52 protein-coding genes and 2 pseudogenes (2 of these 54 only partly in view) are annotated in these 56331 nt (G+C 71.9%); 23 read left to right on the top strand and 31 right to left on the bottom strand.

Annotated features, from left to right (window positions below):
* Positions 1–847 carry the 3' portion of a C40 family peptidase gene (locus ACFYPN_RS11110; protein ID WP_358755753.1) on the top strand. The gene continues 29 nt to the left of window position 1, outside the view, so only the last 847 of its 876 coding nucleotides appear in the window; its start codon lies off the left edge, out of view; its stop codon occupies positions 845–847.
* A gap of 282 nt (positions 848–1129) precedes the next feature.
* Here the strand turns inward: ACFYPN_RS11110 and ACFYPN_RS11115 are convergent, their stop codons facing one another.
* The 3 genes from ACFYPN_RS11115 to ACFYPN_RS11125 form a co-directional block, all read right to left on the bottom strand.
* Positions 1130–2344: a thioesterase domain-containing protein gene (locus ACFYPN_RS11115; protein ID WP_358755752.1), complete on the bottom strand. Its 1215-nt coding sequence runs from the start codon at positions 2342–2344 to the stop codon at positions 1130–1132.
* A gap of 248 nt (positions 2345–2592) precedes the next feature.
* The gene (locus ACFYPN_RS11120; RefSeq protein WP_358755750.1) at positions 2593–3528 is read right to left on the bottom strand and encodes an alpha/beta hydrolase; all 936 of its coding nucleotides are present in this window, start codon (positions 3526–3528) and stop codon (positions 2593–2595) included.
* A gap of 200 nt (positions 3529–3728) precedes the next feature.
* Positions 3729–4220 (bottom strand): ATP-binding protein, encoded by a 492-nt coding sequence (locus ACFYPN_RS11125; protein ID WP_358755748.1) that lies wholly within the window; start codon positions 4218–4220, stop codon positions 3729–3731.
* Positions 4221–4544: 324 nt separating this feature from the next.
* Between ACFYPN_RS11125 and ACFYPN_RS11130 the strand changes: the two are divergent.
* From ACFYPN_RS11130 to ACFYPN_RS11140, 3 genes and pseudogenes are all read left to right on the top strand, one after another.
* Positions 4545–4601, top strand: a pseudogene (locus ACFYPN_RS11130) (hypothetical protein); the annotation flags it as partial.
* Between the two features lie 35 nt (positions 4602–4636).
* Positions 4637–5008, top strand: a pseudogene (locus ACFYPN_RS11135) (Scr1 family TA system antitoxin-like transcriptional regulator); the annotation flags it as partial.
* Positions 5009–5018: 10 nt separating this feature from the next.
* The gene (locus tag ACFYPN_RS11140) at positions 5019–5219 is read left to right on the top strand and encodes a DUF397 domain-containing protein (protein ID WP_358755746.1); all 201 of its coding nucleotides are present in this window, start codon (positions 5019–5021) and stop codon (positions 5217–5219) included.
* Between the two features lie 167 nt (positions 5220–5386).
* Here the strand turns inward: ACFYPN_RS11140 and ACFYPN_RS11145 are convergent, their stop codons facing one another.
* Positions 5387–6085 (bottom strand): NUDIX domain-containing protein, encoded by a 699-nt coding sequence (locus ACFYPN_RS11145; RefSeq protein ID WP_358755744.1) that lies wholly within the window; start codon positions 6083–6085, stop codon positions 5387–5389.
* 89 nt (positions 6086–6174) lie between these two features.
* Complete coding sequence (locus tag ACFYPN_RS11150; RefSeq protein ID WP_358755743.1) at positions 6175–6774, bottom strand: dihydrofolate reductase family protein; 600 nt, start codon at positions 6772–6774, stop codon at positions 6175–6177.
* Positions 6775–7033: 259 nt separating this feature from the next.
* Here ACFYPN_RS11150 and ACFYPN_RS11155 point away from each other — a divergent pair, with 259 nt between their 5' ends.
* Positions 7034–7717 carry a GNAT family N-acetyltransferase gene (locus ACFYPN_RS11155; protein ID WP_358755741.1) on the top strand — a complete coding sequence of 228 codons (684 nt, stop codon included), beginning with the start codon at positions 7034–7036 and terminating at the stop codon, positions 7715–7717.
* Between the two features lie 155 nt (positions 7718–7872).
* On the opposite strand, the gene ACFYPN_RS11160 is transcribed toward ACFYPN_RS11155, so the two are convergent.
* Complete coding sequence (locus ACFYPN_RS11160; RefSeq protein WP_358755739.1) at positions 7873–9156, bottom strand: geranylgeranyl reductase family protein; 1284 nt, start codon at positions 9154–9156, stop codon at positions 7873–7875.
* Positions 9157–9253: 97 nt separating this feature from the next.
* Between ACFYPN_RS11160 and ACFYPN_RS11165 the strand changes: the two genes are divergently transcribed.
* Positions 9254–9781 (top strand): GNAT family N-acetyltransferase, encoded by a 528-nt coding sequence (locus tag ACFYPN_RS11165; protein ID WP_358755737.1) that lies wholly within the window; start codon positions 9254–9256, stop codon positions 9779–9781.
* A gap of 78 nt (positions 9782–9859) precedes the next feature.
* Here the strand turns inward: ACFYPN_RS11165 and ACFYPN_RS11170 are convergent, their stop codons facing one another.
* The 5 genes from ACFYPN_RS11170 to ACFYPN_RS11190 form a co-directional block, all read right to left on the bottom strand.
* Positions 9860–10552, bottom strand: a complete 693-nt coding sequence (locus ACFYPN_RS11170; RefSeq protein ID WP_358755735.1) for a demethylmenaquinone methyltransferase — start codon at positions 10550–10552, stop codon at positions 9860–9862.
* Between the two features lie 157 nt (positions 10553–10709).
* A complete protein-coding gene (locus ACFYPN_RS11175; protein WP_358755733.1) occupies positions 10710–11363 on the bottom strand; it encodes a hypothetical protein in 654 nt (217 codons plus the stop codon).
* A gap of 10 nt (positions 11364–11373) precedes the next feature.
* The gene (gene mqnC, locus ACFYPN_RS11180; protein ID WP_358755731.1) at positions 11374–12573 is read right to left on the bottom strand and encodes a cyclic dehypoxanthinyl futalosine synthase; all 1200 of its coding nucleotides are present in this window, start codon (positions 12571–12573) and stop codon (positions 11374–11376) included.
* A 72-nt stretch (positions 12574–12645) separates the two neighbouring features.
* Complete coding sequence (locus ACFYPN_RS11185) at positions 12646–14724, bottom strand: serine/threonine-protein kinase (RefSeq protein WP_389297760.1); 2079 nt, start codon at positions 14722–14724, stop codon at positions 12646–12648.
* A gap of 1112 nt (positions 14725–15836) precedes the next feature.
* Positions 15837–16715 carry a menaquinone biosynthesis protein gene (locus ACFYPN_RS11190; protein WP_358755727.1) on the bottom strand — a complete coding sequence of 293 codons (879 nt, stop codon included), beginning with the start codon at positions 16713–16715 and terminating at the stop codon, positions 15837–15839.
* 354 nt (positions 16716–17069) lie between these two features.
* On the opposite strand from ACFYPN_RS11190, the gene ACFYPN_RS11195 reads away from it, so the two are divergent.
* From ACFYPN_RS11195 to ACFYPN_RS11205, 3 genes are all read left to right on the top strand, one after another.
* Positions 17070–17273 carry a cold-shock protein gene (locus tag ACFYPN_RS11195; protein ID WP_132902898.1) on the top strand — a complete coding sequence of 68 codons (204 nt, stop codon included), beginning with the start codon at positions 17070–17072 and terminating at the stop codon, positions 17271–17273.
* A gap of 857 nt (positions 17274–18130) precedes the next feature.
* The gene (locus ACFYPN_RS11200) at positions 18131–21190 is read left to right on the top strand and encodes a BTAD domain-containing putative transcriptional regulator (protein WP_358755725.1); all 3060 of its coding nucleotides are present in this window, start codon (positions 18131–18133) and stop codon (positions 21188–21190) included.
* Positions 21191–21443: 253 nt separating this feature from the next.
* Positions 21444–21626, top strand: a complete 183-nt coding sequence (locus ACFYPN_RS11205) for a hypothetical protein (protein ID WP_358755723.1) — start codon at positions 21444–21446, stop codon at positions 21624–21626.
* Positions 21627–21863: 237 nt separating this feature from the next.
* Here ACFYPN_RS11205 and ACFYPN_RS11210 read toward each other — a convergent pair whose 3' ends face one another.
* Positions 21864–22418 carry a hypothetical protein gene (locus ACFYPN_RS11210; RefSeq protein ID WP_358755721.1) on the bottom strand — a complete coding sequence of 185 codons (555 nt, stop codon included), beginning with the start codon at positions 22416–22418 and terminating at the stop codon, positions 21864–21866.
* 338 nt (positions 22419–22756) lie between these two features.
* On the opposite strand from ACFYPN_RS11210, the gene ACFYPN_RS11215 reads away from it, so the two are divergent.
* The gene (locus ACFYPN_RS11215) at positions 22757–23371 is read left to right on the top strand and encodes a hypothetical protein (protein ID WP_358755719.1); all 615 of its coding nucleotides are present in this window, start codon (positions 22757–22759) and stop codon (positions 23369–23371) included.
* Positions 23372–23459: 88 nt separating this feature from the next.
* Here the strand turns inward: ACFYPN_RS11215 and ACFYPN_RS11220 are convergent, their stop codons facing one another.
* From ACFYPN_RS11220 to ACFYPN_RS11235, 4 genes are all read right to left on the bottom strand, one after another.
* On the bottom strand, positions 23460–25931 hold the full coding sequence (locus ACFYPN_RS11220; protein ID WP_389297763.1) for a PQQ-binding-like beta-propeller repeat protein: 2472 nt from the start codon (positions 25929–25931) through the stop codon (positions 23460–23462).
* Positions 25932–26277: 346 nt separating this feature from the next.
* Positions 26278–26691 carry a hypothetical protein gene (locus tag ACFYPN_RS11225; RefSeq protein WP_358755715.1) on the bottom strand — a complete coding sequence of 138 codons (414 nt, stop codon included), beginning with the start codon at positions 26689–26691 and terminating at the stop codon, positions 26278–26280.
* Between the two features lie 125 nt (positions 26692–26816).
* A complete protein-coding gene (locus tag ACFYPN_RS11230; RefSeq protein ID WP_358755713.1) occupies positions 26817–27641 on the bottom strand; it encodes a VOC family protein in 825 nt (274 codons plus the stop codon).
* Between the two features lie 156 nt (positions 27642–27797).
* Positions 27798–29828: a hypothetical protein gene (locus tag ACFYPN_RS11235; protein ID WP_358755711.1), complete on the bottom strand. Its 2031-nt coding sequence runs from the start codon at positions 29826–29828 to the stop codon at positions 27798–27800.
* 322 nt (positions 29829–30150) lie between these two features.
* On the opposite strand from ACFYPN_RS11235, the gene ACFYPN_RS11240 reads away from it, so the two are divergent.
* From ACFYPN_RS11240 to ACFYPN_RS11250, 3 genes are all read left to right on the top strand, one after another.
* A complete protein-coding gene (locus tag ACFYPN_RS11240) occupies positions 30151–30801 on the top strand; it encodes a TetR family transcriptional regulator (protein WP_358755710.1) in 651 nt (216 codons plus the stop codon).
* A gap of 149 nt (positions 30802–30950) precedes the next feature.
* Positions 30951–31637 carry a pyridoxal 5'-phosphate synthase gene (locus ACFYPN_RS11245; protein WP_358755708.1) on the top strand — a complete coding sequence of 229 codons (687 nt, stop codon included), beginning with the start codon at positions 30951–30953 and terminating at the stop codon, positions 31635–31637.
* A gap of 149 nt (positions 31638–31786) precedes the next feature.
* Positions 31787–32890, top strand: a complete 1104-nt coding sequence (locus ACFYPN_RS11250; protein ID WP_358755706.1) for a tyrosine-protein phosphatase — start codon at positions 31787–31789, stop codon at positions 32888–32890.
* 147 nt (positions 32891–33037) lie between these two features.
* Here the strand turns inward: ACFYPN_RS11250 and ACFYPN_RS11255 are convergent, their stop codons facing one another.
* Positions 33038–33208 (bottom strand): hypothetical protein, encoded by a 171-nt coding sequence (locus ACFYPN_RS11255; protein ID WP_358755704.1) that lies wholly within the window; start codon positions 33206–33208, stop codon positions 33038–33040.
* Positions 33209–33642: 434 nt separating this feature from the next.
* Entirely contained in the window at positions 33643–34011 is a 369-nt protein-coding gene (locus ACFYPN_RS11260; protein ID WP_358755703.1) for an FKBP-type peptidyl-prolyl cis-trans isomerase, read from the bottom strand.
* 146 nt (positions 34012–34157) lie between these two features.
* On the opposite strand from ACFYPN_RS11260, the gene htpX reads away from it, so the two are divergent.
* Together htpX and ACFYPN_RS11270 are read left to right on the top strand one after the other, a co-directional pair.
* On the top strand, positions 34158–35069 hold the full coding sequence (gene htpX / locus ACFYPN_RS11265; protein ID WP_358755701.1) for a zinc metalloprotease HtpX: 912 nt from the start codon (positions 34158–34160) through the stop codon (positions 35067–35069).
* A gap of 79 nt (positions 35070–35148) precedes the next feature.
* Positions 35149–35733 (top strand): hypothetical protein, encoded by a 585-nt coding sequence (locus ACFYPN_RS11270; RefSeq protein WP_358755699.1) that lies wholly within the window; start codon positions 35149–35151, stop codon positions 35731–35733.
* Between the two features lie 186 nt (positions 35734–35919).
* On the opposite strand, the gene ACFYPN_RS11275 is transcribed toward ACFYPN_RS11270, so the two are convergent.
* From ACFYPN_RS11275 to ACFYPN_RS11285, 3 genes are all read right to left on the bottom strand, one after another.
* On the bottom strand, positions 35920–36618 hold the full coding sequence (locus ACFYPN_RS11275; RefSeq protein ID WP_358755697.1) for an alpha/beta hydrolase: 699 nt from the start codon (positions 36616–36618) through the stop codon (positions 35920–35922).
* A gap of 125 nt (positions 36619–36743) precedes the next feature.
* Positions 36744–36992 (bottom strand): DUF397 domain-containing protein, encoded by a 249-nt coding sequence (locus ACFYPN_RS11280; protein WP_358755695.1) that lies wholly within the window; start codon positions 36990–36992, stop codon positions 36744–36746.
* Positions 36989–37810 (bottom strand): helix-turn-helix transcriptional regulator, encoded by an 822-nt coding sequence (locus tag ACFYPN_RS11285; RefSeq protein ID WP_358755693.1) that lies wholly within the window; start codon positions 37808–37810, stop codon positions 36989–36991. Before ACFYPN_RS11285 ends, ACFYPN_RS11280 begins: the two co-directional genes overlap by 4 nt.
* A 78-nt stretch (positions 37811–37888) precedes the next feature.
* On the opposite strand from ACFYPN_RS11285, the gene ACFYPN_RS11290 reads away from it, so the two are divergent.
* Complete coding sequence (locus ACFYPN_RS11290) at positions 37889–38308, top strand: hypothetical protein (RefSeq protein WP_358755691.1); 420 nt, start codon at positions 37889–37891, stop codon at positions 38306–38308.
* Positions 38309–38357: 49 nt separating this feature from the next.
* On the opposite strand, the gene ACFYPN_RS11295 is transcribed toward ACFYPN_RS11290, so the two are convergent.
* Positions 38358–39206, bottom strand: coding sequence for a helix-turn-helix transcriptional regulator (locus ACFYPN_RS11295; protein ID WP_358755688.1), 849 nt, complete (start codon positions 39204–39206; stop codon positions 38358–38360).
* A 121-nt stretch (positions 39207–39327) separates the two neighbouring features.
* On the opposite strand from ACFYPN_RS11295, the gene ACFYPN_RS11300 reads away from it, so the two are divergent.
* The 3 genes from ACFYPN_RS11300 (at position 39328) to ACFYPN_RS11310 (ending at position 42262) form a co-directional block, all read left to right on the top strand.
* Entirely contained in the window at positions 39328–39762 is a 435-nt protein-coding gene (locus ACFYPN_RS11300; protein ID WP_358755686.1) for a hypothetical protein, read from the top strand.
* Positions 39759–40799 (top strand): NAD(P)-dependent alcohol dehydrogenase, encoded by a 1041-nt coding sequence (locus tag ACFYPN_RS11305; RefSeq protein ID WP_358755684.1) that lies wholly within the window; start codon positions 39759–39761, stop codon positions 40797–40799. Before ACFYPN_RS11300 ends, ACFYPN_RS11305 begins: the two co-directional genes overlap by 4 nt.
* A 251-nt stretch (positions 40800–41050) precedes the next feature.
* Positions 41051–42262, top strand: coding sequence for an NAD(P)/FAD-dependent oxidoreductase (locus tag ACFYPN_RS11310; RefSeq protein ID WP_358755682.1), 1212 nt, complete (start codon positions 41051–41053; stop codon positions 42260–42262).
* A gap of 107 nt (positions 42263–42369) precedes the next feature.
* On the opposite strand, the gene ACFYPN_RS11315 is transcribed toward ACFYPN_RS11310, so the two are convergent.
* Entirely contained in the window at positions 42370–43737 is a 1368-nt protein-coding gene (locus ACFYPN_RS11315) for an MFS transporter (RefSeq protein WP_358755680.1), read from the bottom strand.
* Between the two features lie 253 nt (positions 43738–43990).
* On the bottom strand, positions 43991–44497 hold the full coding sequence (locus tag ACFYPN_RS11320) for a DUF2809 domain-containing protein (RefSeq protein WP_358755679.1): 507 nt from the start codon (positions 44495–44497) through the stop codon (positions 43991–43993).
* 35 nt (positions 44498–44532) lie between these two features.
* Here ACFYPN_RS11320 and ACFYPN_RS11325 point away from each other — a divergent pair, with 35 nt between their 5' ends.
* Positions 44533–45525, top strand: coding sequence for a helix-turn-helix domain-containing protein (locus tag ACFYPN_RS11325; protein ID WP_358755678.1), 993 nt, complete (start codon positions 44533–44535; stop codon positions 45523–45525).
* A gap of 13 nt (positions 45526–45538) precedes the next feature.
* Here ACFYPN_RS11325 and ACFYPN_RS11330 read toward each other — a convergent pair whose 3' ends face one another.
* From ACFYPN_RS11330 to ACFYPN_RS11340, 3 genes are all read right to left on the bottom strand, one after another.
* Positions 45539–46042: an ATP-binding protein gene (locus ACFYPN_RS11330; RefSeq protein WP_358755677.1), complete on the bottom strand. Its 504-nt coding sequence runs from the start codon at positions 46040–46042 to the stop codon at positions 45539–45541.
* Between the two features lie 691 nt (positions 46043–46733).
* Positions 46734–47306 carry an EF-hand domain-containing protein gene (locus ACFYPN_RS11335; protein WP_358755675.1) on the bottom strand — a complete coding sequence of 191 codons (573 nt, stop codon included), beginning with the start codon at positions 47304–47306 and terminating at the stop codon, positions 46734–46736.
* Positions 47307–47410: 104 nt separating this feature from the next.
* Positions 47411–47785 (bottom strand): STAS domain-containing protein, encoded by a 375-nt coding sequence (locus ACFYPN_RS11340; protein WP_358755673.1) that lies wholly within the window; start codon positions 47783–47785, stop codon positions 47411–47413.
* A gap of 374 nt (positions 47786–48159) precedes the next feature.
* Here ACFYPN_RS11340 and ACFYPN_RS11345 point away from each other — a divergent pair, with 374 nt between their 5' ends.
* Entirely contained in the window at positions 48160–48765 is a 606-nt protein-coding gene (locus tag ACFYPN_RS11345) for a sigma-70 family RNA polymerase sigma factor (protein ID WP_358755671.1), read from the top strand.
* Positions 48762–50189, top strand: coding sequence for a maleylpyruvate isomerase N-terminal domain-containing protein (locus tag ACFYPN_RS11350; protein WP_389297771.1), 1428 nt, complete (start codon positions 48762–48764; stop codon positions 50187–50189). The genes ACFYPN_RS11345 and ACFYPN_RS11350 overlap by 4 nt, the downstream gene beginning before the upstream one ends.
* 36 nt (positions 50190–50225) lie before the next feature.
* On the opposite strand, the gene purU is transcribed toward ACFYPN_RS11350, so the two are convergent.
* Both purU and ACFYPN_RS11360 read right to left on the bottom strand, forming a co-directional pair.
* Positions 50226–51143 (bottom strand): formyltetrahydrofolate deformylase, encoded by a 918-nt coding sequence (gene purU / locus ACFYPN_RS11355; protein ID WP_358755667.1) that lies wholly within the window; start codon positions 51141–51143, stop codon positions 50226–50228.
* Between the two features lie 28 nt (positions 51144–51171).
* Positions 51172–51618, bottom strand: a complete 447-nt coding sequence (locus ACFYPN_RS11360) for a hypothetical protein (RefSeq protein WP_358756077.1) — start codon at positions 51616–51618, stop codon at positions 51172–51174.
* 174 nt (positions 51619–51792) lie between these two features.
* On the opposite strand from ACFYPN_RS11360, the gene ACFYPN_RS11365 reads away from it, so the two are divergent.
* A complete protein-coding gene (locus tag ACFYPN_RS11365) occupies positions 51793–53127 on the top strand; it encodes an ABC transporter substrate-binding protein (protein WP_389297773.1) in 1335 nt (444 codons plus the stop codon).
* 85 nt (positions 53128–53212) lie between these two features.
* On the opposite strand, the gene ACFYPN_RS11370 is transcribed toward ACFYPN_RS11365, so the two are convergent.
* Both ACFYPN_RS11370 and ACFYPN_RS11375 read right to left on the bottom strand, forming a co-directional pair.
* The gene (locus ACFYPN_RS11370; protein WP_389297775.1) at positions 53213–54712 is read right to left on the bottom strand and encodes a hypothetical protein; all 1500 of its coding nucleotides are present in this window, start codon (positions 54710–54712) and stop codon (positions 53213–53215) included.
* Between the two features lie 434 nt (positions 54713–55146).
* Positions 55147–56331: the 3' portion of a transcriptional regulator gene (locus ACFYPN_RS11375; RefSeq protein WP_358755662.1), read on the bottom strand. The gene runs 198 nt beyond the window's last position; 1185 of the gene's 1383 nt are visible here — the last part of the coding sequence; its start codon lies beyond the right edge, outside the window — the gene reads right to left on this strand; its stop codon occupies positions 55147–55149.

Raw genomic sequence — 56331 nt, forward strand, 5'->3', positions numbered from 1 at the left:
CCGGAAGCCCCGTCAGCGATCGTCCAGGACGGCGCTGCGGGCCGGAGTTGCCGGTGGCGTGCTCAGCACCATCGCGGTCGCAGGCGCAGCCGGCCCCGCGCAGGCCGAGCCGGTGACCCAGACCATCGAGATGCCCACCATCACCGCCGGGCTCTCCACCGCCGTCGCCGCCTCCGCCCAGGCCACCCAGCAGGTCGCCCTCGACCTCGAAACGCGTGCGTCCGAGGACGCGGCGGCCGAGAACGCCGCGAAGGCGGCCACCAAGGCCAAGGCCGAGGCCGTTCGCAAGGCCGAAGCCAAGAAGAAGGCCGAAGCGGCCGCGAAGGCCGAGGCCAAGGCAAAGGCGGAGGCCGCCGAGCGCGCTTCCCGCAGCGCCGCGCGCACCACGCTCAGCGCTTCCTCCGGCTCGTCCACCACCGCGACGACCCTCTCCGCCACGTCGTCGTCTTCGGCGTCGTCGTCGGCATCGGTGTCGTCGTCGTCGAGCGTGTCCGGCTCCGCCGCCGCGGTGGTCGCCTTCGCCAAGGCACAGATCGGTGACGCGTACGTCTCCGGCGGCACCGGCCCGAACTCGTGGGACTGCTCGGGCCTCGTCCAGGCCGCGTACGCCTCCGTCGGCGTCAGCCTGCCGCGCGTCTCGCAGGACCAGTCGGTTGCCGGTACCCAGGTCTCGCTGAGCAACCTCCAGGCCGGCGACATCCTCTACTGGGGCGGCGCGGGCAGCGCGTACCACGTGGCGATCTACGTGGGTGACGGTCAGTTCGTCGGCGCGCAGAACTCCAGCACCGGCACGGTCCAGCGTGACCTCTCGTACGACCAGCCGACGGGTGCTGTGCGGGTCCTCTGATTCGGTGCCCCCTGACGACCGGGTTCGACGGGAGCGCCCCTCGCGGGGGCGCCCGGCCGAGTGCGTTCACTGATTCACAAGCTCGCGGTTCCCCGTCGAGCGCGGCCGAGGGCCGCTCCTCCCCGCTCGGGAGGGGCGGCCCTCGGCGCGTCGGGGTGGGTGCGGCGGGCGTTCAGCGGCGGCGCACCGGGGCACGTCGGGGGTGGCGCCTCCGTGCGCCCTCCCCTCGGTTGGCTGCCCGGTTGCCTGCTCGGTCGTCAGGTGGGCTGAGCGGGGGTGGACTCACCCCGGCAGGCGCTCCAGGAGCCAGCTGCCCAACTGCTCGGTGATCTGGGTGTGCCCGGTGGTCTCGGACGAGCAGAGGAACTCGTCGAGGTCGCTCTCCTCGGGCGGCAGCGCGTCGACGTTCGCGTAGAGGTCGTCCGGCTGGTCGAGATCGCGGATGGCGACCGCGCTCACGGTCGGGACGAAGCAGGTGTCGGCGTGGTTCAGTTCGATCTCCGCGCCGAACTTCTCCAGCATCGCCGCGAGGATGCCGTACGAGTCGAGCGTGCCGCCGGGCGCGCCGTCGAGCTCGGGGAAGCCACTGGTGGTGATGGTCTCCTCGGCCGCCGGGAGGAGCCGCTTCAGCTCGGCGACGACGACCTCGTGGCCCTCGGACTGGGTGTAGAAGGTGGTGCCGGGGTAGACCAGTTCGCCGACGCTGGAGAGCGCGACCTGGCCGGGGTTGAGGGCCGGCCCCAGTCCGTCGCCCCTGCCGTTGGCCACCGCGAGCAGACGGGGCCGCTGCGGCCAGAATCCGACCGAGCGCAGTTCCGCGAGGAACTTCTCGCGCTCGGGGGCTACCCCGACCGTCCCGGATTCCCGGTCGTAGTGGCGCCACAGCATCTCGCGGGCGGCTGGGCTGTCCATCTGCTGGGCGAACTTGTTGGCCAACGGGATGAAGTAGGAGAACGCCTGGAGCCCGATGGGGATGACGGCGCCCCGGTGCGGGCTGTCGTAGGAGAAGTAGAGGGCCGTCTGGTGGTCGATGCCCTGCCCCTCCAGCTTGGCCAGGACGTAGCGGGTGATGATCCCGCCCATGCTGAAACCGCCCACGGTCAGCGGGGTGTGCCCCTGCCGTTCGGCGATGGTGCGCTGGATGGCGGCGGTGACGGTCTTGGCGTTGTCGAGGAGGGAGGCGCTGCGCTCGTCGAAGCCGATGAGGACGGCGTCCCGGCCGCTCCGGCGGATCTCCGTGATGAGTGCGTACTCACCGCCGTCCACACCGCGGAAGAGCTTCTCCAGGTCGGACGGGCCGAGGTTGAACCCGTCGGCCAGCAGGACCGGTCTCCGGATGCCGTCGTTGTTCTCGCCGTGGAAGACGTGGGCGAAGCCGTTCGGGAGTTCCCACTCCTCGTCGGGCCGGGGCACCGGCATCGTGATCGGCGCCCTGGCGTGGACCGCCCCGCCGACCGCGAACTCGCCTACACCCTGCTCATCCTGCTGACCGGACAATGTGACGCTCCTCCGTCTGCGCACGCCCCAGCGGCCCACCGGATCGGCGGGCACGGGAACCGAGGGACATCACGGAGACAGGGCTCATCATGAGGGTGCCGGGAATCACCGGGCGAGAGGATGCGTCCTGTTTCATCCCTATAGGGGACGCGGGATGTGCAGGTTTACCGGTTCGCGCACGCCCCATGCGCGCCCGGTGCGTACCCCGCGCCGCTCCCCCGGCTCGTGCATTCCACGGCGGTGACGGGTCAGCCCTGCGCCGATGCCATCTTCTCGATCTGGTCCACCACGAGATCGGGCCGGTCCTTCGGCACGTCGTGCGAGCTGCCCGTCGCGGTGACGAGCGTCCGGTTCGGCGCCTGCCGGACGAACGAGGCGGCAGCGTCGCGCCAGCGCTGGGCGTCCTCGGGCGATCCGTCGAAGGGGGTCTTCTCCGAAACGATGACATCGACGGGGACGCTCTCCGGCCAGGAGACCTTGTTGTACGCCTGGTGCGCCGGGGTGAAGTTCTCAGCGGTCGATATCAGTTGGGCGTTCTCCGGCTTGGCGGGGTCCTTCTTCGCAGCATCCAGCTGCGGCTGAGTAGCGGCGACGAGCCGGGCGATCTCCTCGTCCGTGAAGAACGGCGGGAGATTGGCGTCCACGAGCACGGAGCCCGAGACCACCGCCGGGTTCTCCTTCGTGAAGTAGGTCGCGACCTCGCCGGCCTGCGAGTGGGACACCAGGATCACGTCCTTGGTGACACCCAGCTCGGTGAGCCCCGCCTTCAGGTCGCCGACGGCGGCCTCCACGTCCCAAGGTCCGGGCACCGCCTCGCTCCGGCCGAGGCCGGCACGGTCGTACGTGATGACCGTCGCACCGGTGTCCGCGTGGAGCCGGGGAGCGATGTCCTTCCAGTACGAGGAGTCCTCCCCGCCACCCGCGTCCAGGACGATGGCGGGCCCGTGCCCCGCGGTGACGTGGAACGCGACCTGATGGCCGCCGCTGTCGATCATGCGTAGCTTCGACGCGTCCGACGGAGCTGATGCCGGCGCCGATACGGACGACTTCGACGGGGCGGCCGCCTTCTGTGCGGCGGAGTCCTCGTCGCCGCAGGCGGTGACGATCCCGCCGGTGACCGCCAGCAGGGCGACCGCGGAGAGGGCGCGGCGGGTACGTCGGGAGCGCGGGCGCATACGTGCCATGGGTGGTCCTCGGGTGCCTGGAATGCCTGGGTAAGGAGTGCGATCGGAGCCGATCGGATGCCTTCCATCCTCCGGGCGCGCCCGCCCCGGGAACATCCGGTTGGCACGCCGATCGGCAGTGCGGCTGGGGCCAGTGGGAGGGGTGGGGATACCCCCAGGAGATGTGTCCCGAGATACCCCCAGGAACGGGTCCGGCCAGGTCAGGCGCCTGACGCCCGACCGCCCTCCGCCTGGACCGCTCTCGCCGCATCCTCCAGCACGAACCAGACCGTCTTCGTCTGCCGCGTTCCCCGCCCCTGCCCGGTGGCCCCCCAGCGCGCGGCCACCCGGTCCACGATGAGCAGCCCGCGGCCGCTCTCCGCACCGGGCCCCGGTGCGATCAGCGGCAGTGGGTCCGGCTGGTCGTCCGTGACGTGGATCGTGACCCGGCGCGCGGCGAGCGCCGCATCGACGCGGATGAGCCGGGACCTCGTGTGGCAGTACGCGTTCCCCACCACCTCACTCACGCACAACCGGGCGTCGTCGACCAGCCCGAGGTGCCCGGTCACCCGCAGGATCGTGGCCACGAAGTCCCGTACCAGCTTGGGCGCGTGCGCGTTGTTCGGCGCCATCACCCGGTACCGGTCGCCGCGTCGCGGCAGGAGCGGACCGGTGGACGGGGCGGGCGGGGGTGGTGTGGCTACGACAGTCATGACGAGGTCTCCCTGCGTCCGGTGCGGTTGGCCCGCCTCCGGCACCGTGGCTGCGGTCGTACCGCTCCGCGCCAACGGGTCCGGTCACACGCGCACTTCGGCATCGCGGTGCGGCGGATTCCGACACTCCGGACGCTGGGGCACAACAACGGGACGGCACAACATTGGGACTTCCGTACCACCCGTACGAGTGGACCAGTACTGCAGAAGCGCGGCGCACTCATAGCCGCACAAAGGGGAGGACCCATGCCGCCACGGAGCTACCCGACCGCCCGCCGGAGGCGACTGGGCGCGGAACTTCGCAAACTGCGCGAGAGGGCAGGTATGTCGGGCAGCCGGGCCGCCGCCCATCTCGGCGGCGAGCGCGCCCAGATCAGCCACATCGAGTCCGGGCGGTACGGGGTGAGCGGCGACCGCGTTCGCAAGCTCGCCACTCACTACTCGAAGCCTTCATCCACGAGAGCGCGCTCCGCATGCGGTACTGCGACACACCAACCATGCGGGAGCAACTCGCCTTCCTGGTCGCCGTGGCGTCGTGGCCGTCCGTGACGATTCGCGTCATCCCCTTCGCCGCCCGCATCACGGGTTCGGTGCACTCGATGCTCTACGCGGGCGCGGCGCTCCCGGCCCTTGACACAGTTCAACTCGATACCGCGTTCGATGGCGGATTTCTGGATGCGGAGGCGCAACTCGCCCGCTACCGGAAGCTCCTCGGCGCCGTCGATCCGATCGCGCTCAGCGCGGAGGAGTCGACCGGACCCATCCGGCACATCGCACAGGAAATGTGAGACCAACGGCATGACCGACCCGATCAAGTGGCAGAAGTCCTCCTTCTCGGGGGCCGACGACAATCAGGACTGCATCGAACTCGCTCCGGTGGATGGGGCCATCAGGGTGCGCGAGAGCGATGACCCCGAAGTGGTCATCGCCACCAGCGTCGCCAAGTTGCGCGCGTTCATTCTCGGCGTCAAAGCGGGTGAATTCGACCACCTGATCTGATGGGACTTCGGCCCTGCCCCCGACCCGAGCGGTCGGGTGGGGCGGGCGGGCGGAAAGGTCGGATCGAGGGATCGCGCAAGTGTGCCGACCGTCGGGTGAGTCGCCCCACCGGCCGCCGTGCGCCGACATCTTGACGGTGATCCCCCGAACTCCCCGCACTCCGCCGACTACCACGTGCAGGGCTTGTCCAAATCCTTGACGCTGTCGGCGAGTTCGACCGGCGACCCGGGCCAGCCGGCGTCATGCCAGTGGGCGATGCGCCAGCTCAGCCGCCTCGGCCAGAGCGCGGTCCCGGGCAGTTCGGCGACCGGCTTCCACACGGGCTGGCCACCGTAGTTGTCGAGTTGTTCCTCGGCGCCGACCTCGCCCTCGGCGTGGACGCGGAAGTAGTGCTGCCGGGTCCCCTCCTTCCACACCCGCGCCACCTCCTCGCCGACGCTCCCGTCGAGGGCGGTCTCCTCCCGCAACTCCCGCACCACTGCCTCGTGCAGGGTCTCCCCCGCCTCCACGCCACCGCCGGGGATCTCGTACCAGGTGGAGCGCCGGTCGGTCTGCCGGATGAGCAGGATGTGACCGTCGTCGCGGATCACCAGCGCCCCGGCCCGTACACGCTTCGGCACGGAGGTCGTCGGGTCCTTCCAGCGCGCCGGGCGGCTCTTCGGACCGCTGACCGCCCAGTCGCGGAGCACCTCCTCCGCCGTGCCGACCGGCCGGATGCGTACGTGCAGCGCCTCCGCGAGGGTGAGGGCCCGGCGGCGGCTCTCGTCCACCGGTTCTCCGGCGCGGGGCAGGTGGTAGACGCCCTCCTCCGTCGGGTCGCTCGTGAGCACCAGGGCATCGTCGTCGTACCGCACGTCTGCTCTCATGGACCCGATGGTGTGCGGCGGCCGGATGCGGGCGCAAGGGCTTACCCGGCCGAGGCCGCCGCGTTCCTCCCGGCGTCCCGGAGCGCCGGTCAGGCGTTCGTGCCGACCGGCCGGTAGGTGCACACGTTCACGCCGGCGGCGCTGGTGACGGTCGAGACCAACTCCAGCGTGCGCAGCCCTCCGTCCGCCGGGAAGATCGTCTTCCCGCCTCCGAGCAGAACCGGCATGATCATCAGCCGCACCTCGTCGACCAGCCCCTCCCCCAGGAGGGTTCGCGCGAGGGTGGGGCTGCCCATGATCGCCAGGTCGCCGCCCTCGGTGCCGCGCAGGGCACGGATGCGGTCGACGGCCCCACCGCCGGGGATCAGTGTGGTGTTCGCCCACGTCAGGTCCTGGTCGGACAGCGTCCTCGACACCACGAACTTCGCGATGGCGTTCATCCGGTCGGCGAACGGGTCGCCCGCCCGGTCCGGCCACGCCGCCGCCATCCTCTGCCAGGTACGGCGTCCGAACAGCAGCGCCTCCGCCTTGGCCAGTACGTCCTGGAAGGCCCCGCCCACGACCTCCGGATCGAAGAAGGGGTGCGACCACCCGCCGTGCGCGAACCCGCCGTCCGTGTCCTCCTCCGGTCCGCCCGGCGCCTGCACGACGCCGTCGAGGCTCATGAAAGCACTGATGACGATGCGCACGGGCTCGCTCCCTGGTCTTCCGTCGTCCTGCTCGCTGTGTACGTGAGCTGTGTACGTGAGCTGTGTACGTGAGGGAGACTGCCCGACCGGCGAGAACTCATCGCGACACGCCGACACGCCGACACGTCGGATGCGTCGGATGCGTCGGATGCGTCGGATGCGTCGGATGCGTCGGAGAAACCTCAGGGACGGTACGCCGGTGTGCGCTCCCACCGGTTATTCGCCTCTCCACCGGTTGTGATCATGCTCTAATCGCCGGATGACGACGATCGATTCAGGGCTGATACGGCGTTGGCTGAACGGCTGGACCGCCGCTCGCTCCCTGCCGGAGGCCCAGCCGGTGGAGCCCGCCGGAGACGGCCTGCGGTCCGTGTGCGGCCAACCCGGGCGCGAGGTCGAGGTGTTCGCGCTCCGTGCGGACGAGGAGCCCGAGTCCCTGGCGCGACTGGCGGCAGCCGTCGCCGTCGAGAGGCGGACCACCTGGCTCACGGTGGCCACGCTGCGCCCGGACACCGTCGAAGCCGTCGTCGGCGCCGCCGGACTGGAGTTGCTCCAGCGGTCCGAGTGGTTCATGACCACCGATCTGACCGCGCACCCGCGGCACGCGCCCGCCGCGCCGTACGAGCGCGAGGTGCGCACGGAAGGGCCGGTCACGGTCGTCTCCCTCCGTGACTCCTCGGGAGAGGTGGCGGCGCGCGGCACCGTCGCCGTGGTCGGCGCCGATGCGATCGCCGATCGCATCGAGACGGACGCGGCGCACCGGCGTCGCGGGCTGGGCCGCGCCGTGATGAGTGCGCTGGCGGAGACCGCCGTGGCCCGGGGCGCCCGTACCGGGCTCCTCATCGCCAGTGCGGAAGGCCAGCGCCTCTACTCCGCCCTCGGCTGGCGTCACACTGCCGACGTCCTGATCGCCCGGGGCCCGGTGGTTCCCTCCGACCGGTAGGGGGGTCGCGCGAGGTCGACGGAGGCGGAGGCGGAGGCGGAGGCGGAGGCGGAGGACACGGTGCCTCCGTGTACCGACCGCCGGAGCCGAGCGCCCTGCGACGGAGTCGAGCGCCCTGCAACCCGAGCGCCCCGCACCCGCGTCCGGTCCCCGTCTCAGGCCTTCGGTGCCACCTTCGAGAGCCCGTTGATGATGCGGTCCATCGCGTCGCCGCCGGTCGGGTCCGTGAGGTTGGCCAGCATCTTGAGGGTGAACTTCATCAGCAGCGGGTGGGTGAGGCCGCGCTGGGTGGCGATCTTCATGATCTTCGGATTGCCGATGATCTTCACGAACGCGCGGCCCAGCGTGTAGTAGCCGCCGTAGGTGTCCTTGAGGATCTTCGGGTAGTTGTGCAGGGCCAGTTCGCGCTGGGCCGGGGTCGCGCGGGCGGTGGCCTGCACGATGACGTCGGCGGCGATCTGGCCGGACTCCATGGCGTAGGCGATGCCCTCGCCGTTGAACGGGTTGACGAGGCCGCCGGCGTCGCCGACGAGCAGCAGGCCCTTGGTGTAGTGCGGCTGGCGGTTGAAGGCCATTGGGAGCGCGGCACCGCGGATGGGCGTCGTCATGTTCTCCGGGGTGTAGCCCCAGTCCGCCGGCATCGAGGCGCACCACGCCTTGAGGACCTCGCGCCAGTCCAGTTCCTTGAACGCGGACGAGGAGTTGAGGATGCCGAGGCCGACGTTGGACGTGCCGTCGCCCATGCCGAAGATCCAGCCGTACCCGGGCAGCAGGCGGTCCTGCGGGCCGCGGCGGTCCCAGAGTTCGAGCCAGGACTCCAGGTAGTCGTCGTCGTGGCGGGGCGAGGTGAAGTACGTACGGACCGCGACGCCCATCGGGCGGTCCTCGCGGCGGTGCAGGCCCATGGCGAGGGAGAGCCGGGTGGAGTTGCCGTCGGCGGCGACGACGAGCGGGGCGTGGAAGGTGACCGGGGTCTTCTCCTCACCGAGCTTGGCGTTGACGCCGGTGATGCGGCCGGTGCGCTCGTCGATGATCGGGGCGCCGACGTTGGCGCGTTCGTACAGCCGCGCGCCCGCCTTCTGGGCCTGCCGGGCGAGTTGCTCGTCGAAGTCGTCGCGCTTGCGGACGAGGCCGTAGTCCGGGTAGGAGGCGAGGTCGGGCCAGTCGAGCTGGAGGCGGACGCCCCCGCCGATGATGCGGAGGCCCTTGTTCCGTGACCAGCCGGCCTCTTCGGAGATGTCGATGCCCATGGAGACGAGTTGCTTGGTCGCGCGGGGGGTGAGTCCGTCGCCGCAGACCTTCTCCCGGGGGAACGCCGTCTTCTCCAGCAGCAGGACGTCGAGCCCGGCCTTGGCGAGGTAGTACGCGGTCGTGGAGCCGGCTGGGCCCGCTCCGACGACAATCACGTCCGCGCTGTGTTCGGAGAGGGGCTCGGTCACGGTCGGATCTCCCGAAGACTCGAAATCGCGTGCCGCGGGGCACCGGTCCCATGCAGTCTATGGGGACCGGCAGATCAACTTACCGAAGGGCTCCCCGATGACGATCGCGCCTTCCTCCCACCCGACGGTACGTCTGCGGGTCCCCACCGACGAGGACGCCCTGAGCTGGTACCGGACGTTCGACGACCCGGAGGTGATGGAGTTCCTGGGTGGCAGGCGGGCGGAGTTCTCGGTGTACGAGGAGCTGACCGCACGCCAGCGCCGGCACGACGCCGAACTCGGCTTCTGCCTCTGGACGCTGACCGATGAAGCGGGCGAAGTGCTGGGCTTCACGGGCGCACAGCCGTGGCCGCACCTCACGTTCGGGCCGGTCGGATCGATCGAGATCGGCTGGCGGCTGGGACGCGCCGCCTGGGGCCGCGGGTACGCCACCCGGGCCGCCCGCACCACGCTGGAGCGCGTGCGGGCCACGGGCGTCGAGGAGGTCGTGGCGATGATCGACTCGCGTAACCGCCGGTCGATCGTGGTGGCCGAGGGGCTGGGGATGCGCCTCGCCGAGTCCTACGAGGACACGAGACGGGTCCCGCGCACGATGCTCTGCTACCGGCTGGAGCTGGGGGCCTGAGGGACGTCCCGAGCGCGGACACGCGGGTCGGCCCGGCCCGGCCACCGGCCAATCTGGTGCGGGGCGCGGGTGCGCCGCTCAGGCGCGTACGCCCCGGTGCAGCGCGACCACTCCGCCGGTGAGGTTGCGCCAGGCGACGCTCGACCAGCCGGCCTTCTGGAGCAGGGTCGCGAGTCCGGCCTGGTCCGGCCAGGCGCGGATGGATTCGGCGAGGTAGACGTAGGCGTCCGGGTTGCTGCTGACCGTGATGGCGAGCGGCGGCAGCGCCTTCATCAGGTACTCCATGTACACGGTGCGGAACGGCGTCCAGGTGGGCTGCGAGAACTCGCAGATCACGACCCGGCCGCCGGGCTTGGTGACCCGGTACAGCTCGCTCAGCGCGGCGTCGGTGTCCTGGATGTTGCGGAGCCCGAAGGAGATGGTGACCGCGTCGAAGGTCTCGTCCTTGAACGGGAGTTTCGTCCCGTCGCCTGCCGTGAACGGCATCCAGGGGTGGCGTTCCTTGCCCACCTTCAGCATGCCGATGGAGAAGTCGCAGGGCACGACGTAGGCGCCGGTCTGCGCGAAGGGCTGCGAGGAGGTGGCCGTGCCGGCGGCGAGGTCCAGAATCTTCTGGCCCGGGCGCGCGTCGACCGCCTTGGCGACCTCCTTGCGCCAGAGCCGGGCCTGTCCGAGCGAGAGCACGTCGTTGGTGAGGTCGTACCTTCGGGCCACGTCGTCGAACATCGAGGCGACTTCGTGCGGCTGCTTTTCCAGGGATGCTCGGGTCACCCGCCCATTCAAGCAGCCCGTACCGTCAGGGTTCGCGGGGGCCACCCGGGTGGCGCGCCGGGCCGGTACGGACACCCCTGTACGTGCGGGCCGGCCTCGCCCACAGCTTCACCCACCGGGACAACCACCTGGACAGCCAACGGGACAGCCTCGTACCTCAGCGCCGCCGGTACACCATCCGTCCCCCGAGGACGGTGACGACGCAGCAGACCGCGCCGACCCGGAGGAGGGTCTCGTCGTCGGGGGCGTCGAACACCGCGAAGTCCGCAGGACGGTTCTCGGTGTCGAGCGCCGGGGCGGCGAACGCCTCGGCTGCCGTACGGCGCCACGCGAGCGGGTCCAGCGAGGCCCGTGCCCCGTCCTCCTCGGCCGGGGGCCGACCGAGGATGCGCATCCCCGACCGCTGCACCGCGTCCGCCACCGGGAGCCGGCTGAACGGCCCCACGACGGCGACGGTGCCGTGGGCGAGCATGCGCTGCACCCCGCGCCGCGCACTCGCGCCCCACCGGCTGTCGTTCATCTCCACGCCGTTCAACGCGGCGCCGGTCAGGGGTTCGGTGCCGAGGGCGTCCGCCTCCCTGGGGTCGGGGTGGTAGGCCCGTTCCAGCAGGGGGCCGCCGTGCGGCTGGACGAGCCCGGGCGTCAGCAGCCCGGGCCACCGTCGCACCCTCGCCGTCGGATTCCCGGCGGCCAGCTCCTCGTAGGAGCCGACAGCCGCGAGAGATCCGTCCCTGACGAGAAGCGCGCCACCCTCGACCGGCCGCCGTCCGGGGCCCGGCAGCAACAGGGCGGCGGCGTGGATCGTCAGCAAGGGAGAGCCGTCAGTTGGCGCTGAGGAGCTTGAGTTCCGGGTGCGCCGTACCGCCGTCGAGAGCGGTGGAGGAGATGTGTGAGACGACACGGTCGTCGACCGGGTCGAGCGCCGGGTCCTCGTGGACGACCAGGTGCTCGTACGTCGTGGCGCGCTGCGCGGGCACCCGCCCCGCCTTGCGGATCAGGTCGATGATCTCCAGGCGGTTGGAGCGGTGCTTGGCCCCGGCGGAGGAGACGACGTTCTCCTCCAGCATGATCGAGCCGAGGTCGTCCGCGCCGTAGTGCAGCGACAGCTGGCCGACCTCCTTGCCGGTGGTCAGCCAGGAACCCTGGATGTGCGCGACGTTGTCCAGGAAGAGACGCGCGATGGCGATCATGCGGAGGTACTCGAAGAGCGTCGCGTGCGTGCGGCCCTTCAGGTGGTTGTTCTCCGGCTGGTAGGTGTACGGGATGAAGGCGCGGAAGCCGCCCGTACGGTCCTGCACGTCACGGATCATGCGGAGGTGCTCGATGCGCTCGGCGTTGGTCTCGCCGGTGCCCATCAGCATGGTGGAGGTGGACTCGACACCGAGGTTGTGCGCGATCTCCATGATCTCCAGCCACCGCTCACCGGACTCCTTCAGCGGAGCGATGGCCTTGCGCGGGCGGGCCGGCAGGAGTTCGGCACCGGCACCGGCGAAGGAGTCGAGACCGGCGGCGTGGATCCGCTGGATCGCCTCTTCGGCGGACACCTTGGAGATACGGGCCATGTGCTCGATCTCGGACGCGCCCAGCGAGTGGATCACCAGCTGCGGGAACGCCTTCTTGATGGCGGAGAAGTGCTCCTCGTAGTACTCCACGCCGTAGTCCGGGTGGTGGCCACCCTGGAACATGATCTGGGTGCCGCCCAGTTCGACGGTCTCCGCGCAACGGCGCAGGATGTCGTCGAGGTCGCGGGACCAGCCCTTGGCGGTGTCCTTCGGCGCGGCGTAGAAGGCGCAGAACTTGCACGCCGTGACGCACACGTTGGTGTAGTTGATGTTGCGCTCGATGATGTACGTCGCGATGTGCTCCGTACCCGCGTAGCGGCGTCGGCGCACGGCGTCCGCCGCTGCTCCGAGCGCGTGGAGCGGGGCCGACCGGTACAGGTCGAGCGCCTCCTCCGCAGAGATCCGCCCGCCTTCGGCGGCGCGGTCGAGGATGGGCTGAAGGTCGGCCTTCTCGGTCACCGGGCTGTCACCTTTCGGCGGTGTTTCGACGGATCCACGGACCGAGTCAGCCTACGCCAGCCCTTGTCGCGTTCAGTGGCCGGACCGGGTCAGTGTGCCGGTGGGAAGTCCGGCGGCCTCTTCGTACGACCGGTAGGCGAGGGTTCCGTCCTCGTCGAGGGTGAAGGTGAGTTCCGCGTCGGCCCCGGTGCAGAAGAGGCTCCCGGAGCTGTCCGCTGCCGAGCGTTCATGGATCTTCACCACCTTCTCGGTGCCGGAGGAGAGCGTTCCGATGCTGGAACACGAGATCTCCGATCCGAGGGCGGTGACCGACTGGGTCATTCGCACGACGTCCTGGCCCTTCTTCCCCTCGGTGAAGACGGCGGTGAGGGTGCCGTGCGAGGCACCGGAGCGTTCGCGGGTCGGACCGGACCAGGTCCCCACGAACGACTCGGGCAGGGCGGTGATCTCGTCACCGGCCCCGCCGCCCCCTTCACCGTCCCCGGGATCGCCGTCGCCCGGGGCGGGCGGGGACGTGGTGCCACCCGATGGCGTACCGGAGCCGGAGCCCGCCGAGGAACCTGCGGATGCGGAGGGCGGCACGGAGGTGGACCCCGGATGCGGGGAGGCGGAGGGCGGGGAGGCGGCCGTGTCGGAGTGCTCGTTCGTGTCACCGCTCCAGGGCAACAGGTCGCCGAGCACACCCGACGTCAGGGCCACCACGGCCAGCGCACCGGCGACGGCCAGCGCGACGGTGCAGCTGACCCTCCGCCCGGGACGGGCCCCGGGCCGGTGCTCCGGCAGGCTGTCGGCGCTCACCGCGACGGAGAACCGCGACCCGGACGAGGAGCGGCCCGAGTCCGACGGGGAGCGGCCCGAGTCCAACGGGGAGAGGCGCGAGTCCGACGGGGAGAGGCGCGAGTCCGACGGGGGGAGGCGCGGACCGCTCACCGGGCGGTGGGGGGACCCGCTGCCCGAGTCCCCGCCCACCTCTTCCCTTCCTTCCGCCCCCTCGGCGGGCAGCGGGATCGGCGGGCCGAAGACGCCGAGGGCCGCGCCGGAGTACGGAGCACCGGAGGACTGGCCGCTGGAGGGCTGGCCGCTGTGGGGGTGCGGGCCGTGGGGGCGGGGGCCGCGGGAGGGGGCGTCCGCGTTCTCTCCGGCGCCACTCTCCTCGGGGGCCGTCGTGCGGCTCTCGGCTCCTCGCGCATCGGCCGCGCGTACGTCGAGCGAGGCGCTGCTGAAGGGGACGGGGCCCGACAGCACCGGCCCCTCCTGGGGTTCGAGGTCGAGCAGTGCCACGGCGTCCCGGCTCACCTCATGGACCAGCGCGGCGGGAAGCCAGCCCGCCCCCACCAGCGCGGCCGCCCCGCCGGGGGCGAGAGCGCCCGCGATGGCGGGCGGGGCGGGGCGGGCAGCCGGGTCCTTCGCCAGGCACGCGGCGATGAGGTCCCTCAGTTCGCCCCGGAGGTCCCCGAGTTCGGGCTCCTCGTGGACCACCTTGTACAGGAGTACGGCGGAGGAGTCGCCGGGAAAGGGTGCGGAACCGGTGGCGGCGTACGCCAGGACCGCGCCGAGCGAGAACACATCGGCTGCTCCGGAGATGTCGCCGCCCCGGATCTGCTCAGGTGCCATGTAGCCCGGCGAACCCACCGAGACGCCGGTGGAGGTGAGCGAGACGGTCGCGCCGAGGGCCCTGGCGATACCGAAGTCGATGAGCCGGGGCCCGTCGAGGGCGAGGAGGACGTTGGAAGGCTTCACGTCACGGTGGACGATGCCCTGCTGGTGCACGGCGCCCAGCGCCTCCGCGAGGCCGCCCCCCAGCGCCCGCACGGCACGCTCGGGCAGCGCCCCGTGACGGGTCACCGCCTGCGAGAGGGGCGGACCTGCCACGTATCCGGTCGCCACCCACGGCACCGGTGCGTCCGGGTCCGCGTCCAGAACGGGAGCGGTCCACCGCGCCCCCACGCGCCGGGCGGAGTCCACCTCACGCCGGAAGCGGGCCCGGAACTGCTCGTCGAGGGCGAAGTGGGGGTGCACCACCTTCACCGCGACCGTGCGGCCACCCGCGCTGCGCCCCAGGTAGACCCGTCCCATGCCGCCCGCGCCGAGTCTGCCGAGCAGCCGGTAGGCGCCGATGGTGCGCGGTTCGCCGGCTTCCAGCGGCTGCATGGCGACTCCCCCTGTGAAGCGAGCGGACCTCGACCGAAGCGTAAGGGCTGCCCGTCACCCGGTCACCGGAAACGGTCCACCCGTCCCCCTTTGCCGGAAAGGCGGACCCTTCACGGTCGATGACCGGTAACGGAATGAGGCATTCCGCATTCCCGTTTCTCCGAGCCCCGCCTTTCCGCCCGCCACCCCGGGGAGAGGCAGAGGAACGGGCCTCCAGGGCGGCCGGCCCCCCTCCGGCCGAGAAAGCCCCCGACGGTCCCGCAGGAAACGAGGAGAGGAGCACTGCGGGCTTACCCGTGGACGGAGAGAACATGATCGGAAAGAGAAGATCGAGTGACCGGGCGTACGGAGACGCAGAACCAGGCGCCCATGCGGAGATCGGCCCGGAGGAATAGGAGAGGGGAAAGCGGAGCCGACCGGGAGGGAATGCCAACGAGAGGGATCATTTCGTTGGTGTGCACACCAAAAGACTTCGTCGCTCCCCCGGCCATCGCGTCGGGACGCGGGAAGGGGCGACCCGCACGGGAGTCCTCCGCCCCCGTCGCAGTCCGCCGCACCACCGTGATCCGCTTTCGCCCGGCCCACCCCCGCACCTGGCAGGAGAACGACGCCCGGGTAAGGGCTTCCCGGCGGAAAGCCGTCAAAGGGCGCGAATGTCGGGAAGCGAGAGGAAGGGGCAGGGGAGAGCGAAGAACGCGAAGAGGGAGAAACGGATCGCCGTCGAATGGGACGCCATGAGAACCGGGATCGCGCGGGCGTCCGTTGCCACCGGCGCGCGCACCGGCCCAACGGCCCCAGGCGCCCTTGCACGGCCCTCCGGCCCCCCTCGGGTCACCGGCCACCGGTCGCCCCCGTCCTCCGGGCAGACGCGGACCCGGAACCCCTGCGCCATGTGGCCGCGTGGCCCCGCGCCGACCGCCCGCCACACCGCCGCCCGCAGCGGACCGGGCAGGCGGACCGGGCAGGCGGGCCGTTTGGTGCGGGCCGGGCAGGCCGGGCTCCCGGGTGGCCGTCGAGCCGGGCGCACGGGGCAGGCACGAACGGGTGCCGGGCCACGGGCCGCAGGGAGAACGACCACGGCCCGGGCCGCCCGGCCGGCAGGTGGCGTCGGGTCAGCCGCCGAGGAGCTCGACGTGCACGTCGTCGGGGTAGCCGGTGGCGCCACCCGTGCGTCGGGCGAATTCCCGTACGCCCGCGAGCTGGTCGGGCCCGAAGCGGAAGTCGAGGGTGGTGAAGTACTTCTCCAGCACCTCCGCGTCGAAGGCTTCCCAGCGCGCGGCCTGCTCGGCGACCTTGGTGACCTCTTCGAGGGACACGTCCCGCGAGGCCAGGAACGCCTGGTGCACCTTCTTGACGTACTCGGGTTCAGTGGCCAGGTAGTCCTTGCGGGCGGCCCAGACGGCGAAGACGAACGGCAGCCCCGTCCATTCCTTCCACATCTCACCGAGGTCGTGGACCTGGAGGCCGAGGCGCGGAGCGTCGTGCAGGTTGGCGCGGAGCGCGGCGTCGCCGATCAGCACGGCGGCGTCCGCCTCCTGCATCATCGCGGCGAGGTCCGGCGGGCAGGTGTAGTAGTCGGGCTGCACCCCGTAGCGCTCGGCGAGCAGCAGCTGGGCCAGCCGGACGGACGTACGGGAGGTCGAGCCGAGGGCCACCCGCGCCCGGTCGAGCTGCTCCAGGGGCACCTGCGACACGATCACGCACGACATGACGGGGCCGTCGCATCCGACAGCGATGTCAGGGAACGCGACCAGGTCGTCGGCGTTGCGCAAGAACTCCACGAGGGTGATGGGGCCGATGTCCAGGTCACCCCTGACCAGCTGCTCGCTGAGCTTCTCCGGGGTGTCCTTCGACAGCTCCAGATCGAGCAGGGTCCCTGTCCGTGCGAGCCCCCAGTAGAGGGGAAGGCAGTTCAGGAACTGGATGTGGCCGACGCGGGGCCGGCTGCGGCGATGGCCGCCTTCGACGGGAGAGACGGTTGAATTGTCCACATCGCGAGGCTAGACCTGCGGCCGGGCGACAGCACCACCGGGGCAAGACCCTCGGGTCGGACCCACGTCTTCGCCGGGCCCGCGCCGGCCCTGAACCCGGCCCGCCCCAGGCCCCTCCCCACCCTCCGCCCGACGTGCCGGTCACCCCTCGGATCGCCCAATCAAACATTCGAGTGAAGTGATCTTTCCCTCTACCGCTCCCCGGAGAGTGCGTGCTAGGCTCGTTCGCAAGTTGCAGTTTGGTTTCCCTTGCAGTACAAAGCCTGCGGAGCATGTAACCCGCAGGCTTTTGTAGTTTTCAGACTTCTTTGCAGGTTCTGGAGCAGGGCAACCCTTTGGCCCAAGGAGGGCTTTATGGCTACCGGAACCGTCAAGTGGTTCAACGCTGAAAAGGGCTTCGGCTTCATCGCCCAGGACGGCGGCGGCCCGGATGTCTTCGTTCACTACTCCGCGATCAACTCGTCCGGGTTCCGCTCCCTCGAGGAGAACCAGGTCGTGAACTTCGACGTCACTCAGGGGCCGAAGGGCCCGCAGGCTGAGAACGTCACCCCGGCCTAGTTGCCCGGGTCGGTCGATCGCGGCCGGTAAGCAGTACCCAAGGAGCCCCTTTCCCCGCTTCGGCGAGGAAAGGGGCTCCTGCCTTTGCTCGCGCCGATTCGGGCACTGATTCCGCCCCGGCATTACCCAGCCCGCTATCTCCGAGTCGGCATTCCTGGGACTCCCGCACCCCGCTTTCACCGGCGAACCCATTCCGGCGCCCCTCCTCGCCACCCCATGCCCGCGCACCCCGCCCAGGCGCACCTCGCCCCGGCACGTGCGCACCTCCCGCGCCGTTCCGGTTGCCGGCCGCGGCGGGCATCACGCCCGCCGGCCCCGGCATCGCCCGGTACCAGGACGCCCCGGACGGGGACACGGTCATGGGCACCACCGGGGACCCGGCCAGGCGCACCTGACCCCGCCCCCGGAGGACGGCCTCCGAAGGCACCTGCTGACGGCCCCCGGCGCGCATCCCCGCGCACCGGGGGCCATCTCCGCCGGGACGCTTCGGGGAGACCGGCACGCCGACACCCCCGCGCCGGAGACCCGCGGGCGGCCCCACCACCGACACCGGACGCCCGTACCGGCACGCCCGTACCGGCACGCCCACGGGCACCGCCCCTGAGCACTTCCCGCCGGGCATTCCCCAACGCCCGCCCCGCAGGGCAAGGTTCCGCGTTCGTTGTCGAAGCCTTGTGCAGAGCGTCACGCAGAGCTGACGGGCAGCCCGCGACAAGGCAGACTGTCAACAGCGGTATCCACGGTACGGACGATCCGGATGCGCCCTCATGCCACACCCGGGTGCTCCCCTGCGTCCCGTCCCGGTGCCGGCGACCACAGCCCGTCCGGGCGGGGCGAAAGCAGGACAGGGGGCATCAATGGACCGCGACAACGGGCCACGCGTGCGCGATCCGGAACAGCGCGCCACGCAAGGGCCGGTGTCCGGAACCGAGCCGCATCCCGAGCAGGGCCTCGGCCAACTCCAGAGCCCGGTCCAGCCACACGCACAGCCCCGGCCGGAAGCCCCCTCACCCCGACCCGAATTGTGTTTCTCCGTCCTCGGTCCCGTGCGCGTCCGGCTCGGTGACGAACCGCTGCCCTCCGGCTCCCCGCAGCAGCGTGCCCTGCTGGCCGCGCTGCTCCTGCGGGACGGCCGTACCGCGACCGCAGCGGAGTTGATCGACGCCATCTGGGGCGAGGCGTCGCCGCCGCGGGCGCTGGCGGCGATCCGTACGTACGCCTCCCGGCTCCGCAAGGTGCTCGGCCAGGACGTGCTGGTCAGCGAGTCGGGCGGGTACGCGATCCGGCTCCGCGAAGGCTCTCTCGACGTGCGTCTCGCCCAGGAGTCGGTGGCGGCGGCGGAGAAGGCGCGGGCGGCCGGCGACCGGGCGAGGGCCCGGGAGCTGATCGCGGGGGCGCTCGCGTTCTGGGACGGCGAGACGCTGGCTTCCGTACCCGGGCCGTACGCGGAGAATCAGCGCACCCGTCTGGAGGAGTGGCGCCGCCAGCTGACCGAGACACGGCTCGACCTGGATCTGGAGCTGGGCCACCACGCCGAGGCGGTCTCGGAGCTGACCGCGCTCACCGCCGCGCAGCCCCTGCGGGAGCGGCTGCGCGAGTTGTTGATGCTGGCGCTGTACCGCAGCGGCCGGCAGTCCGAGGCGCTCGCGGTGTACGCGGACACCCGGCGGCTCCTCGCGGAGGAGTTGGGCGTCGATCCGCGTCCCGAGCTCTCCCAGCTCCAGCAGCGCATCCTGCGGGCCGACGAGGAGTTGGCCCGTCCGGCCGACGGGACCGCGCCCGTACCGCCGGTCACCGTGCGACCGGCGCAGCTCCCGGCCACGGTCCCGGACTTCACCGGCCGCGAGGCGTTCGTGCGCGAGCTGGGCGACCGGCTGGCGACGGCCGAGGGTTCGGTGATGGCGGTCTCGGCGTTGGCCGGCATCGGTGGTGTGGGCAAGACGACGCTCGCGGTGCACGTCGCCCACGGGTCCCGGAGCCACTTCCCCGACGGCCAGTTGTACGTGGACCTCCAGGGTGCGGGGGCCCGGGTCGCCGAGGCCGAGACGGTACTGGGCGCGTTCCTGCGCGCGCTGGGCACCCCGGAGTCGGCGATCCCGGATTCGCTGGACGAGCGGGCCGCGCTGTACCGGTCGACCCTCGACGGCCGCCGCGTACTCGTGCTGCTCGACAACGCCCACGACGCCGCGCAGGTCCGGCCGTTGCTGCCGGGGACTCCGGGGTGCGCCGCTCTGGTGACGAGCCGGGTGCGGATGATCGACCTGGCCGGTGCGCATCTGGTGGACCTGGACGTGATGTCCCCTGCCGAGTCCTTGCAGCTCTTCACCCGGATCGTCGGTGAGGAGCGGGTGAGCGCCGAACGCGACTCGGCCCTGGACGTGGTGGCCGCCTGCGGTTTCCTGCCGTTGGCGATCCGCATCGCCGCCTCGCGGCTGGCCTCGCGCCGTACCTGGACGGTGGCGGTGCTGGCGGCCAAGCTCGCCGACGAGCGGAGCCGGCTGGACGAGTTGCGGGCGGGCGACCTCGCGGTGAAGGCCACCTTCGAGTTGGGGTACGGGCAGTTGGAGCCGGCCCAGGCCCGTGCGTTCCGCCTTCTCGGTCTGGCGGACGGCCCGGACGTGTCCCTGGCCGCGGCCGCCGCGCTCCTCGATCTGGAGCCGCAGGTGGCCGAGGACATCCTGGAGTCGCTGGTCGACACCTCCCTGGTGGAGTCGGCGGCGCCGGGTCGCTACCGCTACCACGATCTCGTCCGGCTCTACGCGCGTGCGTGCGCCGAGCGCGACGAGCATCCTCCCGGGGAGCGGGAACGGGCGCTCTCCCGGTTGATCGACTTCTACCTCGCGACGGCTGCCGGCGTGTACGCGCTGGAGCGGCCGGGCGACCGGCTGGTGGACCACCTGGAGCCCACCGGACGCACCGGGCTGACCTTCGCCGACCGGCACGCGGCACTGGACTGGCTGTACACGGAGGCGGCCACGATCCTCGCCTGCGTGCGCCAGTCCGCCGGAGCCGCCACCCTGCGGCGCGCGGTGGACCTGTTGTGGGCGGCGCTGGACCTCGGGGAGTCGGGTGCCAACGCGAAGGAGTACGAGACGACCGCGCTGGCGTTGCTGGCGGCCGCCTCGGCCTGCGGTGACCACCGCGCGGAGGTGCGGGCCCTGGTCACCCTCGCCGATGTGCACCACGCCTCGGGCCGGTTCGACCAGGCCGAGGAGGAGGCGGCACGGATCATGGCGCTGGTCGACCCGGCGCTCGACCCGTTGCCCGGTTGCTGGGCCTCGAACGCGCTCGGGATCATGGCCCTCTACCAGAACCGCCACGACGACGGCGAGACGTACTTCTCCCAGGCGATCGACGCGTTCCGACTGGTCGGCGACCGGCCGGGCGAGGCGAGCGCCCTGTGCAACCTGTCCCGTATCCACCTGGCGACCGGGCGTACCGGCAGCGCGGTGGAGCTGGCGCAACGGGGCACGGACATCTACGACGGCATGGGCCACGCGCTCCGCAGCGCCAACGGCCGTTACGCCCTGGGCATGGCGCTCACGCAGCGTGAGTTGTTCGCCGATGCCGCGGACCGGTTGCAGGAGGCCCTGGCGGTGTTCCGCGAGAGCCGGCAGCGGCTGTGGGTGGGCATGACCCTGTTCCGTCTCGCGGAGGTCGATCTCGCGGCCGGGCAGGCGGCGGAGGCCGCCGCGGGCGCGGAGCAGTCGCTGACCGCGTTGCGCGGGATCGGGGGCGACTGGCGGAAGGCCAATGTCCTCACCGTCCTCGGACAGGCCCTCGTCCGGATGGGCCAGTTCGGCCGTGCGCAGGTCTGCTGGCGCGAGGCGCTCGGGATCTACGACGGGTCGGGCTCCCCCGAGGCCGCGGACGTACGCGCGCTGCTCGACCGGTTCGCTTCCGTGATGCCCGCCTGACACCTCGTCGGCGGACGTTCATCGTTCGTTTATCGCCGACCGGCATTCTTTCTTCCAGTCGATCCGTCGCGTCGGGGGGCAGGCGGGGCGACTCGTGGTACCAGGGCCTGTACCGAGTTCTGGGCGCGAGCCCGGCCCGGAACTCGATCCAGGCACTAAGGTGAGCGGCTCTTGCGAGGCCCGTCCGGCAGTTCGGGGGAACACCCGGACGGGCCTCGCCCACCCGATACGAAGAACCTCAGGGGAGCAGAACATGGCGGAAGCCCAGAAGGACTCCAAGCTCACGACGCAGGACATGCACGCCACCGGCACCGAGGTCGCCGGCGGGGAGCTGACCACGCTGGACATGCATGCCACGGGCACCCCGAAGGGGCTGACCACCAGTGGCACGGCGACGACCGACGACATGCACGCCACGTCGGAGCCCGTCACCTGACAGACTTTTTTCGCTACGGGGGCCCGGGGCTCGGGGGAGCCGCGGGACACGGGGGAACGGCCGCGGTGGCGCGGAGGGGAAGCCACCGCGGCCGTCGTGCGTCCGCAGCCGGTGAGTGCCCCGGGTACGCGTGACGGGTTCAGGACCGGGTGGGGCCCGCAGCGACGACGTCGCGGCGGGCCCCACGGCGCGTCCTTGCCCCGGACAGCCGGGCTCGTAGCGCAACCTGGCGACCCGTCAGCCGACGAAGACCGCACGGGCATCGCAGTGGTGCACGTCGTCCACCTTGCCCGGGTGCGCCATGGGTACCGTGAACTTCTGGGGGTCGAGTGAGTCGGTGGAGTCGAGTTCGACCCGCAGATGGGCCGTGTCGAGCGTGTTGGTGGCGGAGTCGGAGAACGTCACGGTGATGTCGACCTCGGCGGTCCCGAAGGTGACCGGGGTGAGTTCCACCTGCGAGGACGTCACGGCCTTGCGCGAACCCTCGGCCGGCTGGGCGCACTTGATGACGCGGACCTCCGGGTCGGGGGTGGGCACCGATGCGGCGTCGAGGGTCGGTTCGTCCGTCACCGAGGACGAATCGGAGCCCGAGCCGTAGTCGTAGTCATCGTCATCGTCGTAGTTGTTGGTGGTGCTGCCGTAGCCGCCGTTGCTCTTCCGGTCGTTGGAACACCCGCCGCCGTCACCGGAACTGTGGCTCGACCCGTGGCCGTGGCTGGACGTGGAGAAGCCGGTGAGTGCGAGCACCACCACCGCCAGCACCGCCGCCAGTTTCATCTGTTGCCGCACCATGGATGCAGCCCCCTCGTATCTCGTCTCCGGACGTTCTCGTTGCCGCACCAGCATGGGAGCGATGGCCCCCTGCGGCGTCATGACCCTGTCACGGATTGGTCATGGTGTGGCGGGGCGGTCCGCAGGAGACGCGTGGAACGGGCCGGAAGGGGTGGGTGGGGCGCCCCTGGAGCAGGGGGCGGGAGAGCGCGGAGAGGTGTGCGGGGCGGGTCGGAAGTCGCGGCGGCGCTTCGGACTCGCGGGGGTGGAGGGGCGGGCGTAGCGTCTTAGGCGAGAGCGTCACGCACGTATCCGCGCGTACGCAGCACGTGTGCGCGCCAAGCGTCAGGAGGCTGACGATGATCCGCAACATCCTCGGCTCCGTGGTCGCTCTCGTCGGAGCGGCGGCCGCCGTCCTGAGCCCCTTCCGTGACTGGTACGACGGCCGCCCCGGGCAGGATTACCGCGTCCAGGACCTCTTCGGAGGGATCACCGCCACCTCGTCGGGCGTGATGGTCTCCCTCTTCCTGCCCCTGCTGGTCGCCGCGGTGCTGACCGTCGTCGGTGTGGCTCTGCGCTCGCGGCTCGTCGTGGCACTCGCCGGAGTCCTGACACTCGGCTTCACCGTGCTGTGGATGGTCCGCCAGGGACAGGCGGCGGGGAGTCTGGCGGTGAACTCGGACGGGTCCGGGCTCCAGTGGGGGGTGGTGCTCGCCCTGGGCGGCGGGCTCCTGATGCTGATCGGGTCCCTGTTGATGGCGGGACGCCGCCGGCGTCGCGGGCCGGACCGGTCCGGGGGCGCGCCGGACCACGACGCACGCACCGCGCCCTACCCGACGTCCGGCTACCAGCACCCGGACACCTGGCCGCCGACGCGGGAGCCGGGCCCGTCGGCCCACACCAGCACGGGGCCCGAGCCGGAACCCGACCCGTACACCGGCCCGGAGGACCCGCGTCGGCACGACGGGCCCTGAGGACGGACGGCCCGCGGGGACGCAGCTCACGCGGCACACGCGGGGACGCAGCGCACGCGGCACACGTCCGCGGCTACGCGCACCACGCCTATCGGGCCCGGTTGTTCCCCGTACCCGTGCCCTTCAGCGCGTCCAGCGCGTAGACGCACCGGTCCTTGCTGCAGGCGTAGACGACCCCGGCGCGGGCGACCGGTGAGCCGGTGATCTCGCCGCCGGTAGCGAGCTTCCAGCGCAGGGTGCCGCCCGCCGCGTCCAGGGTGTAGAGGACGTGGTCCGCGGAGCCGAAGTGCACGCGCCCGTCCGCGACCACGGGACTGCCGACCACGTCCCCGCCGGCCGCGAACCGCCACTTCGGGGTACCGGTCACCGCGTCGAGGGTGTAGAGCGCACTGCCGCTGCCGACGTGCACGTTTCCGCCGGCGACCAGGACCGGCTCGATGGAGTGGCGGGCCTCGGTGGCGATGCGCCAGCGGTCCTTGCCGTTCGCGGCGTCGAGTGCGTAGACCGTGCCGAGGTAGTCGGCGAGGTACACGCCTCCCCCGGTCACCGCCGGGCCAGGCGCGAAGGCGGGCGGCGAGAGGAAGACCGCGGGTGCCTCGAAGTGCCAGCGGACATGGCCGGAGGCGTTCTCCACGGCCAGCACCCGGGTGCCGGCGGCGACGTACACGTTGCCGTCCGGCGCGGAGGCCACCCGGACCGGGACACCGCCGCAGGAGGCCGCGTCACCGACGGGGTACGACCAGCGCTCGGAGCCGGTACGGGCGTCGAGCGCGCACAGCCGGGCGTCCTTCCAGACGTACGCGGTCCCGTCGTGGAGCGCCGGACCGGCCTCCGCGGTCTCGAAGTCGGTCTGGGCGCCGTTGATCTCCCACAGCGGTTCACCGCCCGCCGCGTCCCACGCCTGGACGCCGCCGCCCCTGGTCCCGGTGAGGACGGTGCCCCGGTCGGCCTTGAGGGAGTAGACCCAGGCGTCGGTCCGCCGCCGCCACCGTTCGGTGCCGCCCATGGCGTCCAGCGCGTAGAGGGAAGGGCCGTCCGAGGCGTGGATCACCCCGTCGTCGACGGCCATCGCCCAGGCCACGTCCCGCGTCTTGAACTGGCGTCGGCCGTTGCCGATGTCGAGCGCGTGGATCTCGAAGGAGGTCACGTAGAGCAGGCCGTCGGCGACGACCGGGGTGCCCCAGACGTCGTTGGACATGCGGAAACGCCAGGGACGCCAGCGGTCCGGTGCGGCGGGTGCCGCTTCGGGGGCCGTGGTCGGCGCGGGTACGGGCGCGGTGACCGGGGTGGTCCGGGCCCCGGTCACACCGGCGGGCGGGCGGACCCAGCCGGTGGCGGCGGCCGGGTGTGCGGCGGCGGCTCCCCGGATCTCAGCGGCGCGCGGCCCGGGACCGATCGCGACCTTCGCGCCGATCAGCCGGACCGGGCCGCCGTCCGTCGAGGGTGCGGTGGAGGCGGGGCGGGGTGCCTGTACGGAAGGGCCGGGGCCCATGGGCAGTGCGGGCCGGGCGTGGGGCGGCTGGGGCACCGGGGCGGTCTCGGGCATGCGACTGGTGTCCCAGTCTCCGAGCGGCGGACGCGGGGGCGGCGGCGGGGCCACCACCTGCGCGGGAGCGGGGGCCATGGTGCGTCCGCCGCCGCGCCGCTGCTCGATCATCGCGGTGGCCCGGCCCGGCAGCCAGGCGGACGCGGTACCGCTGTCGTCGCTGCCGGAGGCGAAGAGGTGCGGGGCGAGCTGCGCCTGGAGGTCCGCGGGGCTGGGGCGGCGGGTCGCGTCCATCTGCATGCAGGACTCGATCAGGGGACGGAGTTCGTCCGGGAGCCCTTCGGTGTCGGGGCCCTCCCGCAGCAGCATGAAGACGGTCTCGACCGGGTTGGCGCCGTGGAAGGGGGCGTGGCCGGTGGCCGCGAAGACGAGGGTCGAGCCGAGCGAGAAGACGTCGCTCGCACCGGTGACGCTGCGCGAGTCGCGAGCCTGCTCGGGCGACATGTAGGCGGGGGTGCCCACGGCGACGTTCGTCATGGTCAGCCGGGTGTTGGAGACCCCGGAGGCGATGCCGAAGTCGATGACCCGGGGGCCGTCCTCCACGACGAGCACGTTGGACGGCTTCAGGTCGCGGTGGACGAGCCCGGCGCCGTGGATGGACTGGAGGGCTTCCGCGATACCGGCGGCAAGCCAGCGGACGGCCTGGGTGGGCATGGGCCCGCACTCGTTCACTATCTCTTCTAGCGACGGGGCGGGAACGTACGCGGTCGCCAGCCACGGCACGGCGGCGCGCGGGTCGGCGTCGACCACGGCGGCGGTGTAGAACCCGCTGACCGCACGCGCGGCTTCGACCTCGCGGGTGAACCGGACGCGGAAGAGCTGGTCCTCGGCGAGCTCGGTGCGGACGGTCTTGATCGCCACCCGTCTGCCCGATGCCGAGCGTGCGAGATAGACGAGCCCCATGCCGCCGGCTCCGAGCCGTCCCAGCACCTCGAACGGGCCGATCCGTCTCGGGTCGTGCTGCGTCAGCTGCTCCACTTGCCTGCCACCTCCCCGTACGGGCCCTGGTCCCATGACCTTGGCCCGCGAATTCCCGCCCCGTGCAGCGTCTCACCACCGGGCACCACCTGGCGGTGCGCACCCCGATTCTTCCTGGCGCGGCCCCCAGTTGCGAACCCGGGGGCGAATCGGGGGTGTCACCAGCACCGTCAGAGGTGGAAGGACGGCGTCCGCTGTTGGGGAACGGTCCCGCACAACCGCCGTACGGGCGACATGCCGGAGCGCGCGGAGCACGGGGCGCAGCCGAAGTGCGCCGGTGCGCGGCGGCGTTGCACACGCGCTGAGGCCGCCGGAGCGCGAGCGGGGGCCCCACACGGACCTTCGCGGGCCCGCCGGTACGACTACCGCCGGCGCTTCAGATTCACATGCGGGCGTCGAGGCGGTGCTGCAGGGAACCGTCCGGGCCGAAGACGTCCATCCGATAGCCCTTCTCCAGCGAAAGGCCCTCCCGCTCCGCCAGATACCTGGTGACCGAGACCTTCAGTTCCTGGAAGGGCCCGTCGTCCGTGTCCGGATCATGCCTCCACACGGTCAGCAGCGGGACCCCGTCCGCACCGGAGCTCCGCGCGATCCCGTACACGTCCGGCACCCCGCCGGCGCGGCGGTAACGTTCCGCCAGCCGTGCGGCAGCGTCGGGCGCCACGGTGGCGGTGGCGACGGGTCCGAGGGCAGGGTCGGAACGGTCCGGCTCCGGCAAGAAGTTGCCGGTGCATCCGGTCAGCAGGACCGCGCATCCGAAGCCGAGGAGTGCGGCCCTGCGGGCGAGGATTCTCATCGCGCCATTGTCGACGGCAGCCGTACGCCTGGCGGGCGTCGCGGCCACAATGGCGCGAACTCACCCGCCCGTTCCGGCGCGCGCGGCCGGGCACGCACGGCACGGCCGGCGCCCCGGGATTCCGCCTACGGCAGCGTCGGATCGGCCGGCTGGAGCACGGCGAACGCGGCGCTCTGGTCGTCCTGGAACGCCGCCATCCGCCCGTACGGGATGTCGAACGGCTCGGCGGTGACGCGACCGCCCAGCTCCCTCACCCGTTCGGCGGTGCGGTCGCAGTCGGCGACGGCGAAGTACGTCAGGAAGTGGCTGGGCATCATCTCGGGGAAGGCGTCCGTGATGACGCTCCGTCCGCCGACCGCCGTGTCGGGGCCGGGGGTGACACCGGGCGGGGACCACATGCGGAAGTCGATGCCACTCTTCGCCGCCCCGGCCTCCCCGCTCGCGCCGGCGCTCGTGTCGGCGTCCAGGTCGGTGCTCCGGAAACCGAAGACGCGGGCGTAGAAGGGGTCGACCCGGTCGGGGCGCCGGGTGTAGAGCTCGGTCCAGCAGTACGAACCGGGTTCGTTCTGCTTCTCGAAGCCCGGCCGCTCCTCCGCCTGCCACAGCCAGAAGGCGGCGCCGTCGGGGTCGACGGCCTGCGCGAGGATACCGGCACGGCCCGCGCGGACGGGGTCGGTGATGATCTGGCCGCCCTCCTCGCGGATCGCGTGGACGGTCGCCCGGATGTCGTCGGTGGCGAAGTGGACGCCCCAGGTGGTGGGCATCCGGCCGTCCGTCTTGGCGGCGAGCGCGGCGACGAGCCGGCCTTCGCTGTAGGCGTCGGCGAAGGGCATGCCGTCCCCGGCGCTGAAGGTCCAGCCGAAGAGCCCGCCGTAGAAGCGCTTGCCCGCTTCCAGGTCGGAGAGGTGCACCTCCACCCAGCAGGGAACGGAGTGCGCGAATGCCGCCATGGGCCGGGTCCTTCCCTCGCCGGGAGCGCGCGGTCCTGCCGCGCGGCCGGGCGTGTCACGTGTGCGTGACACCTGTCCCGGCCAAGGTAACGGCGCCCGCCTTCCCCCGCCTGCCGGTGGGATCGGCCACCCGTCCGCGGGCGGGCCCCGGTGGGCTCACGGCAGGGCGAGTACCTCCTCGATCGCGGCCCGGGTCTCCTCGTCCGCGAGGAGGTCGACGTAGTCCCGGCCCGGGGTCAGGCGCCGGTCGAAGTCCCTGACGGTGTGCAGCGCGGCCCTCGCCTCCGGGGTGATCCGGCCGATCCGTGCCAGGGCGCGCAGGGCGCGGCGGAAGCTCCCCCATGTGTCGTCGCCCTCCGCCACCGGCAGGACGAACTCCTCCAGGACCGAGGCACTCGGCTCCGCTTCGCCGGTGATCGACCACAGGGTGATCGCCGCGTCGAGCCGCGTCCCGCCGTCGCTCCGGTCCAGGAGCTCCCTCACCCGAGCGGTGTACGGGGCGGCAGCCGGACCGTGACCGGCCAGCCGGCAGAGCGCGAACCCGTGGTGCGGCCCCTCGGAGGCGGTCAACGTCTCCCCGAGGAGTTGCAGGGCCGAGTGGTGCCGACCACCGATGAGCCGGGCGGAGTACTCCACCTTCAGATGGTTCGGGGGCCAGTCGAGGACCGTGCATCCGCGCACCACGTCCTCTGCGGACGCGGCACCCTGCCCCATCGCCACCAGCACGTCGACGGCACTCAGCGAATCGTGGGCGGAGCCCAGGAGTGCCACCACCTCCGGCAGCGCGGGCAGCGCCTTCTCCCCCCATGCTTCCAGGACCCGGAGCAGACGTCCGGTGAGGCCTCCCCAGGACTCGTACTCCTCGGCTTGCCACCGCATCACCTCGCGCACGGCCGGCAGCAGGAGATCGGCGTGCTCCCGCAGGGGGACCAGCACGTCGTCGATCTCGGGCAGCCGCGGGGCCTCCTCCACGTAGCCCTCCCCGTAGTGCGCGCGGTACGGCGGCTCGTACAACTGCTCCACGAGCCCCGGAAGTCCCCGCGGGTCACCGATGCGGGTCAGGGCCCAGCGCGCCTGGTTCGCGACGGTGCCTTCGATCAGTTCGTCCTCACCGTGATCGTCGAGCAGGGCCGCCAGCCGGTCGGCGTACGGCTCCGCGGGGGCGCCCAGAACCGCGAGGAGGTGTGCCGCCCAGATCCTCGTGCCGGGGTCCGGGTGCGTCAGCAGTGCTCCCGCGAGGGGCAGCAGCCCGGGTTCGACGGAGCGGTGCGCCACCAGCAGGTCCCAGGCGGTTTCCAGGGCGGCGCGGAGCAGGAGGGTGTCCCCGGTGCGAGCGGTGGCCTCCGCCAATCGGGCCACGAAGGAAATCGCCGCCCGAGGTGTTGCGCTGAAGCGGAGCATGATTCCGAACAGGCCCCTCTCGCGGGACAGGAACGCCTCGGCCTCGGGCAGGTAGTAGAGCCTTGCGAAGTCCCGTTGGGTCTCCTCCACGTCGCCACCGGCGAATATCTCCACCAGCAGGCCGCTCTGCCGGGCCAGCACGTCGGGGTCGAAGTCCGCCCACGCTTCCAGGGCCGCGATCCGCAGGGCAGGACTCCCGTCGCGCACCACCCCGGTGAGTACCTCCCGCACCTCCTCGGCCGTTTCCTCGGCCAGGGTGCCCCGCTCCGCCTCGGCAGCGGCGGCCCTACCGAGCGCCCACAGCACGTTCAGCCGGATCGACGGTTCCGTCTCGGTCCGCCATCTCTCCAGCAGCGGGGCGACACCCCCCAGGGGCAGGGCGCACCGCCGCACCTCGGCGTCCCTGTGGTGGAGAAGCACCAGGGTCGTGGGCCGGTGCCGCTCCCAGGCGTCCGCCCACCCCCCGTGGACCCGCGCCGGGGCGGCCGTCCCGGCGGTCCGGACCAGGCCCGCGAGCAGTTCGACGAGCCACAGTCGCACCGTCCCGGTGCCCGGGTCGGCGGCGAGCGCCACGAGGAAGGGCAGCGCTTCGGTCGCCGCTTCGGTCACCCGGTCCCGCCCGTTGGCGAGACAGAGGTGCACCGCTTGCTCGTCGCCCTCCTCCGCCTCCCCCAGGGCGATGCGCCGCAGCACCTCCGGCACCCGCTGGACGGGGACGGGCGGGTACAGCGACTCGAACCGGTCCCACGGAACGGCTGCCAGCGCCTCCAGCGAAATGGCCGTCATTTCTCCTCTTCCTGGATCCGGCCCGTGCGGCCCCCGCTCGGGCCCCGGGACGAAAGGCGGCCCGGAGCCGGCCCGAAGTTCTCCGCAGAAGTTTTCCACCGAAGTTATCCACAGGCTGTTGATAACACTTACCGTTCGACCGATCGTCTCCGGAACCTCGTGCGGCCACCCGCACCTCAAGGGCATCAGGAGTGTCGGCCGCCCCCGCGGACCAGAGGAAAAAGATGGCCGAAATACCACCCCTCGCCCGCTGCGCGCTGGGTAATTCCCCATTTGCACTCGGCCGAATCGCGCTCCGTTCACCCGTCGGTAAGCTGACGGCATGACAGGACAAGTACGCACCGTCGACGGCCGCGTGGCCGGTCGACGCGGTCAGGCGACGCGGCAGAAGCTGCTCGATTGCCTCAGCGAGATGCTCAGCTCCTCGCCGTACCGGGACGTCAAAGTCATCGACGTCGCACGGAAGGCGGGGACTTCACCCGCGACTTTCTACCAGTACTTCCCGGATGTGGAAGGCGCCGTCCTCGAAGTCGCCGACGAACTGGCCAAGGAGGGCACCGGACTGAACGAACTGACCTCCGGCCGCTCGTGGGTCGGCAAGGCGGGCTGGCAGGCTTCCGAGGAACTCGTGGACGGTTTCCTCGACTTCTGGCGGCGCAACGACGCGATCCTCCGTGTGATCGACCTCGGTTCGGCCGAGGGCGACAAGCGGTTCAACAAGATCCGCGTGAAGATCCTCGGTTCGTTCACCAACTCCCTCACGGACGCGGTGAAGGACCTCCAGGGCAAGGGCAAGGTCGACAAGGACGTCAGTCCGGCCGCGGTGGCGGGTGCGCTCGTCGCCATGCTGGCCGCTGTCGCCTCGCACCAGAAGGCCCTGACCACGGGTACCGGCGTGAAGGTCGGCGAACTCCGCCCGAACCTGGCCCTGTTGGTGCACCTCGGTGTCACCGGCAAGAAGCCCACGAAGTAGGCGCCCGCGACGGAGATCCCCCCTTCACCGGGCGGCGCACGGCCGGCCCCGGACGCCCGGCATCCTGTCTCACCGACGGCGGGCCACACACGCGATGTGGCCCGCCGTCGGTGTACCCGGGACCCCTCTCCTGCTGCTGGAATGACCGCATGAGCGACGACGACGCGTCCCGTACCGACGCACACGCCACCTTTCTCCGGCTGCTGCACGCCCAGCGCGTGTGGGACACCGAGCTGCCCGGCTTCGACCCGGCCACCGCACCCGAGGCGCCCGTCCCGCTCTTCCACGCCTGGTTCGCCGAAGCCGTGGCCGCCGGACAGCCCGAGCCGCACACCATGGCGCTGGCGACCGTGGACGCGTACGGCCATCCGGACGTGCGGACGCTGATGCTGCACGACGCCGACGAGCGCGGCTGGCGCTTCGCGACCCACGCCACCAGCGCCAAGGGCCACCAGCTCGCCGCCCACCCGCACGCGGCGCTCAACTTCTACTGGCCGGTGCAGGGCCGGACGGTACGGGTACGCGGCCCGGTCGCCCTCGGGTCCGCCGAGGAGAGCCGGGCCGATCTGCACGCCCGGTCCACCGGTGCGCTCGCCTCCGGCCTGGTCGGCCGCCAGAGCGAGGTGCTGGCGGACGCCGAGGAGCTGGCCCGCGCTTCCGAGGCCGCGTGGCAGCGGGCGCAGGCCGAGCCCGAAGCGGAGGTGGAGAGCTGGCGGCGGTACGTCGTCCAGCCGCAGGAGGTCGAGTTCTTCCAGGGTGACCCGCGCCGCCGCCACGTACGGCTCCGCTACCGGCGTCGGGGAGCGGGGTGGGTGCGGGAGCTGCTCTGGCCGTGAGGAACGCGGCCGTACGGGCAGGGATGCGGGCGGCGCGACAGGCGGCGCGACGGGGACACAGCACACCGGACCAGAGGTGCAGCCCGGCTTTGTCGGCAATTCATCCAGCGTTCCCCCCTTGCTCGTCCGGCAGAAGCAGGCTCACCCCCATGAACACCATGAACCGCGCCAAGGTCTCCGCGGCCGTCGCCGCCGCCGCCCTGCTCGTCGGGGCCGGCGCCTCGGCCGCTTCGGCCGCCCCGCACCACGCCTCCGCCCACCCGGGCAAGGCATCCGCCGCGCACGAGCACGACCGGCGGATACCGTTCACCGCCGCGACCGTCACGGCGAACGACAACGGTTCGTACACCCTCTCCTGGACCGCCCCCGGCGTCCGCCAGGTCCTCGTCAAGGCGAACGGCAGGGTCGTCGCCCAGGGCGGCAGCCATGCCACCGTGACCGTCAAGGGCCTGCCGGCCGCGGACCGCCAGTGGTTCGACTTCGTCCCGGCCGAGGGTGGTTCGCTCCACCTCGCCGACCGCGAGATCCAGCTCTCCGGCACGGTCAACTTCCGCGACGCGGGCGGTTACCGCACCAGCACGGGCCAGTGGGTCACGATGGGCGAGGTCTACCGCTCCGGCGCGCTGAACACCCTCACCACCGCCGATGCCGCCAAGCTGAGCCGTCTCGGCATCAAGGTCGACTTCGACCTCCGTACCGCGGGCGAGCGCACCTCTGCCCCGGACACGGTCCCCACGGGCGCGAAGTACGTCGTCGCCGACGTCATCGGGGGCGACATCAGCTCGGCGATCGACCTGTCCTCGGCCGAGAAGTCCGCCCAGTACATGGTGGACGGCGAGAAGTCGATGGTCAGCTCGGCCACCGGCAAGGCCGCCTACCAGCTGGTCTTCGCGGGCCTGGCCGACGACGACCGGCACGCGGTGCTCTTCCACTGCTCGGCCGGCAAGGACCGCACGGGCTGGGCGAACGCCGCCCTGCTGACGGCGCTGGGCGTGCCGAAGGCCACGGTGATGCAGGACTACCTGGCCAGCAACACCTACCGCGCCGAGGCGAACGCCGCCGCGCTGGCCGCGATGCCGGCCGAGATGGCCGCCGCGTACAAGCCGGTGCTGGACGTCCGCGCCGAGTACCTGAACTCCGGCTTCGACGAGGTCGAGGCCCGGTTCGGCTCGTTCGAGAACTACGAGAAGAAGGGCCTCGGCCTCTCCCCGAAGGAGATCAAGGAGCTGAAGTCCTCGCTGCTGGTCGGCTGAGGACCGCCCGGCACTCCGCCGTCGCGGCACAACGGCGGGGCTCGACGGCGGGGCTCGACGACGGGGCTCGACGACGGGGCTCGACGACGGGGCACAACGGCGGGGCTCGACGACGGGGTCCGTCCGGAGCCGGTCGCGGGACCGGAATCAGGCGCCGGCCGCTCGGCGCCCCAGGACGGGTTCGGCCAGGGACCTCGCCGGACCGCACAGGGTCTGCCCGTGCCGGGCGACGAGGTCGTCCCGGGAGTCGAAGTACCCGAGGTCCGTGAGCAGGTACGCCGAGAGGGCGCACGAGAGGTCGGACGCGGCGTCGGACACGGGGCAGCCGCCCGCCCGACGGTGGTCCGGGACAGCGGCTCGAAGAGCGTCTCCGGGCCCGCGTTCGTGAAGCCGCCGCCCCGCCCGGCCGGCTCGCCGACGCCGGCGAAGAGTTCGGAGACGGGCACCCAGGGTGCTGCCGCACGGTCGGCACCGCCCGGCTGCCCGTCGATACGGAACTCGGGCCACGCCAGGAGCACGTGGCTGGGGACGATTCGACGCAGCCGGGAGAAGCGCGGGTACCAGAACGTGCCGTCCACCACTAGGTCGGGTCCGGCGGATCAAGGTCGGGCAGGGCGCGGCGCAGGGCCTCCGCCCTCGCCCCCGGCCCGTCCCCTCCCTCGATCACGGTGTCGAGGCGCCGCACGACGGCCCGGACGCGCGGATGCCTGGTGCCGAGAATCCGCGTCGGCCCGATCCCTCCCTCCGCCGCGTCACGACACCTGGACTAGGTCCACCACGAAGACGAGCGTGGAGCCCGGCGGGATCAGCGAGGAGGGCGACTGCTTGCCGTAGGCGAGGCGCGGCGGGATGACGAGCTCCCGCCGGCCGCCGACCTTCATCCCCACGATGCCCCGGTCCCAGCCCTTGATGGCCCGGCCGCCTCCCACCGCGAACTTGAACGGCTCGTCCCGCTCCCACGACGAGTCGAACTCCTTCCCCGTGGCGAAGTTGACTCCGACGTAGTGGACCCGGACCACCTGGCCGCGCTTCGCCTCCTCACCGCCGCCGACGACGATGTCCCTGATCAGCAGTTCGGTGGGCGGGTCGCCCACGGGGGGATCGATCTCGGGCTTCGGCATCGCAGCCTCGTCTCCTGTCCGCTTCCGGTGGCCGGAAGTCTCCGTACGCCGCTGATCACGCTATCCGCAGAGACCCCCCGGCGACCCGGCCCCCTTTCCGCCGGGAAGGAGCACCATGGAAGGCGTATCAGGCATTGGAGGCACCCATGGCCAGAGCCCGTTCCCGTTACGCCCCCGACCGGGGGCTGACCACCCGCATGGTGTCGACCATGTTCTTCATCGGTCTGCTGTACGTGGTCCTCGTCGGGGTGCTGCTCGCGGTGCTGCAAGGCTCGTGGCCGGTGATCCTGATCATCGCCGGCGGGCTGTTCGTCGTGCAGTTCTGGTTCAGCGACCGGATCGCCGCGTACGGGATGGGGGCCCGCGAGGTCACCCCCGAGGAGGCGCCGGAGCTGCACGGGGCGATCGACCGGATCTGTGCGCTGGCGGACATGCCGAAGCCCCGGGTGGCCATCGCGCGGAGTGACGTACCGAACGCGTTCGCCACGGGCCGGAGCGAGAAGTCGGCCCTGGTCTGTGCGACCACCGGGCTGCTGCGAAGACTGGAGCCCGAGGAGTTGGAGGGCGTCCTCGCGCACGAGATGTCGCACGTCGCCCACCGGGACGTGGCGGTGATGACCATCGCGTCGTTCCTGGGGGTGCTGGCGGGGATCATCACCCGAGTGGCCCTGTGGGGCGGCTTCGCCCGCAACAGCCGGGGAAACGACCCCGCGGGCATCATCATCATGCTGATTCCGCTCATCAGCGCGGTGGTCTACGCGCTGAGTTTCCTGCTCACCCGGCTGCTCTCCCGCTACCGCGAGCTCTCCGCCGACCGCACCGCCGCCCTGCTCACCGGCCGCCCCTCGGCGCTCGCCTCCGCGCTGACGAAGGTCAGCGGGCAGATGGCGCGCATACCGACCGAGGACTTGCGGAAGGCTGAGCCGTACAACGCCTTCTACTTCGTCCCCGCGTTCTCCTCGAAGGAGAGCTTCAGCCGGCTGATCTCCTCGCACCCGACCCTGGAGCAGCGACTCGACCAGCTGGCCCGCATCTCCGCCGATCTCTCCCGCCCGTGACCCCGAAACACCCGCAAGGACCCGCAAGACCCGTAACGCCCGTAACGCCCGTAGTCCCGGTCATCCTGGAGGAGCCTCCGTGGGTCTGTTCGACGCGATCCTCGGCCGGAGCAAGCCGGTCCGCCCCGATCTCGACCAGCTCTTCGCCGTGCCGTCCGCCGCGCTGACCCTGGAGGCCGCCACCGGTTTCACCCCGTCCGGACGGGGCTCGGTCTGCTTCGCCGGGGTGGAGGGCGGCAACTTCGCCCGCCTCCAGGACGACGTTCGAGAGCTGCTGGACGCCGATACGGCCCGGGGCGGGGTGCCGGTGGAGTTCAGCCAGGACGCGTACGGCTACACCTGGCTGCTCGCCCAGCAGCCGCCGGAGGACCCGGCCGCCCTCGTCAACGACCTGCACGCGGTGAACACACTGCTCCAGGACGGCGGCTTCGGCCCGCACCTGCTCTGCTCACTGATCGGTTTCCGCGACTCGGAGGGCCGCTCGCTCGCGCTGGTGTACCTGTACAAGCGCGGCACCTTCTACCCGTTCGCCCCGCTTCCCGGTGGCACGGAGAAGCGGGACAACGGCCTGGAGCTCCAGGTACGCGCCGCACTCGGGGACGACCTGCGGGTGGAGAAGGAGCTGGCCCGGTGGTTCCCGGTGTGGGGCGCGCCGGGTCTGTAGCGCCTCTCCCGGCACTAGGCGTTCTGTCCACGGAGGTTGGGCGATCACGGTTGAGTGATCTTGAACGAGTGAGGGCCTTCCGCGTTCGCGTGGATTGCGATATCGCCTCAAGCGGCCACCGCGCGGTCGCCACGAGACACGACAAGCTCGCTGTCCGCTACGAGGCGACCGTCCTCATCGCAGCCATCAATGAGTGGTTGTGACTCCTTCATCCCGCCTGCGCGGGGTGTCGGTGGCGAGCAGTTCCCGCAGGAGTTCAACGATGAGACCGGGCTGTCCTACGAACGGGGAGTGGCCCGTCTGCCACTCGCGCACGTCGGTGCAGCGTGAGGCCATCTTCCGTTGCAGGCCCGGGTCGATGGCCCGGTCCCGTCCGCACACGACGTAGGTGGAGGGAGTGCGCTTCCAGCTGTGGCGCTCCGGAACTCCTCGCCCGCAGCCGGGGGCTTGCGCACGCAGCAGGCCAACTGCCCAGGCGGCGAGAGGTTCGGGACAGTCGCTGTAGAGGGTGTCGACAGCCCGGTCGGGGTGCAGGCTGGTCGAGCCATCGGGCTCGGGGTTGATCGCGTCCTGGAGCTGCGGGGACGCCCCACCCAGACCGGCCGCGCTCTCGCCGACATCCAGCACGAAGGCCGCAAGATAGACCAAGTGTCCCGCTCCGTGCACCCCGGTGATCACTGACCCGCCGTAGGAGTGACCGAGCACTACAGGAGGCTCGTGCAGCGCGTCGATGGCAGCCTGGACCACGGCTGTGTCAGCGGGCAATGAACCCCGGTGGAGCTCGGGAACGACAACCTCGGTCCCTGCGTTCCGCAAGCGTTCTGCCACCACGGCGAAGTGCTCGGGACGGTGATACAGGCCGTGAACGAGCACCACGGCGGCCAATTCGCCCCCCTCCTCAGGTCGGCGCCAGGCCAGTGATCTCAGCTCTGGACCATGGCCGGCCATCACTCACTACCTTGATCCACTTCTGCGACACGCCATAGGGCGTACGCCCGGAGGGGTATGGGTCAGGCGCCGACGGTCCCGGCGACGAACGCGGTCCAGGCGTCCGGCGCGACCGCGAAGGTCGGGCCGTCGGTCACCTTGGAGTCCCGGACGTGCACGGCCCGGGGGCAGGCGGCGACCTCGACGCAGGCCTCGCCCTCATTGCCGCTGTAGCTCGACTTGTGCCAGTCGTAGCCGACCTCGACGCAGGCCTCGCCCTCGTTGTTGCTGTAGCTCGACTTGAACCACGCCAGTTCGGAACCGGTGCTCACAGTTGTTCCGCCTTCTTCTCGATGAGTTCGGCGGACTCCCAGGGGTTGAGCGCCTGGGCCCGCAGAATGCCGAAGAGGTCGAACAGATCGCTGACCTGCTCGGGCTTGGAGATCAACCTACCGCCGCCCTGCGCCTCCACGAACACCAGACTGCGGCCCTCCGCCGTGTTCATCAACTGCATAGGCCCGTTGAGTCCTGCGTGTGTGTGCTGATTGGACGGCACCACCTGCACAGTCAGGTGATTCATCCGTCCAATGCAGTCCAGCAGATGAAGCAACTGTTCCTTCAATACCGCTGGGCCGCCCAGTGACTTATCCAGGATCGACTCCTCCATGACGAAGCCGACGTGCGGTGGGGTGGCCCTGACCAGAACTGGTTGCCGTTCGAGTCGCGCCTCCACGTGGCGCACGATCTCGTCCTCCGTATAAGCGGGTTTCCGGGACCGGTAGAGCGCGTACGCGTACGCCTCCGTCTGCAACAGCCCAGGGATCAGCATCGTCTCGTACGCGCTGATGACCCGCGCGTTCCGCTCCAGTCGAGCCCAATCTAGGAACTTGGCCGGGTACTTCTCCTCGTCCACCAGCTCGATGCACGCCTTCAGCGCCCCCCGGGCGTCGAACACGCGATCGGCGTCGCGCAGGAACTCCATCGACGGGATGCGCTCGGCCCGTTCGTAGGCTCCCATCAGCGACTCGGAGATGAGGAGCCGGTCCGCCGACTCCTTCTGCGTGAGCCCCGTGCGCGTCCGATGGATGCGGATCAGGTCCCCCACGAGCCGTCGCACTCCCGAGGGCTCACCACTCGTTCCCACAGCCACCGCCTTCTCCTCCACAACGCTCCGATGTGGACCGTGTCGTACTGGTCACGCTAGGCAACCGGCGCGATTCTCATAGCCATGACGAGCAAGAGACTCCCCGAATGGGTTCCGATGGCCGGACATCAACTCCACCTGACCGGAATTCACTTCGACGCGATCCGATTGAAGGGCGTACGAGGTGAGGCGGTCGTCCATCACCTGATGACGCTCACGGCCGGTGAGCCCGGTCCGGTGGTCCGGGAGGTCGCGGGGGCGCGGTGGACGTACTTCCTGATCCCTCCCGGATCCAGCAAAGAGTTCGACTGGCCCCCTGGTGCGACCTGTTTCGGGCCGGCCGCGCGGGACCACTGGGTCGGCATCCCGGCCGCCGAGGGCAATACGTACCCGCTGAGCTGGCGGTGCGGGTCGCCGGAGGAGGGCGAGTACGTGGACCCGGAGCTGCTGCACGGGCTGGTGCGGGCGCAGTTGGCCTGGGAGGCGGAGGAGGAAGAGGATTGAGCGCCGGCTGGGCGCATCAAGCATCAGACGTCGGGAAGGCCCGCAGGGATCACTTGCCGGAGGCGCCGCGCGGGGCCGTGGCGGCCGGATCGGTGACCGCCTGATGGAGTTCGGCCAGCATGGCGCTGGTCGCCTGGTCGGCCGGCAGGAACGCCTCAAGTCGTAGTTCGGCGATGGTGACGTCGATGGCGGTGCCGAAATGGGTGAGCGTGGTGATGAGCGTCAGCTCCCTGCCGTCGGCTGGATCATGTGCCCGCAGGCGCAGGGGTACGGCGAAGCCGAGGTGGTGCGGTGACTCGCGCGGCCGTGGCGGTGCCAGGTCGGTGAGTTCGCGGGCCAGGCGTTGGAGTCGGTCGTCCGGGTTGCGCACGCTCTCGGCCTGGAGGCGGTCGATGATGTGCCACGCCCACTCGTCGAGGTTGACGATGCGGGGCGCGAGGCCCTGCGGATGCAGCAACACCCGGGGAACGCTCACCGGGGTCACGAGCAGGTGCGGAGCCGCACCAGCGGTGAGGGCGTGGAAGGCGGTGTTGGCCGAGACGAGGTCACCGTGCCGGTCGACGACCACCGCCGGGTACGGCAGGTGGCCGTGGAGAATCCGTTCCAGGGCGGTACGGAACGGCGCGAGTCGGGGGTCGTCGAGGCGGGTCTGCGGGTAGACCGGTGCGAATCCGGCGGCGAGGAGCAGTTCGTTGCGCTCGCGGATCGGCACTTCCAGGGATTCCCCCAACCGGATGATCATCGATCGGCCGGGGGTCGACCGTCCGCTCTCGATGAAGCTGACGTGCCGCTGCGTGGTTCCGGCACGCACGGCCAGTTCCAGCTGGCTGACGCGCCGCCGTATGCGCCACTCACGCAACGCTCCGGCGAGCCCGCCTCGGGCCGATTCGCTGATCACCCCTCCTGTGTATCCCGATCGGCTGCCGATCCGCGATTCCCTGCGGGGAATTGCCGCGTGCCGACGGGCGCAGCAGGGTCGCTGCCGGACGCCGTCCATTCGCAACCCGAGGGGATCACCCATGGCTGACGCCGACACCGTCCTTGACATCCACGACCTCACCGACCGCTTCGTTGCCGTGTGGAACGAACCCGACGGAGAGCGCCGCCGCGCTGCGATTCGCGAGCTGTGGTCCGCCGATGCGGTCCATGTGCTGCGGCCTCCCCAGGACATCCTGGAGACCGCTCGAGGGCTGGGCTTCGACCAGCCCCTCCTGGAGGCGCGCGGGCACCACGCGTGGGAGCTCCGGGTGACGCGCGCCCAAGAGGAGTTCGTCGCGCCGGGCACCTATGTCTTCCGGTCGCGCGGCAACACCGACCGGCTCCGCGACGTCGTCAGGTTCACCTGGGAGATGGCACCCCGCGACGGGGGTGAGGTCGCGGGCGTCGGGCTGGAGATCCTCATGCTCGGCCCCGACGGCCGCATCGTCACCGACTACCAGTTCATCGAGGGGTGAGCGCGTTGACTGCGGTACGCCCATCGACGGTGCGCAGCTACCACGTCACCACCGGCGACGGTGTCGACGGCCTGTCGCTGCGCACGCACACACCACGCACCCCCGGGGAAGGGGAGGTCGCGGTCGCGGTGCACGCCACTTCCCTCGGCTTCCGTGAACTTCTGGTGCTGCGGGGAAAGTACCTGCTGCCCGTCAAACCGGACGTCATACCGATCTCGGACGGTGCCGGCGAGGTCGTCGCCGTCGGACCGGGTGTCCGGAGGGTGCGCACGGGCGACCGCGTCACCGCCGCGCTCTTCCCCCTGTGGCTGGACGGTCCGCTGGAAACGGCACACCTGCCGCAACTGGGCGGCTCGCTCGACGGAATGCTCACCGAGCTGGCGATCCTCCCCGAGGACGCCCTGGTACCCGTGCCCGAGCACCTCTCCTACGCCGAGGCGGCAACTCTTCCCTGCGCCGCCGTCACGGCATGGAACGCCCTGACCGGCGACGGCCGCGGAATCCAGCGGGGGCAGACCGTACTGGCCACCGGCTCCGGCGGTGTATCGCTGTTCACGGTGCAGTTCGCCAAGATCCTGGGCGCGAGGGTGATCGCCACGACCAGCAGCCCGGACAAGGAACAGCGCCTTCGCGATCTGGGCGCCGACGAGGTGATCAACTACCGCGACGTCCCGGACTGGCACACCGCTGCCCGTGAAGTCACCGCCGGGCGAGGCGTCGACCGTGTCGTCGACACCGCCGGCACGCTGGAGCAGTCGCTGAAGTCGGTCACCGTCGACGGACACGTCGCCTTCGTCGGGTCCGTCTCCGGCAACTGGCCGCCGGTCGATCCTCGTCTGCTGCTCGGCGTCGCCGCCACGGTCCGCGCACTGGCAGTCGGCAGTCGCGCCCAGTTCACCGCGATGAACGACGCCATCACCGCACATCGGCTCCGGCCCGTCCTCGACCGGGTGTTCCCGTTCGAGGAAGCCGCGGCGGCGTACACGTACTACGAATCGGCAAGCCCGTTCGGAAAGGTGGTCATCGAGATCGGATGACCGGCGAGCGCGCATGGGCGGGGACTGGCCGGGGGAAATCCCGCGCATGCGCCACCCCGTCATGTGGCCAGGTCAGGGATGCACCGGCAGGGCGCCCGCGACGGGGACGGGGGCGTCCAGCTGCTCCGCGCGCCCCTTCCCGACCCGGAAACGTACGGTCGGTCAACTGACCCTGCTCCGTGATCGATTCGCAACGGATTCCGATCTCCGTCGAGACCCATTCACGCTGCACGCGATTAGGCTCGACGCTCATGTCCGACTCCGCGCCCGCGCCCTCCGACGGCAGTTCCGATCGCCCCGCCGCGATCCCGGCCTCCATCGACCGTACGGAGGACCGTCCCGTCTACGTGATCGGCGGCGGGCCCGGCGGTCTCGCGGCGGCTGCGGCGCTGCGCGCGCGGGGGGTACGGGTCGTCGTGCTGGAGAAGGCGCCGGAGGTCGGTGCCTCCTGGCGCGGCCACTACGACCGGCTCCATCTGCACACCACCCGGCGCTGGTCGGCGTTGCCGGGGCTGGCCATGCCCCGGAAGTTCGGGCGGTGGGTGTCCCGGGACGACGTGGTGCGGTACCTGGAGAAGTACGCCGCGTTCCACGAGCTCGAAGTGATCACCGGCGTCGAGGTCTCCCGCGTCGACCGGGCGCCGGACGGGGCCGGCTGGGTGCTCTCCGCGACCGGCGGGCGGGTGCTGACGGGCCGCGCGGTCGTCGTGGCGACGGGCTTCAACCACACGCCCCACCTACCGGATTGGCCCGGCCGGGAGGCGTGGGCCGGGGAGCTGGTGCACGCGGCGGAGTACCGCAACCCGGGGCCGTACGAGGGGCGGAGCGTGCTCGTCGCGGGGATCGGGAACACCGGGGCCGAGATCGCCGTGGACCTGGTGGAGGGCGGGGCGTCCGAGGTGCGGATCGCGGTGCGTACGGTCCCGCACATCGTGCGGCGGTCCACCGCCGGATGGCCCGCGCAGGCGACCGGCATCCTGGTGCGGCGGCTGCCGGTGTGGCTGGTCGACCGGGCGGGCGCGCTGATGGCGAAGGCCGCGGTGCCGGACCTCGCGGCGCAGGGGCTGCCGCGCCCGGACACCGGGCTGTACTCGCGGGTGAAGGACGGGGCGATCCCGGTGCAGGACGTGGGGCTGATCGACGCGGTGAAGGCGGGACGGGTGCGGCCGGTCGCGGCCATCGGCTCGTTCGAGGAGTCGGCGGTGGTGCTGACCGACGGGACGCGGCTGACGCCGGACGCGGTGATCGCGGCGACGGGTTACCGGCGGGCCCTGGAGGGGCTGGTCGGGCACCTGGGTGTCCTGGACGGACGGGGCCGGCCGGTGGCGCACGGAGCCAAGCCGCCGAAGGGGGCACCGGGGCTGTACTTCACCGGGTTCTCCAACCCCATCAGCGGGATGTTCCGCGAGATGGCCCGGGACGCGGTGAAGATCGCGCACCGGATCGCCCGAGCGCCCCGCTGACCGTCTCGGCCGGGTCGGCGAGGCCCCCCGCAGCGCCACGGTCCGGGGGTGGTCCGCTCCGAGCGCCCGAGCGCAGTCGGCGAGCGTCCGCTCCAGTCCCCCGCACGTCAGACCGCCGCCACCGCTCGTGCGTCCGGGGGGAGCGCCTTGCGGCGGAGGACGAGGGACATCAGGGCGGCCACCGCGCACAGCGCCCCGGCGGAGTACCAGACGACGTCGTACGAGCCGAAGGCGTCCCGGGCCACTCCGCCGAGGAACGCGACCACGGCCGCCCCGATCTGGTGCGAGGCCAGCACCCAGCCGAAGACGATCGCGCTGTCGTCGCCGTACTGCTCCCGGCAGAGGGCGATGGTGGGCGGAACGGTGGCGACCCAGTCCAGGCCGTAGAAGACGATGAAGAAGACCATCGGCGGGTGCACCGACGGAGCCATCAGCATCGGCAGGAAGAGCAGCGAGACCCCGCGCAGCGCGTAGTAGACGGCGAGCAGCCGGCGGGAGTCGAAGCGGTCGGTGAGCCAGCCGGAGAAGACCGTGCCGATGATGTCGAAGACCCCGATGACGGCGAGCAGCGAGGCGGCGGCCGTGATCGGCATGTGGTGGTCGTGGGCGGAGGGCACGAAGTGGGTGCGGATGAGGCCGTTGGTCGACGCGCCGCAGATCGCGAACGCCCCGGCCAGCAGCCAGAACGGCCCGGTGCGGGCCGCGTCGAAGAGCGCCCGCAGGGTCCGGGAAGCGGCACCCCGCGCGGGGGCGGGCTTCTCCTCGTACGTACCGCCGTAGGGGGCGAGGCCGACGTCGGCGGGGTGGTCGCGCAGCAGGAACCAGACCAGCGGGACGACGGCCAGAGCGGCGAGGGCGACGGTCACCGAGGCGGGCCGCCATCCGTGCTCCTTGACGACCCAGGCGCAGAGCGGCAGGAAGATCAACTGCCCGGAGGCGCCGGCGGCGGTGAGGATGCCGGTGACGAGGCCGTGCCGGGCGACGAACCAGCGGTTGGTGACGGTCGCGGAGAAGGACATGGCCATGGAGCCCGTGCCGAGACCCACCAACAGGCCCCAGTAGACCATCAGTTGCCAGGAAGCCGTCATCCAGACGCTGCCCAGCGCACCGGCGGCCACCACGGTCAGCGCGACGGCGACCACCCGGCGGATACCGAACCGGTCCATCAGCGCGGCGGCGAAGGGCGCGGTGATCCCGTACAGGGCGAGGTCGATCGAGACGGCGAGGCCGATTTCGCCGCGCGACCAGCCGAACTCCGTGTGCAGCGGGTCGATGAGGAGTCCGGGCAGGGCGTTGAAGGCGGCCCCGCCGATGATCGTCACAAAGGCCACGGCCGCGACGATCCAGGCGCGGTGGATCGGGAGGACGCGCCGGAACCGGCGCGAGCCGCGTGCGGGGACGGCGGAGTCGACGGTGGGGCCGGGGGTCGCGCGCCCGCCGTCGTTCCTGGCGGTGCTCTCGGTTCTCTGGGTCACGGGAGAAGCATCCGGCGGGGGGCGAGGTGCGCACGAGCGGCCCGAAGGACACCTGTCGCAAGGATCGGGCCACCGGGGGCGCGACGGTGCGTACGATCGACGATCGAGGGGCTGTTGGCTGCTGACGCGGCCCGCGCACTCCGTCCCACTCCGCTCCGCCCCCACTCCGCCCCCGAGGACGAGGACCGACCGCATGTACGGGGAAGAGCACCCGCCGGCGCACCACCGCCCATGTGCTGCGGCTGCGGGAGACTCAGGAGTCCGAAGAGAGGTCCCGCGCGGAAGGCTGACCGACCCGTGACGGCCCGCGCCGGACCGCCCACCGGTGCACCCACCAGGCGAAGGCCGCGCCGACCGCGTACCAGAGCAGGTCCGGGGCGTTGAAGGTCGAGCCGAGCACCAACCGGGCCACCCCGGAGCGTGCGGACAACGTCGCCGGTACGCACGTCAGTTGGGCAAACTCCACGGCACAGCTGAACGCCAGCGCCGCACCGGCGGCGAGCGGGGGACGCACGCGCGGCGCGACGAACACCACCACGGCGTGGACCAGCACGGTGTAGAGCGCGTCGCCCGCGTACTTCGCGAAGTCCCCACCGGCGAAGGCCCGGACGGCGAGGGCGGTGGCGACGGTCAGCACGGCCGCCGCGACCGCGACCGCCCGGGTGCGGGGAGCCGAGGGGCGGGGAGCGGGCACGGGGACGCGCGCGGCTCCGTACCGGCGCCCGTCCGGCCGCCGCTCGTCCCGCTGTTGGTGCGTCATACCGGAGAGATCTACCAGAATCAGAGGAGGCGGTCGTGCCGCACCGCGTGGTCGTGCTCGCATTGGACGGGGTGCTCCCGTTCGAACTGGGCATCCCCCAAAGGATCTTCGGGATCGCTCAAGCCCTCGGGCCGCACGGCCGGGGCGAGAACCTGTACGAGGTCGTGACCTGTTCGGTCCGCCCGCCCGGACCGGTCGAGACGGACGCCGACTTCTCCGTCATGGTCCGCAACGGTCCGGAGGCCCTCGCCACCGCCGACACGCTCGTGGTCCCCGCCTCGTACGAGCTGGGCCCGGTGTACGACGAGGGCCGGCTGACCGGCGAACTCACGGCGGCGTTCGCCCGCCTCAGGCCAGGCACCCGGTTGGTCGCCATCTGCACGGGCGGATACGTCCTCGCCGCCGCCGGATATCTGGACGGGCGCCCCGCCACCACCCACTGGGCGTCCGCCGACCACTTCCAGCGGCTCTTCCCGAGGATCCGGGTCGATCCGGACGTGCTCTTCGTGGACGACGGGGACGTGCTCACCTCCGCCGGGGTGGCCGCCGGGGTCGATCTCTGCCTGCACCTCGTGCGCCGCGACCACGGCACCGCCGTCGCCAACGACGTGGCCCGCCGCACGGTCGTACCGCCGCACCGGGACGGCGGACAGCGTCAGTTCATCCAGCGTCCGGTCCCCGAACCCCTGATCGCCGGCACGACCGCGGCCCGCGCCTGGGCACTCGGCCGCCTGGACCGGCCGATCCAGCTGCGGGACATGGCGGAGCGCGAGTCGATGAGTGTGCGGACCTTCACCCGCCGCTTCCGCGAGGAGGTCGGCATCAGCCCCGGCCAGTGGATCACCCAGCAGCGGGTGGAGCACGCACGCAGGCTCCTGGAGTCCTCCGGTCTCACCGTCGACCAGGTCGCCCGCCAGTCCGGCTTCGGCACCACGGCCTCACTCCGCCAGCACTTCCAGGCCGCCCTGGGCGTCCCCCCGACCGTCTACCGCCGGACCTTCCGCGCGACCGCCGACGTCCAGGGGTGACCGCTCGCGGACGTCAGGTCAGATCGGGGTAGAGATCACTGAGGGCGAGCAGCGGATCGTAGCCGTCGAGCGCGGCCGGGTCCTCGGCGCGCGCCTCCGTCGCCGCCCGGCCGTTCCGGTCGACCTCGCACCAGATCTGCTTCCCGGTGCCTTCGGGCATCCAGCCCCACCGGTCGGCGAGCCCGTCGACCAGTTCCAGGCCACGCCCGTTGGTGTCGTCGCCCTCGGCGTGACGCTGCTTCGGCGGGCGGGCGCTCGCGTCCGCCACCTCCACGCGTACGGTGCCGCCCGCCCCCGGCGCACCGGTCGGGCCGAAGAGCATGCGCAGCACGGCCGGACAGCCGGTGTGCACCACCGCGTTGGTGACCAGTTCCGAGATCAGGAGGATGAGCGTCTCGGCGACCGGCTCGTCATCCCTTATCCCCGACCCCTCCAGGCGCGACCGCGCCCATCTGCGGGCTCGTCCCACCTCTGCGGGATCCGCCCCGACCTCCAGTTGAACCTGAAGCACCTGCACCGCTCACACCATCCGAACCGGCGGACACATCGCCTCGCGCCTCCTCAGGATCACGGAACGTGATTCCTGTGCGCGACAGCATGGTTGACGTACAGTCACCGCAACAAGCGCTTCGGGCATATTCACGCGCGAAGGAGTACGCGTGGTGCATACTGTGCGACGCACTCGGCGGGAGGCCGCCGAGGCGTACCTCCGCACACCCGGCATCGCCGTCCGGCCCGGCCCGGTGCAGCTCCGTGAGGTACGAGCAAGGCACCGCACCCGGCCTTCGACCGCCGCGCGGGCCGCCTCCGGAGCGTCCGGTTCCACTAGCTCTCGCATCCCACGGAGATTACCCGAGCACGCCGACGACTCCTGCCGGTGACGAAGCGGCCACGAGGCGTCGCGGACCCGGCCCACGGGTCGGCCGCCTTACGTCACCGCACGTCACCGCATGCGGCGACCGGCCTCCGCCCCGCCGGAACGGTTCCCTCCGGCGGCGGCGGACGGCGGGACCGGACATGTGCGCGAAGAGGGAGGCAGGACGCCTGAGCGAATGCACGCCCATCCGCACGCCCGGCGCACTACGGAGCGCGCAGCCGGGGCGCGGGGGGCTCACACACCGGGCCCGCCCGCGCGCACAGCCGTCCGGCCCGAACGCGTGCTCTCCCCAGCACCGAACGCGTGCTCGGGCGTCCGGCCCGAGCCGCCCTCAGGCGTCGGGCTCGATCACGGTGACGTACGCGGCGAGGGCCGCCACCGCATCGTCCTCCGCGATGTGCCCGTCCTGGTCGGTGTCCAGGCTCCGGGCGGCGACGCGCGCGATGTCCGCGTCCGCGCCGAGCACCCGCAGGGCCCGCTCCACCGCGTCGACCGGAGCGGTACCGGCGGCCGACGTTCCCCGGACCGGCGCGCCGGAGGGGTCGACGGGGCCGTTCGCACCGTCGGCGGCGGCGACGTCGATGGCCGCGCGCAGGAAGGGGCGGGCGATCTCCGCGAACCGTTCGGGGTTGTCCCGCAGGCGCTTCACCGCCCCGCCCACGAACTCCTCGCGGCTGACACGCTGGTCCCCGTCCACATCGGCGATCCCGGCCATCCCCTGCCAGAAGGCCTCCGCCCCGCTGTAGAGGGCCTGCCCCCGGTCGCACCGGGCCGTCGTGCCGAACTCGGCGAGCAGTCGGGCCGCGGCGGCGTTGAAGTCGGTCCGGTCGATGTAGCCGCTGCCGTCCAGGTCGAAGGCGGCGAAGCGGTGCGCGATCTTGCGCTCGTATTCTGCGCTGTCCATGCCGGGAGCGTACGACGCCCGAGGTCGCCACGTGTCACCGTGGCAAGACAGCGATGTGACACGGCGGTATGACAAACTCCCGCACTCCGCCGTCTGTCGCTCGGTCAGGCGGGCAGCGGGAGAGCGGTCTCGTCGACGGCGGCGTCCGCGTCGGGATAGACCTCGAAGAGCCGGCGCACCCCCAGCGCGGCCAGTACCCGGTTGACGTGGGAGCCGTCCTCGGCCCCCCGGGCAGGCAGAATGAGCCTCAGTCGGCCGCCGCAGGACTTCATCAGACGACGCGAGGCGATCAGCACCCCGACCCCGCTGGAGTCGCAGAAGAGAACGTCCGTCAGGTCGAGGACGACCTGGTGCCGCCCCGCCGCTACGGCCCCGTGCACGGACTGACGGACGACGGGTGACGTCACCAGGTCGAGCTCGCCGTCTATCCGCAGCACGGTCCAATCACCTTGCTCGGCTTCGTCCACCTTCAGCGTCACGCGACTGGACCTCTCGTTCCGGGGCTCCCGACGAGACCGGTGTCGTACCGGTGTCGATGCGGAGGATTCCGTTCCTCCTGGCGGCTGCCCATTCGCCCCTCCATGAAACACCGCGCGGCTCATCCGTGTGCGTGGGGGTTTACGCAGGCCGCGACCGGCAAGGAGCCTTCCCGCCTCCGCACGCCCCGCCCCGGCGGCACCCCCGGCACCCCGGCCTCCCGGAATCCGGGGCCCCTTTACCATTCAGTGGCCCCCCGGGGTGTAGTTGGCGCAAAGGTTCGTGTCCGGACCGGGTCGCGCACTACATTCAAGGTGCACGAGGGGCACGGGGGCACGTTCCGGGACCGACCGCAGGGCGCAGGGCTGGGGGTTTCATGGCGTACGGCGCACCTCCCCGCTGGGACCGCAGGATGCAGCAACGGCTGGCACGCGGCGAGGCGGCGGCCCTCGGCGAGCTCTACGACCGGTTCGCCGCACTCGTACACAGCCAGGCCCACCGGATGCTGGACGACGACGCCGCTGCCGACCTCGTGACCCGCGAGGTCTTCACCCACGTCTGGGAGAACCCGGACGCCTACGATCCCCGGCTCGGGTCCATGCGGTCCTGGGTGGCACGGCTCGCCCACCGGCGTTCGGTGGAGCGGCTGCGCTCGGCGGAACGCGACGCGTACGAGGACGACGCCGGAGCGGGGGCCGGGAGCGACGGACCGCGGGACACCTCGGAGCTGGACGAACGTCTGCGCAAGGCGACCGCCGCGGCCCGCGCCGACTACATCGCGGCCACCATGCCCGAGCCGCTGCGGGCCGCACTGGAACTGGCGTACATCCAGCGCCGCGACTACCGGCAGACCGCCGCCGACCTCGGGGTGACCGAGTTGGAGGCCCGTCGCCGGCTGCGGCTCGGGCTCCAGCTGCTCTCGACGGCGAACCTCGCCCCGGTGGACGGCTTCTCGCCGCCCGGCTACGGACGTGCCCTGTGAGCGGCCACGACGACGGCGGCGGCACGAGTGGCGGGACCGGGGACGACGTGCGGCGCGCCCGGCGGATACCGGGTCCGCGCAGCGCCCCGGACGACCTGCCCCTCGACTCGGTACCGCGTCCGGTGCTCCCCTCGGACCTGACGGATCTCGCGGACCTCACCGATGTGCAGGACCTGCCGGGGACGGAGGGCGAACCAGAGGCGGAGGGTGAACCGGAAGCGGAGGGTGGGGCCGGCCCGGAGACGGTGCGGCGGCGCCGACGACGGCCGGAGCCTTTGCCGTTCGTGCTGCCCACGGTGCCCGTGCCGGCGGTCCCGGAGCCCGAGGCCTCGCACTCGGAGCTCCGGTCGATGCTCGGCGCGTGGGCGCTGGCCGCCTGTTCGGCCGAGGAGAACGCGACCGTCGAGGAGCACCTCGCCCGCTGCCTGCCCTGCCGCGAGGAGGGAACGCGGCTGCGGGACGCGGTGGGGCTGCTGCACACCGACCGCTCGCTCGACCTCGACCCGAAGCTCCGCGCCCGGGTCATCGAGAGCTGCCTGGAGCGGCGTCCGGCCGGAATCCCGCTGCCGGAGTGGGCGGCGCCCTACGACGCGGAGACCGCGCGGCTCGACGCGCTGCTCCGGGACATCGGCGACGCCGAGTGGCACGCCCCGGTGCGGCTGCGGTGGTTCGAGGACGAGAAGCCCGCCACCCGGAAGACGACGGTGGCCGGGGTGATCGCCCATCTGCTGGCCGTGGACGGCCTCGTGGTCGACGCGCTCGCCCCGCGCGACCCGTTGGGCGGTCGGGACCTGCCCCGTACGCCGACCGCGCGCACGGAGGCGATCTGGTCGGAGTCGGGCCGCCCGGCGAACCGGTCCGTCCGTACGCCGTGGCGCGATCAGAGCCACACCCTGCTGCGTACGGTCTCCTTCGCCGAGCACGGGGTGGCGGACGACTCCGTCTCGTACGGGAGCTTCTCGCTGTCGGTGCGGGACTCACTGCTGGAGCGGGCCTTCGAGTGCTGGGTGCACGGCTGGGACATCGCGCGGGCGGTCCACTATCCGTACGCCCCGCCGGCCGCGGGGCACCTGAACAAGATGGTCGACCTGGCGGCCCGGCTGCTGCCCGGTGCGCTGGCGGTACGGCGCCGGGCGGGGCTGGCCGCGCCCGCGAAGGAGCTGGTGGCGGCGGGTTCGCCGGGGCGTTCGCTCCACCTCGAAGTGGAGGGCCGGGGCGGCGGGGACTGGTACATCCCGCTGGACTCGCCGGCCGCCGTCGGTTCGGCCGACCACACGGTGGCGCAGATCGCCCTCGACGGCGTGGAGTTCTGCGAGCTGGTCGCGGGCCATGTGCCGCCGGTGGAGGCCGCGGCGGGGCAGGTCGGTGACCGGCAGGCCATCCAGGACGTGCTGTTCGCGGCGGCCTCGCTCAGCCGGCTGTGACGCGGGCGGGCCGCCCGCCCGCGTCCCGGGGCGTTCTCAGGCGAAGATCACCGTGCGGCGGCCGTTGAGCAGGATGCGCCGCTCCGCGTGCCACTTCACCGCCCGGGCCAGCGCCTGGCACTCCACGTCCCGGCCGATCGCGACCAGCTGGTCCGGGGTGACGCCGTGGCCGACCCGCTCGACCTCCTGCTCGATGATCGGGCCCTCGTCGAGGTCGGCCGTCACGTAGTGGGCGGTCGCGCCGATCAGCTTCACGCCCCGGGCGTGCGCCTGGTGGTAGGGGCGGGCGCCCTTGAAGCTCGGCAGGAAGGAGTGGTGGATGTTGATGATCCGGCCGCTGAGTTCCTTGCAGAGGTCGTCGGAGAGGACCTGCATGTAGCGGGCGAGGACGACGAGTTCGACGTTCTCCGCGCGGACCAGCTCCAGCAGCTCCGCCTCGGCCTCGGCCTTGGTGTCCCGGGTGACGGGGATGTGCCGGAAGGGCACGCCGTACGAGCCGACCAGCTCGGCGAAGTCCTCGTGGTTGGAGACGACGGCCGCGATCTCCACCGGCAGGGCGCCGATCCGGGACCGGAAGAGCAGGTCGTTCAGGCAGTGCCCGAACCTGCTGACCATCAGCACCACCCGCATCCGCTCCGACGCGAGGTGGATCTGCCACTCCATGTGGAAGGAGTCGCCGATCGCGGCGAAGCTGGCCCGCAGCTTCTCCACCGACACCGGCGAGGTCGCCGAGAAGTGGACCCGCATGAAGAAGAGGCCGGTGTCGTGGTCACCGAACTGCTGGCTGTCCTCGATGTTGCACCCGGTCATGAAGAGGTAACTCGACACGGCGTGCACGATGCCCTGTTTGTCGGGGCAGGACAGCACGAGGACGTAGCTCTCGGAACTCTCGTCGCTCCCGGATTCGACTACCGAGGCGTCCGGGACGGGGGAAGCGGGCTGCGGCGCGGTCATCCCCGTAGATTGCCACACCCGCCCGGTCTCAGGCCGATCTGGTCATGATGCGGAGGACGTCCAGCGAACTCGGCGGCACGTCCGGGTCGTCGCCGTCGTTGGTGGCGAGCAGCACATGGGCCTGGCGGGTGGTCTGGACGGCCTCCGGCCATCCCGCGTGCTCCAGATAGGCGGAGACGGGGGCGTCCGCGCCGACCTGGTGCATGATGCGCAGCACCCGCAGCACGGCGGCGTCCACGGCGGCGGCCTCGGCCGGGTCGCGGAAGATCGTGCCTATGTACTTCTCGGCGGACCAGTTGTCGAGCCAGGTGTCCTCGACCAGGCGGTAGACGGCGTCGGTGACGTCGCCGTACCCTTCCCGGCCGGCCAGCCAGCACTCGTGGTGGAAGACGGGGTCGGAGAGCATGTGCAGCGCCGAGCGCACGTTGCTGCGCCAGCGCCACCACGGCATGTCATTGAGCGGCATGCCGTCCATGGTGGTGGAGCGGCGGCCTCGACGGGAAGTGTTCTCCGAACCTTGGTGCACGGTTGTCGATCGTACGTTCCCGCGCACGGCGTTCGTGCGGGCCCCCGGAATTCACCGGCCGGTCACGTGGCGTTGCCCGTCGCACACAGCTCCGTTACCCGGCGCCCGGCAGGCTCCGTGTCCATGACCGGACGGCTACGCGCCCCCCTCCTCGGCTCCTTCGGCTCCTTCGGCTCTCTCGGCTCCTCGGGTGCGCGGCGGCGGCTCCTCGTCGTGGCCACGGCGGCCGGAGCCCTGTCGCTGGCCGGCTGCGGGGCGCTCCCCGGGGCGTCCGCGGACTCCGGCGGCACGGTCACGGTGATGACCTGGGCCCCGGGCGCGTCCGAGGACGCGGACTCCCTGACGATGGCCGGAGTGACGGCCACCGCCACCACGTACGCGAAGTGGATCAACGAGCGGGGTGGCATCGGCGGGCACCGGCTGAAGGTGCTCACCTGCGACGAGGAGGACTCGCTCGCGGGCGCCGAGACGTGCGCACGGGAGGCGGTCGACCGGGACGTCGCGGCGGTGGTCGGCTCCTACAGCCGGCACGGGCAGACCTTCATGGCACCGCTGGAGGCCGCGGGCATCCCGTACATCGGCGGGTACGGCGCGTCCGACGAGGAGTTCCAGAGCTTCGTGTCGTACCCGGTCAACGGCGGGCAGGCGGCGCTGGTGGCGGGCAACGGGCGACAGCTGGCGGGCTCCTGCGAGAAGGTGTCCCTGGTCCGCCCGGACTCCATCGTCGGGGACGGCATGGCGACGCTGCTCGATGCCGGACTGGCCCTCGGCCACCAGCGCGCCGCCACCGACGTGGTCGCCCCAGAATCGGCGACCTCCTACGACTCCGAGGCCACGAGGGCCCTCGACGCGGCGGGGGACGGCTGTGTCACCGCCGTCCTCGGCGACCGCACCGGCACCTTCTTCGACTCCTTCCGCCGCCTCCCCGCGAACGGGAACGGGGACGGGGACGGGGACGGCACCAGGATCTCCTCGGTGCTCGGCAGCGTCAGCCAGCCGCTCATCGACAGCACCGGCGGCCGGAACAGCCCCTTCGAGGGGGCGTACGTCACCGGGTGGTACCCCGTGACCTCGGACGCCCGCTGGGCCGGGATGCGCGAGGCGATCCGGAAGTACGCCTTCGAGGACGACAGCATCGACCCCGCGGACTCGGCCGTGCAGACCACCTGGATCGCGTACACCGTGCTGAAGGCGGTCGTCGAAGCGCTGGGCGACGGCGAGGTGAGCGCGTCGGCGGTCACCTCGGTGCTGAACCACGGCCTGAAGGTGGACACCGGCGGCCTCACCCCGGAGCTGCGCTGGCGCTACCAGGACATGCTCGGCTCGGCCGCGTACCCCCGGATCGTCAACGGCGAGGTCACCTTCCAGGTGGTCCGCGAGGGCCGGCTGGTGTCGCAGAAGAAGGGGTTCACGGACGTCACGGAGACCCTCTCCGACGCCAAGGCCGTCCGCGGCTGAGGATCTGCCACCACGCGGAACGGCCGGGAGCCGCGTCCCCTGCGGGGCTGACGCGGCTCCCGGCCGTTTCCGGCCCTCCGGGCTCTCAGAGCTCCGTGTAGGTGCGGGTGGTGAGACCGTACTTCTGGGCGATGGTGTTCCACAGGCGGGAGGCCTGCTTCTTCGCGGTGGTCGCCTCGCCGCTCTTCTGGCCGGCCTTGTTCTTCTCGGCGGTCGCGGCGGCGCTGCCGTGCTTGCAGACCTTCTTGTTCTTCGCCTGGCGCGCCCACGCCGCGTAGTGCTCGTCCGCCGACGCCGAGGCCTCCCAGCCGTCTCGCAGCGCGGTGTTGAGGGCGGCGTTCTCCGGCAGCTGGTCGATCTGCACGTCTTTCAGCCGGGTGACCAGTTCGCGACGCTGCTGGGCGGCGCCCGTGAGGTCGGCGGCGGCCTGGTCCAGGTCCTTGCATGCCTTGATCTTCTCGACGGCGTTGATCACCGTCGTACGGCTGCTGTTGCTGTCGGCGAGCAGCTTGTCCAGCTCCACCGCCTGCGGCTTCGCGGGGTCGTCGGCGGCCGGCGCGGTCGAGTCGGCGGCCGGCGAACTCGCCGAGGCCACCGGCTGCTTGTCCCCCTTCGAGTCGTCGCCGCCGCTCAGCAGCGCCCCGGCGCCGAGCCCGATGACGGCGCAGCCGACCACCACGGCCGCGATGAGCGGGATGTGCGCGGACCTCCGGCGCGGTTCGGGGCCGGGCTCGTACGCGGTCTGGGGGCTCTCGTACGGCGGCTGGGGACTCTGGCTCGGGTAGCCGGGCGCGTACCCCTGCTGCTGGGCCTGGGGCGGGAGTTGGCCTCCGGGATAGCCCTGCGGCGGGCCCTGGGGGTGGCCGTACTGCTGGTGCGCGGGCGGCTGCTGGTGCGCGGGGTCGACCCGGGGCATCTGCGTGGTGGCGCCGGCCGGTTCGTCGCTGCGGAAGAGGTTGTCGAACTCCGCGGGGGGCCGCCGGTCCTCCGGTGCGCCCGGACGTATGCCGAACGGGGCGCCGGGGGTCGGCGGGATGTACTGGCTCGCGTCGCTGTCCTGCCCGGCCGGGACCGGTGCGATGAACTGCGTGGCATCGGAGTCCCCGCCCGGCGCCCCGCCCGGTACGGCCTCCGGCGGCAGCGGCTGCGCGTACGGCTGCGGCTGGGCCGGGGGCATCGGCTGCCCCTGGGGCGGCTGCTGATAGCCGTTCGGCTGCCCGCCCTGGTATCCGCCGGACGCCGGGAGGTACTGCGTCTGCTCGGCCTGCTGGGCCTGCTGGTACGGGTCGGGCGCGCCGTAGCCGCCGGGCTGCGGGTAACCGCCCTGCTGGTAGCCGCCCTGCTGCTCGTAGGGGGACGGCTGCTGCTGCCCCTGCGCCGGGTTGCCCGGGTGCTGCTGCGGCGCCTGGGACCCCCACGCCTGGCCGTCCCACGGGGGGCCGCCCGCCGGGGCGGACTCCTGCGGCCGGCCGTCCGCCGCTGCGGGGTTCCAGGGGGCACCACCGTCCGCGGGCAGCACGACACCTTCGTGGGCGGGCCGTACAGCAGGAAGCTGCTGATCGTCACCCTGTCCGCTCTGCGTCACCGGGACTCCTACGTGTCAACCAACGGAATCGTCGGCTCACGCTATCGGGTGGTTGCCCGGCTTCGCCAAGCGCGTCCGGGCCCGCACCGTCCCTTCACCACCCGCACGGCTTCACGACGCCCCGGCAGGCGGACGCGGAACACCGGACACCGGGCCTCCGCGCGCGGGACGAACCCGCAGTTCGGGACCGTGAAGACCCGAACGCAGCCCCCGCCCGGGGCGGACCGCGCCCGCCCGGGGCGAACTCCGCACCGAGACTTCCGCCACGTCTGCGGGAAGCCGGAGTGCGGGCGCGCCCAGAGGCGGGGAGCACCGGAGTACGCGCCGTACCGGAGTGCGGTCGGCGCACACCTTCCCGTACGGCACGCCCGGCGACCGCTCCCGCGCGCCCCCTCCGGCGCTCACCGGCCCGGAGGCTCTCCAGCCCGGGGTCTTCAGGCCGCCTGGAGTTCCAGGCGCTCGCTGAACTCCCGGACCGCCGACTCCTCGCCGTACGGCTCCAGCCGCTGCTGGAGGTCGTCCAGGTACTCCGCGCCCCGGCTGGAACGCACCGTCTCCAGCAACTCCACCGCCCGCAGGCCCGTGTAGCAGGCCTGTTCGACCTCGCGCTGCTGGACCTGGGCGGAGGCGAGCAGCACCAGGGCGATGCCGCGCCGGCGGGCCCGGGTCTCCGGAAGCGTGGCGAGCGCCTCCTTCGCCCGGCGGGCGGCGGCGGCGCCCTGGCCCAGATCGCGGTGGCAGTGCGCGAGTTCGTCCGCGAGGTACCCCTCGTCGAAGTGCGCGATCCAGGACGGGTCGTCGCCGGTCTCCGCGTCGGCCCGCTCCAGCGCCTCCACCGCCCGGCCCGCCACCTCCTCACAGGTGGCGGCGTCTCCCAGCAGCGCGTGCCCGCGCGCCTCGGCGGCGAGGAACATCGACTCCGCGCGCGGCGTCACCGAGCCGCGCGCGCCCTCCTGGGCCGCGCGGGCGAGCTGCGCGATCTCCCGGGGGTTGCCGAGCTGGGCGGCGAGGTGGCTCATCGAGGCGGCCAGCACATAGCCGCCGTACGCCCGGTCGCCCGCAGCCTGCGCCAGGCGCAGCGCCTGGATGTAGTAGCGCTGGGCCAGCCCGGGTTGACCGGTGTCGATGGCCATGTAGCCGCCCAGCTCCGTGAGTCGGGCGACCGCACCGAACAACTCCCGCCCCACCGATTCGCGGTACGCCCCCGACAGGAGTCCGGAGACCACGCTGTTGAGGTAGTGGACCAGCACCGGCCGGACGTGGCCGCTGCCGAACCGGTGGTCGAGGTCGACCAGCGCGACGGTCATCGCCCGGACCGCCTCCACGTCCGAACGGCCGACCCGGGCACCGGCGTTGCGCGCGACCTGGGAGTCGGTCGCGGTGATCAGCCAGTCCCGGCTGGGCTCGACCAGCGCGGAGGAGGCGACGGTGGAGCCGGAGAGCAGATCACGCCGGCCCACGTCGCTGCGCCACAGCTCGCAGACCTGCTCGATGGCCCCGAGCACGGTCGGGGCGAACTGGAGGCCGACGCCGGAGGCGAGGTTCTTGCCGTTGGCCATGCCGATCTCGTCGATGGTGACCGTGCGGCCGAGCTTGCGGCCGATGGCTTCGGCGATGAT

The organism is Streptomyces sp. NPDC005576, assembly GCF_042871745.1.
Lineage (GTDB): Bacteria > Actinomycetota > Actinomycetes > Streptomycetales > Streptomycetaceae > Streptomyces.

Coding starts and splice junctions, on each gene's coding strand:
- ACFYPN_RS11120 (WP_358755750.1), bottom strand. CDS start 3,528: ATGGCACGTATGCGCCCGCGCTCCCGACGTACCCGCCGCGCCCTCTCC.
- ACFYPN_RS11125 (WP_358755748.1), bottom strand. CDS start 4,220: ATGACTGTCGTAGCCACACCACCCCCGCCCGCCCCGTCCACCGGTCCG.
- ACFYPN_RS11140 (WP_358755746.1), top strand. CDS start 5,019: ATGACCGACCCGATCAAGTGGCAGAAGTCCTCCTTCTCGGGGGCCGAC.
- ACFYPN_RS11145 (WP_358755744.1), bottom strand. CDS start 6,085: ATGAGAGCAGACGTGCGGTACGACGACGATGCCCTGGTGCTCACGAGC.
- ACFYPN_RS11155 (WP_358755741.1), top strand. CDS start 7,034: ATGACGACGATCGATTCAGGGCTGATACGGCGTTGGCTGAACGGCTGG.
- ACFYPN_RS11165 (WP_358755737.1), top strand. CDS start 9,254: ATGACGATCGCGCCTTCCTCCCACCCGACGGTACGTCTGCGGGTCCCC.
- ACFYPN_RS11185 (WP_389297760.1), bottom strand. CDS start 14,724: ATGCAGCCGCTGGAAGCCGGCGAACCGCGCACCATCGGCGCCTACCGG.
- ACFYPN_RS11195 (WP_132902898.1), top strand. CDS start 17,070: ATGGCTACCGGAACCGTCAAGTGGTTCAACGCTGAAAAGGGCTTCGGC.
- ACFYPN_RS11200 (WP_358755725.1), top strand. CDS start 18,131: ATGGACCGCGACAACGGGCCACGCGTGCGCGATCCGGAACAGCGCGCC.
- ACFYPN_RS11205 (WP_358755723.1), top strand. CDS start 21,444: ATGGCGGAAGCCCAGAAGGACTCCAAGCTCACGACGCAGGACATGCAC.
- ACFYPN_RS11210 (WP_358755721.1), bottom strand. CDS start 22,418: ATGGTGCGGCAACAGATGAAACTGGCGGCGGTGCTGGCGGTGGTGGTG.
- ACFYPN_RS11215 (WP_358755719.1), top strand. CDS start 22,757: ATGATCCGCAACATCCTCGGCTCCGTGGTCGCTCTCGTCGGAGCGGCG.
- ACFYPN_RS11220 (WP_389297763.1), bottom strand. CDS start 25,931: ATGGGACCAGGGCCCGTACGGGGAGGTGGCAGGCAAGTGGAGCAGCTG.
- ACFYPN_RS11225 (WP_358755715.1), bottom strand. CDS start 26,691: ATGAGAATCCTCGCCCGCAGGGCCGCACTCCTCGGCTTCGGATGCGCG.
- ACFYPN_RS11230 (WP_358755713.1), bottom strand. CDS start 27,641: ATGGCGGCATTCGCGCACTCCGTTCCCTGCTGGGTGGAGGTGCACCTC.
- ACFYPN_RS11235 (WP_358755711.1), bottom strand. CDS start 29,828: ATGACGGCCATTTCGCTGGAGGCGCTGGCAGCCGTTCCGTGGGACCGG.
- ACFYPN_RS11240 (WP_358755710.1), top strand. CDS start 30,151: ATGACAGGACAAGTACGCACCGTCGACGGCCGCGTGGCCGGTCGACGC.
- ACFYPN_RS11245 (WP_358755708.1), top strand. CDS start 30,951: ATGAGCGACGACGACGCGTCCCGTACCGACGCACACGCCACCTTTCTC.
- ACFYPN_RS11250 (WP_358755706.1), top strand. CDS start 31,787: ATGAACACCATGAACCGCGCCAAGGTCTCCGCGGCCGTCGCCGCCGCC.
- ACFYPN_RS11260 (WP_358755703.1), bottom strand. CDS start 34,011: ATGCCGAAGCCCGAGATCGATCCCCCCGTGGGCGACCCGCCCACCGAA.
- htpX (WP_358755701.1), top strand. CDS start 34,158: ATGGCCAGAGCCCGTTCCCGTTACGCCCCCGACCGGGGGCTGACCACC.
- ACFYPN_RS11290 (WP_358755691.1), top strand. CDS start 37,889: ATGACGAGCAAGAGACTCCCCGAATGGGTTCCGATGGCCGGACATCAA.
- ACFYPN_RS11300 (WP_358755686.1), top strand. CDS start 39,328: ATGGCTGACGCCGACACCGTCCTTGACATCCACGACCTCACCGACCGC.
- ACFYPN_RS11310 (WP_358755682.1), top strand. CDS start 41,051: ATGTCCGACTCCGCGCCCGCGCCCTCCGACGGCAGTTCCGATCGCCCC.
- ACFYPN_RS11320 (WP_358755679.1), bottom strand. CDS start 44,497: ATGACGCACCAACAGCGGGACGAGCGGCGGCCGGACGGGCGCCGGTAC.
- ACFYPN_RS11335 (WP_358755675.1), bottom strand. CDS start 47,306: ATGGACAGCGCAGAATACGAGCGCAAGATCGCGCACCGCTTCGCCGCC.
- ACFYPN_RS11345 (WP_358755671.1), top strand. CDS start 48,160: ATGGCGTACGGCGCACCTCCCCGCTGGGACCGCAGGATGCAGCAACGG.
- purU (WP_358755667.1), bottom strand. CDS start 51,143: ATGACCGCGCCGCAGCCCGCTTCCCCCGTCCCGGACGCCTCGGTAGTC.
- ACFYPN_RS11360 (WP_358756077.1), bottom strand. CDS start 51,618: ATGGACGGCATGCCGCTCAATGACATGCCGTGGTGGCGCTGGCGCAGC.
- ACFYPN_RS11365 (WP_389297773.1), top strand. CDS start 51,793: ATGACCGGACGGCTACGCGCCCCCCTCCTCGGCTCCTTCGGCTCCTTC.